A 56,876-nucleotide genomic window follows, 5' to 3' on the forward strand; every position below is an offset into this window, starting at 1 on the left:
GCTTCACACCGACGAACCGCTCGGGATCGAATGCGAACGGCTTCGGGTACAGATCGTCGCGGTGGTGCAGCAGCAGGATGTTCACCAGCGCCACGACTCCCGGGTCCACCGACACCGAACCGAACCGCCATGGCCGCAACAGCTCCCGAGCGACCACGGGCACGACGGGACGGCTACGCATCGACTCGTTGATGACGGCGTCGATGTACGTCGAATCCTCGCCACGGGCGGCCTGGACTGCCTGCGCGTACACGTCCGGGTGCCGAGTAAGCCGCTCGAAGGTCCACGCGACGGTGTTCGACGTCGTCTCGTGCCCCGCCAGCACGAGTGTCAGCAGCTCATCGCGGATCTCACTGTCACTCAGCGGGTTACCGTCATCACCGCGGGCCGCCATGAGCACCGTCATGATGTCGGTTCGGCCGCCTCCGTCGGCACCGCCCGCGCCCTCCGCGCGCCGCTCGGCGATCACGCGGTACACGGCGTCGTCGAGCGGTTCGAGCACCCAGCGCAAGAGCCCCTTGGGCTCACGGCTACGGGAGTTCAGTAGCTGCGCGATGGTGGCGAGCGGATGCGTCGACAGGTGCAACAGGCGCACCATCGACTCCCGCACGGCCCGCTCCGAGGGCGTCGCATACGCGACCTCTTCGATGCCGAAGACCGCGGACATGATGACGTCGAGCGTGATCTGCTGGCCGAGGTCGGCGAGCCGCACAGGCTCCCCCGGCACCCACTCGTCGATACGCCGAGCAGTCGACGCCACGATCCTGTCCTGGTACGCCGCCACTGCGCGCCCGTGGAACTGCGGCAGCAGCAGACCGCGCTGCTGCTTGTGTCGCGGACCAATCGACGTGAGCACCGAGTTCGGCCCGATGATCGGCCGCAGCGGAGAGAACCGTGTCGCCGACGGCGCGATGTCCGGCGACGCCGTCATGAGCGACTTGATATGCGCCGGATTCGACACCACGACAATGCGCCCCGGCCCGCCGGCCAGGTCCGAGCGCCACACCTCGCCCAGTTCATCCGCGTTCGCGAAGACCAGGTCGCCCTCGCGCAACACGTAGCGCAGCGACGTGGCGACCGGTCCACCGTCGCTGTGCGGTGCGTCGCGCAGACGCGCGGCCTCGTCGTCGGTGATCGGCCCAGCCTCGTCGTCGCCACCGTGCATGCCGCTGTCGGTGTCCTCGGGCGTGAGGTGCCAGTCGGCGTCGGGCAGACCGAGCCGCCGTCCGAGGCCGCCCTGGAGGACGAGCCGTGCACCACCGCCGAGCAGCGTCGTGGTCCCGTCGAGGAGCCCGGTGGCCCCGGACGTGAGCGAGTGCCGCACCCGCCGGGTCGTCACCGCGGTCATCGTGTCTCCTGCTTTCGTGGTTGCTGTCGTGTCCACTGTCGAGCCTCCTCAGTGTGCCCCGGCCAGGCCGTGCCCGTTCCGCGTTCCTGCGCGCCGGCGCCCGTGCGCCACCGCGATTCCCACCGCCTGCAACTGGCCCGCCACCCGCAGGTGGTATCGCGCCCGGCGGACCCGGCGTGCCGCAAGAGCCCGCTGGGCGTCACGTCGAGCCACCGCGTCGCGGATCTCGCGCCCGCGGAAGTCGACGGGGTCGGAGTCGTGCACCATCCACAGCAGCCCGATCAGTACGGCTCCCGTCACGATCCAGAACATGTCGTCCTCCTCTTTTCGCCTGCCCGGCTCCTCCGGGCGGCCTCACCCCCCGGGGTCTCCGGGTGACTAGAACGCTACGGAGCCGATCACCCCAGGTCAGCGGCCCGCGGGAGGAACTTTCTCCCCGCCCGGGGGCGGGGCGCAGGTTCCGCCTCCGGGAGGAGGACGCCCAGGCCACCCCGTGGCTAGACTCGGCGGATGCGCTGGTTGGAGGCGCGGTACCGCCGTGCATTCGCACTCATCGGGTACGAGTACCCGCCGAGCTACATGTTCATCACCGATCTGGGTAGTCTCTCGCTGCTCATCTCGGCCCTGGTGCCGCGCCTGCTGGACGGGCCCCGCGGCATCCAATGGCTGTGGCTCGCGCTCGCGGCCTCGGCGTCGCTGTGCACCGTCGTCGGTGTGCTGTTCGACAGGAAGAAGCTCTCTATCGCGCTGCATACCGCCGTCGTGATCGCCTCGGCAGCGCTGTTCTGGATGGTGCCCACGGCCGTCGACGCCGTACCCATGCTGCTCGTTCTGTGCGCCACGACCGCCGCGGCCGTCACGCCCTTGCGCATCGCGTTCGCTCATCTCGTCGCACTCGACCTGACGCTGCTCGCCGCAGGCATCGCGCACCGCGTGCCGCAGATGTGGCTGTGGATGATGATGCTGTGCTTCGGCTCGGCCGTCGGTTACCTCCTGCAGAACCAGCTGCAACTCCTGCGCGCCGAGCGCCGGCAGCGCATCGCACAGGAGGCCCTCGACCGCGCCGCGATCGCACGCGAGGTCCACGACGTCGTAGCGCACTCGCTGTCGATCGTGCTGCTGAACGTCACCGGCGCTCGGCGTGCCCTGCAGGAGGACGCGGATCCCACCTCGTTCGACGTCGAAGCCCGCGCCGAGGCACTCGACGCCCTCCGCGACGCAGAGCAACAGGGCCGCGCCGCGATGACCGACGTGCGCCGCACGATCGCCCTGCTGCGCGAGGACACGACCCCGAGCACGCCCCAGCCGGGCCTGGGAGACCTGCGCGAACTCGTCGCAGGGTTCCACCGCGCGGGCTCCAAGGTGTCGCTCCGGCTCCGCGATCCGTTTGAGACCCTCACCAGCGCAACCGAACTCGCAGCATTCCGGGTGGTACAGGAATCCCTGTCCAACGCAGCCAAGCACGCCCCTGGGACGCGCGTCGACGTAACCGTGGGACCCGAGCCCGGGTATGCGCTCGCGGTTCGGATCCGGAACGTACTCCCCGCGGATGTACGGGCACAGGCCGGCGGCTCAGGCGTGGGCGGGATGCGCGATCGCGTCGAGAGCGTCGGAGGCAGCCTGCGCGCCGGACCCGACGACGGGGCCTGGCGCGTCGAAGCCCTCTTCCCGGCCGAGCCCGCTGCAGTGCGGAACTGCCCGGTGCGACCCCGACTCGAGGAGATGACGTGATCCGGGTACTGCTCGTCGACGACCAGGAGCTCGTACGCTCCGGGCTGCGCCGGATCCTGCGCCGCAAGGACGGTTTCGACATAGTCGCCGAATGCGCTGACGGTGACGAGGTGCCGTCGGCCGTCGCCGCGTCGTCCCCCGACGTGGTTCTCATGGACCTCCGCATGAAGCGCATGAGCGGCATGGAGGCCACTCGCCGTCTGACGGCCGACGAGGGTGCGCCCCCCGTCCTCGTACTCACCACCTTCAGTGACGACGATCTGCTGTCCGAGGCGCTCCGCGCCGGAGCCGCGGGGTTCGTGCTCAAGGACTCGCCCGCGGAGGAGCTGATCCGGGCGGCGAGGCTGGTCGCCGACGGCGAGGCGGTACTCGATCCCGCGGTCACGGCTCGCGTGCTCGCGGCGTACCGGGCCGCCCCGGCACCGTCGACGGCGAGGCAGGTGGAAGGCCCGCTCACAGCACGCGAGCAGGACGTCCTTGCACTCATCGGGCGTGGGCTGTCCAACGACGAGGTCGCGGCGGAGCTCGTCATCTCGACCGTGACCGTCAAGAGCCACATCGGGTCGATATTCTCCAAGCTCGGCGTGCGCGACCGCGCCGCGGCCATCGTCTACGCCTTCGACAACGGTCTGGTGCGGCCACGCGATCCGTGAACGCACCGCATAGCCTGGGCGGGTCCGACGAACTTCAGGAGCCGCGCATGACCGAGACCGCACCCGACCTCCACCGCGTGATGGACCTGCGGCACCTCGTGGGAAACGGGCTGGTGATGATCGGCCCGGCGGCCGCGGTAGGAATCCTCGGTCCCCTCGATGCCCGCAGCGGCGGTGCGGTCGGCACCGTGTACGTCGTCGCCACCGCGGTGATGGCCCTGACCGCGATCTCCTACGCGCGAATGGCCGGCGCCGTTCCGCGCGCCGGCTCGGTCTATTCCTACGCGAGCGTCGGCATCGGACCGCGCGCCGGTTTCATCGGCGGCTGGATGGTCCTACTCGACTACTTCCTCGTGCCATCGGTGGCCTTCCTGTTCACGGGCATCGCGTTGCACTCGGCGATCCCGCAGGTGCCGGCGTGGGTGTTCAGCGCCGGCGCACTGGTGGTGGCGACCGTGCTGAATCTGGCCGGCGTGGCCTACCTCGCGCGGGCGGCGCTCGTGATCGTCGTGGCCGAAGTGGTCGCATTGGCTCTAGCGATCGGCGGAGCGCTGGCCGTCATCACCTCCGGCGGGGCACATCGCGGCCTGTGGACGCCGTTCACCGGCGCCTCCGGTTTCTCGCCGACCGCGGTGATCGGTGCGGTCTCGGTGGCCGCAGTCGCCTACCTGGGCTTCGACGCGATCGCGACGTTCGCGGAGGAGACCCGAGGCGAGACGGTTCTCGTCGGGCGGGCGATGGTCGCATGCCTCGCGCTCGCCGGACTGCTGTTCGTGGCGCAGTCGTACGTGGCCGAGGTCCTCGCACCGGTGAGCCCGGCACATCTCGCCGCCGATCCCTCACTTCAGGGCTCGCTGTACTACGACACCCTCCGCAGCGAGGTCGCACCATGGATCGCGACCCTCCTGAGCTACGCCAAGGCGGTCGGTGCCGCGTTCGCGGGCATGGTCGGCCTCGCCGCCGGCGGGCGCGTGACGATGACCATGGCTCGCGACGGGCGCTTGCCGCGTCGGCTCTCCCGCGTGTCCGAGCACAGCGGCGTCCCCGTGGTCGCGACCGTCGGCGTCACCGCCGTGACGGGCATCGTCGCGGTGTGGGCGGCGAACAAGGACGACGGTCTGGACCTGCTGTCGTCGACGGTGTCCGTCGGCGCGCTCAGCGCATTCGTACTGGTGCACGCCTCAGTGGTCGGCTACTTCCGAGGGACGGACGTACTCCGCTCCGTGGTCGTGCCGGTAGTGGGGATCGCGGCGCTCATCGCGGTGCTGGTGTTCGCAGATCACACCGCGCAGATCGTCGGTGCGGTGTGGCTCGCGATCGGCGTCGTCTACATGCTGGTCGCCGGCCGCGTATCCCGGACTACTGACGCTCGATGAATTCCGGCGTCTCCTTGTTGAGGGCCGCGTTGCGCGCGATCGCGTGATTCTTGCCGCGGAGCAGGCCCAACTGCAGCGCCTGCTCCACAGGGAACGAGAACCGGGAGCCGCTGTACCAGGTGTTCTCGAACAGCGCCTTGGACGCGGCGACCGCGTCGGGCGAGCGCTCCTTGAGCTTCTCGATGAGCTCGGCGGCCTGGGCCGCGGGGTCATCGGACACGGAGCTCACCAGGCCCCAGTCGAGCGCCTGCTGGGCCGAGAACGTCTCGCCGGTCATCGTCAGGCGCTTCGCTACGTCGATCGTGGTGAGCTGCGCGATGGACGCGGACAGGGACATGTCGGGTATCAGTCCCCACTTGGCCTCGAGGATCGAGAAGTCGGAGCCTGTGTGCGCGAACCGGAAGTCCGCGCCCAGCGCGATCTGGAGACCGCCGCCGAAACAGTGCCCCTGCACCACCGCGATCACAGGCGCGGGCACGCTCCGCCAGGCCCACCCCGCGGCCTGGAAGCTGTTGGCAGCCGACGTGCGGCGCGGCACGAAGTTCATGAGTAGCCGCCGCTGCTCCTTGCCCGCCGATGCGAAGTCGAGACCCGAGCAGAAGGACGGTCCGTCGCCTGTGAGGACGACGGCCCGCAGACTGTGGTCGCGCTTGGCACGATCCGCCGCCCTGGCCAGGTCGTCGATCATGTCCAGGGTGAGCCCGTTGTGCTTCTCCGGCCGGTTGATGCGCACGTACGCCACGTCGTCCCGTACGTCGTATTCGATGTTCGACACCGTCTCGCTCCTCGCTCCGCTTTGTCGGTTCCTCCAACGAGACTAAGGGGCGCCGCGACACCGCCTCATACAGGACGCGCCGCCACCGTTCGATCCGCAGGTACGGTCGGTAAGCTCACGGCATGTCCACCACGCCCGTGTTGCGCATCACGCAGGAACCCGAGTCCGATGCGGTCCTGTCCGAGCACCCGTTCGCCCTGCTCGCGGGGATGCTGCTGGATCAACAGTTCCCCATGGAGCGCGCGTTCGCGGGACCGTGGAAGGTGTTGGAACGCTTCGGGAGTATCGACCCGAAGGCGATCGCGGAGGCCGATCCTGCGACCTTCGAGGCGCTGTGCACCACACCACCCGCGATCCATCGGTACGGCCGCGCGATGGCGGCGAGGCTGCAGACACTCGCTCGCATCGTCGTCGACGAGTACGACGGCGACGCGAGCCGGATCTGGACGGAAGCGTCGTCAGGCGCGGACCTGGTGAAACGCATCGAGGCCCTGCCCGGGTTCGGCGCGCAGAAGGCGAAGATCTTCGCGGCGCTCGTCGGCAAGCAGCTCGGATGCAAGCCGCGCGGCTGGGCCACGGCAGTGGGCGACTACGGTAAGTCCGGGTTCCGGTCCGTGGCCGACGTCGTCGACGGCGAGTCGCTGGCAAAGGTCCGTGCCTACAAGAAGGAGATGAAGGCCAAGGCGAAGGCCGCGAGCGCCTGATCGCCGTCACCCGCCCGCCCGTACGAGAGAACGGTCCACGGAGGAAACCCGCTTCCATGACGCAACCCGACGATCCCCGGGCCGACGCGGCACCCGAGGCCGATGCCGCTGCGCCCGAGGATCCCGCGTCGCCGGCGGAGGCCGGGCCGGGAGACGAATCCGACTCGTCCGGTCTCGCCGAGGGCTATCACGTCGAGCAGGCGTACTCGCAGGCGATCCCCGAGCAGAAGCCCCGCGTGCAGGTTCCGCCCGAGGCGGTCGTGACGGGCGCGATCGCGACGCACCCACCGGCCCGCACCGGTGGCGGCGGCCGCACCCTGGTCGTGGCCCTCTTGGCGGTGGCCTCGCTCGCCGCGCTCCTACTCGCGATCCTCGTGGTCGCACTCGGTAACCCTTCGCACAACAGCGCCGGCGAGAGCAGCGGGCAGGCGCCGCAGTCCGACGCGGCCGGGCAGGTGTTCAAGGTGAACGACTGCCTGTACGGGGTTGCGAGCGACCCGCAGGTGGGCGACTGCGGCAACGGCGGTTCACCGTACCGTGTCGTGAAGATCATGCCCGTGGGACAGACGTGCGCCGACGACCAACCGTCCGTATCCCGCGGCCGCTCCTACTGTCTGGCCCCCAACCTGAACGTCAACTACTGCTACAGCTCACCCGCGAGGGGTGGATGGATCCAGCCGGCCGCACGGTGCAACGCACCGGGAACGGTGACCGTGGTGTCGGTGGTCCCGGGTAAGAAGGACGACAAGCTGTGCCGCGGCGCATGGACCAAGTCGTACTTCTACTCCAACCCGGCGCTCACGGTGTGCGTCAAGGAGTACTGAGGCGTGGTCACCAGCGCCGGGCTCGTGCTGTACCGCCACCGGTCCGGCGGCGTCCAGGTACTCATCGCACATATGGGCGGCCCCTTCTGGGCGAAGAAGGACGATCATGCCTGGTCGATCCCGAAGGGTGAGTACACCTCGGAGGAGCCACTGTCCGCGGCCGAGCGCGAGTTCGCGGAGGAGCTCGGGTCGCCCGCCCCGGCGGGCCCGGTGCTGCCACTGGGCAGCGTGCGGACCAGCGGCAAGACCGTGATCGCGTTCGCCCGTGAGGGCGATTTCGACGCGTCGTCCATCGTGTCCAACACGTTCACGATGCAATGGCCGCCACGCTCGGGCCGCACCGCCGAGTTCCCCGAGGTGGACCGCGCCGAGTGGTTCGACCTGACGACCGCGACACAGAAGTTGGTGAAGGGCCAGGCGCCGTTCCTGGTGCGCCTCGGCCAGGCGCTGGCGTGACTCGATGCGCCGTCACGAACCGAGCCGTGTGATCGCCTATCCCGCTATATAACGGGATAGGCGTCCTCAGAACGCGTTTCGTGACAGGAAGCGGTTCCACAGCGCGGCCGACAGGATGACCGCCGATGCTACTGCCGGCGCACACTGCGCCGCGGCGGTGCCCAGAGAATCGGCCAGCCAGCCGTTGATCGCCGATGCAGCGGACTGTCCGACGATGATTCCGGAACCGGCGATCGTCATCACCGTGGACGCACGCCCACGGGGACTGCGCGCCGAGGCGAGGCTGAACTCGGTGACCAGGGTCGGTCCCACACCGACCCCGGCCACGAGCATGCCGATGAGCATCACGGGCAGCGTCGATGCCGTGGCCACGATCGCCGATCCGATGAGCATGGTCACCGCCGACACCAGCCAGCGCGCCGCCAGCGGATATCTCGCAGGGACCAGGGCGGTCGCAAGCGCGCAGGCCGCGGAGCCGACCCCCATCACGCCGTAGAACAGGCCCGCACGCTCGGCATGGCCGAGGTCCTGCATGAAGGCGGTCAACCCGGTCAGCGCCGAGCCGAAGAACAGGCCCATACCGAGAACACCGGTGTATACCGCGAGGAGCCCCGGGCGCACCAGCTCGCCCTTGGACGCCTGCTCGGCGCGCTCCTCGTGTTCCGCAACTTCACGAGCGCTCGGATGCAACGCGAACGCGGTGACGAACAGCGCCGTCAGGACCGCCGCTCCGATCATCGGTGCCGCCGGGTTCAGCGTGGTTGCGAGCAGGCCCACGATCACGGGCCCGAAGACGAAGATCACCTCGTCGGCGGCAGACTCGTAGGCCATCAGGCCGGTAGTCACCCGCGCGTGTCGGGACTCCGGAAGGCCACGTGCAATCATTCCGACGAGGCGACTGCGCGATAGCGGCGACACCTGCGGCGCCGACGCGCCAACCGCGAATGCGCCGGCCAGCACAGCGCCTCCCGGTAGTGGGCTGAACACGAGCCACGCGAGCGCCGATAGTGCGAACCCGTTGACGATCCCGGCTACCAGCACGACGCGCCGCTGCCCGAACCGATCCGCCGCGGCGCCCAGCAGCGGACCGAAGGCCGCGACCCCGACACCCACGCACGCAGATGAGAGACCGGCGAATCCGAGCGATCCACGCCCGGCAACGACCAGCGTCAGTACACCGACCACCATCATCGCGTAGGGCAGACGCGCCATGAACGCCACCGGGAAGTAGGTGGGGCCCGCCAGACCGATCAGGGACGTCCCCTCGGCCTCGCGGTCCACGGTGCCGTGCATAATCCGTACCTCGTAACTCTCCCGCGGGCGACCGCGACGCTCTCGTGCCGCCTTAGTCACCCTCGGGGGGAGCCAGGTAGATACACCTTCCCTTTCGGCCGCGGCCGACGGCCGCGCACCCGGCGATGATACCCGCGCCGGATCCGACTCCGGAACCGCGTCGCAGGGATGGTGACCAGCCTCTCAGCGAATGCCGATGCAGGTGGAAGGGATTCGCGCCCCTGTGAGTGCAACCCTTCCTGCACGAACCGGGCGGCCTGCACAATCGTGGACGCATGCGGGTATGGCCGAGAGGTGAGGCAGCGGTCTGCAAAACCGTCCACGCGGGTTCGAATCCCGCTACTCGCTCAACGTCTCACAGCTCCGGTGGTCACCGCCGGGAGCGGACGAGCGCGGCGAGCACGTCGCGATCGGGCGCGTCGACCTTGATGCAGGCCCGGTAGATGTGGCCCTCGACGGTGCGGACCGACACCGTCAGGCGCTGGGCGATATCCCGGTTCGACAAGCCCTCGGCCACGAGGCTCGCGATCTCGCGTTCGCGGGCACTGAGCGGCAGCGGCCGAACGGCGTCCCGCAGCGCAGGCGTTGCGGCACCGCCACATTCGCGCGCGAGTCCTGCAGCGCGCGCCGCCTCGGCGGCCCCGGCTCCTCGGCGCCCTGCCACGTCGAACAGGCGCGCCGCCTGCGCCGCGGCGTCGGCCGCGGACAGCATCACGCCCGTCTCCTCGAAGCGGTGCGACACCCGGGCCAAACGATCGGCGTCGGCTGCTGCCACCGCCTCGGCGTGCTCGACGAACCTCTCGCACAGGTCGCCGTCGATCCGCCCCGCCAACTCCCCGAGCCGTCCACCGACGCCACGACTGCCGAACCTGGCGGCATGGTGCAGGGATTCGGCCTCGAGTGCCCACTGCCCCGTGCGGCGTGCCTGGGTCGCAGCGGTGCAGGCGAGGTCGGCCGCAGATCGGTCCGCCCCACGCGCGGCAAGTACCCAACTGCGCGCCAGCGTCCGCGCCGGATCATGCACGGCCACTTGGGGCCCGACGTGTTCATCGGCGTCGGCCAGCACCCGCTCCGCCTCCGATGCCCGTCCCAGGGCCGCGTACGCGCGCACGAGGATCAGGCGCGCCGGCAACCGCCAGGGCAGCGAGGACTCGGCATTCAGGGCGGCGAGAGCCTCCTCGATCGCCGCGACCGCGGCCGGGAACCGTCCGGAATGCGTGTCGACCAGGCCCGCGCTGATCCGCGCGATCGCCCAGCCCGTGAACTGGCCTGTGGACGAGAATCCGCCGTGCTCCCTCAGGTGTCGCTGCGCCTCATCGATCCGCCCGAGGTACACCAGCGACAGCACCTCGCCGTATCCGATCATGGCGTGGATCAGCCCGTCGGTGGACTTGCCACCGCGGCAGCGTGCGGCGATGGCAGGGAAGCGCGTGCCGCGACCACCGGGCCCGAGTGCGAGGCCCGCGGCGAATGCTGCGAGCTCGACGGCCTGCTCAGGTGCCTGTGGATCCGACACCACATCGTCAGCAGTCGACAGCCCCTCAGCCAACCGATTCTCGTGAATCGCGACCGTGGCACCGATGGCGGCCACGACGCGGGCCAGCGCCGGAAACATCACGCGTGCCTGGAGCAGGTCCAGCAACGCGTGCGCGCGAGCGGTGTCACCGAGGCCCCAGAAGAGGTTCGACAGGCGCGGGATACCCCAGCGCACCAGATCCAGCTCACCCATCTCATCGGCCGCGAAACCGGACAGGATCTCCTCGGCCTCGGTAGGGCGGCCCTGCCACATGACCGCCCGAGCCAGCAGCTCCGCTGACGGGACGTCCCGCTCCGCCTGGAAGGCCCTACGCGCCAGCGCCTCGCCGAGCGGGAGGTCGGCGAGAGACACCGCGTCCTTCGCGGCCGCGCGCAGCAACTTGGCATCGACCGGTTGGTCACTGTCGATGTGCAGGCGTGCCAACCGGATTCGATCGGCGGCCGAATCCACGCCCTGGTCTCGCAGCGCGCCCGCGATACGCCCACGGATCCGGCGCGACGTCGCGGCACCCGTCCGCCGCCGGACCGCGTCTCCGAACAACGGGTGCGCGATCCTCGCGTGCGGGGCACCATCGGTATCGACGATGCGGACCAACCCGGCCGACTCGGCGGCGTCGATGGCCTCGTCGCCCGCCAACTCGGCGAGCGTCGCGAGCCGCATAGGCTCGCAGAACGCCAGGTGCCGCAGGACCGACACCGCTGCGGGCGCGGCCGCATCCATACGCGACTCGAGCAGGTCCGCGAGTCCCTCGGGAACGGCGGCGGTGCCGCGTAGCTGCCAGACACCAGCGACCTCGTCGAGCCGGCCCGCAGCGACCGCACCCTCGACGGCGTGCCGCAAGTACAGTGGGTTGCCTGCCGAAACGTTCCACAGGACGTCGGCGCTGAGACCTTCGATCGGCCCGCCGAGCACGCTCTCGACCAGTTCCACGGTCTCGTCGCGCCCGAGCGCCCCGATCTCCACACGCGCCATTCGCCCGTCCTTCCACAGGGCGGTCACGGCGGCGGGCACGGCCTCGCCGGTGCGGATGGTGACGACGATCCGCGCGGCATCGTCGATCGCTATCTGCTGCAACAGCATCGCCGATAGCGGGTCCAACAGGTGCGCATCGTCGACGGCGACGACAGCGGCCGTGTGGAAAGCCGGCTCCTTGCCGCCGTGTCCGATCTCGGGGGCCGCCAGCAACGCACTGCGCGCGGCGGCGAGTAGCGCGATCGGATCGCGCCCGGGGATCGAGGGAAGCCACGGAGCGAAGACGCCCAGCGGCACGCCCTGCGAAGACTCGGTGCAGGCGGCCCAGCGGACCGCGGGCCCGAGACCGTCCGCTACGCGACGCGCGAGCGTCGTCTTGCCGACTCCCGCGGGCCCGGCCAGCACGACACCTCCGCCGGTGCGCACGGCGGCCACCGCCTCCCCTGTTTCGACGGGGCGGTCGATCACCCGCCAACGGCCGTGCATGCCCCTCATCCTATCGGCGCCGCCTCGCCCCCGCCGGGTAACTGCGGCGAGATCTATTGCGGCAGTTCGTTGATCGAAGGTTCGATTCGCGCTACGCCGTTGACGCTGTGCCTGTATCCACTCGACGAGTCGTAGACCCGGAGCTTGAGCCGGTTGATCGAGCCGAGCGGGCGGTGCGCGGCCAGCCCGGTGAACGGCGTGAACGACAGGTTCTCACCGAACTCCAGCCGCTCCGGCGTGTGCGGATCCTGCTGCGGGAAACTCAGTCTCGCGACGGTACGGAAGGGAGACAGGTCCTCGGGCCATTCGTGCCGCACGTCCTCGATAGGCATAGCAGCGAGATCCGTACACAGCTGGGCCTGCACCTCGTACTCCGCCGCGGATCGCGCGTAGAACGCCTGGACGTCGTCGGCGAACGCATCGTGCCCTCTGGCGATCGGTGGCTTCCCGACCAGCGCCCTCACCTCGGGTGACGACGGCACCACCCGCAGCCGAGCGACGTACCGCCCGTACCTCAGCGGTGCCGCGGTGAAGAAGCTCAGCCCCAGGATATGCGTGTTGGGGTGGGAGACGAGATCGAGCGCCGGGCCGAGCCGCACGTGACACTGCCGCAGCCCCGACAGCAGCAGCTCGATCGGGTACAGAACACCGTCCGGCAGGCGTGCGAGGAGCCACGCCGACAGCATCCCGCCGAACGAGTAGGACTTCGCGTCCGCGAACGGGAAGCCCGCATGCGATACGAACAGCATGTCGTGGGTATCGGCGCCATCGGCGCGGCAGCGCTCCCCCTCGACCCCGAGCACCTTGACGGCGAAACCCCGGATCCCCCGGATCCTGTCGTGCCGTATGGCACCCGAGGTCGTCGACAGTCGGGCGACGACCGGATAGATACCCGGACGGGCGAACAGGCCCTGTGCGAGTTCCTCCGGCAGGTCCGGCTCGATCACCAGATCACCCCGCAGGAGCGCGTGCGCTTTGGCGTGCGCATCACGCAGGCCGCGGTGGAACTTCTTCGTCGCGTACTCGCTGTCGGAGCGCAGCGACCGCACCATCTTCTCGATCGTGGCCGCCTCGTCGGGAGGAATCTGTTCGAGATCGGCGCGGTACTCGATGTACGTGCGCTGCTCATGCACCGTGGACTTCCACGGCGCGAACGGGTTCCGGACGCCATCGAGCGCCGGCGCGAGCTCCGGGTGATGACGCAACAGAACGGACCTGAACGATGCGTCGTCGATCCAGCGCATGCCGGTCTTCGTGTAGACCTCCGAACGGAAGTCGTCCGTGAAGAAGCGGTCGCTGCGCAGGCGACGCGACGCCATGAGCAAGAAGATGCGGAACGCGGTGTCACCGAATGCGAACCCCTTCGGCTTCGCCTCCGCGTACAGGCCCACCATGGTGTCCACCCGGTCGACGTCACCGTAGACCTCCTCGAGTTCCGCGGCCGACGCGACGTCACCGGTCAGTTCCAGGAATGTGCGCACCGGGCGCAGCCGCAGTCGCCGGCGGAACTCGTTGTAGCGGGGGACCCCCCGTTCCCGAGTACGCAGGATATCGGCGGTCGCGAGATCGACACGGCCGTCGATCCGATGGAAGTCGCGCAGTAGGTCCGGGAAGTTGTGCAGTTGCAGGGCACCCGGATGTGCGCGCCCGAACGAGTACAGAAGGTCCTGCGCCGCGTGCTCTTCGAGGTACGGACGCACCCTGTCCGTCAGGAGGTCGGCAACGGGGGTCTCGTGCGGTGCCGACCCGTCGAGGCCGCCGATCGCGATGGTGTCGGGTATCAGCGGGTGCATGCGGTACACCGCGACGAACTCCTCGGTGAGCGAGTAGTCGACGCCGTCGTGATCGGTCTTCGACCCCGGAATCCCCTGCAGGAAATCGCTTCTCGTGCGGTTGCCGAAACGCCGCTGTACTCGCTCCCCCAACAGACCGAACCAGCTGGCACGCATCCCGTAGCGCGTCGTCGGGTGGGCGATGACGGCGGGAGTCCACTCGACCGTGTGGATCTTCGCGATCACCGCGGCCACCACGAGCCGCGCCGCGTCGTAGAGACGCTGGTCGTCGAATTCGGGGTGCTCACGTGCGATCGCCGCGCATATCGCGTTGTGCTCCTCGAGGAACAGCGAGTGCAACAGTGCAAGACCGACCCAGAAGTTGGCGACTGTACCGCGCGGGTCCAGCAGCCGGTCCGTCGCGGCATGCGGCAGGCCGGTCGCGTCGAGGGCGATCCGGCCGCCCTCGCGCGTGCGGATCGCATCCGCGTATGCGGCTGTGGGGCCGTAGATCTGCCCAGCGTCCCACCAGTGGCTCGTCTTGTTCGCGACGGCGGGAGGACCGGGCTGGGAGCCGCGTCCACGCAGGACAGTGGGGACGGTCGGCAGGCGGCGTACGCGCATCGGGTGCTCACCCCAGGAATCGCCGGGCGCCAGCGGCACGTCCCATGCGGTCGTCGCGTCCTCGGCACCGTGGTCGACCCAGTCGTGCACCTCGAACTGGATCCACGCGGCGGCCAACATGTTGAGCGATGTCGCAGGCGCGAACCCCCGACGCGCGAGCAGTCGCTCGCTGACGGCGCGGGGACTCGGTGACCCGACGACGTCTTCATCAGGCTCGGGGCGGGCGGCGTCGAGCGGAACGTTGCGGCCGAACGCGGAGCCCTCGCAGCCCATCGCGGGCTTCTCGGCGTCCGTGTAGGCGCCGTCGACCGTACGCGCCCGCGCCAGCGTGCCGCGAGGCACATCGACGGGTTCCGCCCCCGCGTCCTGGAGGTTGAGCCGGCGCATCCGCGACCGCAGGCCCATCAGCACCGCGATCCCCAACGGTACGGGGAGGTTCATCCATCCGATGCGATGGTCGACCGCCTCTGCGAGTCTCCCCAGGATGTTCGTCAGCCCCACACCGCACCTCCCGTTCGCCCGATCCACCGCAACCTCCAGCATGGACCGTTCCGCGCCTGCGCACACGCGTAGTGCGCTACTCGGCCGCGCGGTAATCCCGTTGCGCTGCGAGCCACGGACCACATACCGTCCGGCCATGAGGGCCGGCGACGGAAGTGCAGGAGATGCGGACTACGCGCGGATCGGGCGAGGCTACAGCACATACCGACGCCCGGAACCGTTCCTGCGGGCCGCGATCGAACACGCCCTCGGCGACGCACGGACGGTGATCAATGTGGGCGCGGGCGCGGGATCGTACGAGCCGACCGCGATCGATGTGACAGCCGTGGAGCCCTCGGCCTCGATGCGCCGGCAACGGCCCACGCGGCTCCCCACGGCCGTCGACGCGGTCGCCGAGGAACTCCCGTTCGCGGACGCGTCGTTCGACGCCGCCATAGCGACCTTCACGGTGCATCAGTGGGCGGATCTGGATCGCGGGCTGTCCGAGATGCGGCGCGTCGCAACCGGTCCCGTGGTGATCATGACGTGCGACCCCGCTCGCGTACACGATTTCTGGCTAGACGACTATGCGCCCGAGGTGCTGGAGACCGAGGCGCGGCGATACCCCGGGCTCGACCGGATCTCGGATGCGCTGGGCGGGAGCGCCGCGGTCACTCCGCTGCCCATTCCTAGGGATTGCCGCGACGGTTTCTCGGAGGCGTACTACGGGCGGCCCGAGATGTTCCTGGAACCCGGTGCACGCCTGGCCAACTCGGCATGGAGCTTCGTCGACGAGGCGGTCACCGACCGCGCGATCACAGCCCTGCGCTCCGACCTCGCGAGCGGCGCCTGGGACGAACGCCACGGCCATCTGCGTGAACAGAGCACTTACGCGGGCTCGCTCGTGCTGATCACCGGCTCCCCCTGAGCCCCTCCTCGAAGAACGCGACGAGTCCGCCCGGCGCGGAGTCGCCGAGGCACAGGTCCACGATTCCATGCGCATCGTGCGCAGCCGCCTCCGAGCGCGAGAACATCTCCGACTCATACGCGTTCAGTGCAGACTCGATGTCACCCCCGCACGCGACGAGCTCTTGGCCGAGCCGGGCGCCGTCGTACATCGCGAGATTGGCCCCCTCGCCGGCCGGCGGCATGAGGTGGGCGGCATCGCCTACGAGCGTCACGCCGGGCACGCGCTCCCACCGATGGCCGGTCGGCAGCGTGTGCAGCTGCCGCACCACAGGAGACACATCGGCGTCGGTGATCAGCGATAACAACTGGGGGGCCCACCCGTCGAACTCTGCCGCGACCGCTGACAGCGCAGCGGGGGTACCGAAGTCGATACCGTCCGCCCACTCGGCCGGGCACTTCAATTGCGTATACGCGTGCAGCACTCCCCCCGCCTCGCGATGTGTGCTTATCCCCCGCCCCGGGGCCAGGGCGAACAGCGCACCGCCGCCGGAGATCTCGGCCGTCGCCGGGTGACGCTCGTCGACGTCGTACAGGTAGGTCTCCACGAATGTCACGCCGGAGTACTCGGGCACCGCCTCCGAGACGAGCGGCCGGACGCGGGACCAGGCGCCGTCGGCACCTACCAGGAGGTCGGTCGAGGTGGTGCTGCCGTCCGCGAAGCGCACTTCATGCCGCCCGCCGCCGAGGGGCGCGACCTCGGTGACCTTGCTGCCCCACCGGACCGTGCCCTCGGGCAGCGATTCCAGCAGAATGCGGCGGAGCTCGCCGCGAAGCACCTCAGGGCGGCCGCCCGTACCGTCGTCGGGCTGGTCGAACAACAGGGTGCCGTCCTGGTCGACCACGCGCGTGGCCTCACCACCCTCGTGGATGAGCGCGCGGAACTGGTCCGTGAGGCCGGCCGCCGCGAGGGCCACCTGCCCATCCGCCTCGTGAATGTCCAGGTGTCCGCCCTGGGTACGCGCCTGGGGCGAGGGCTCGGCCTCGTAGATCGTGGCCGCGATCCCGCCCACGTGCAACACCCTGGCGAGCACGAGGCCGCCGGGGCCCGCACCGATGATCGTGATGTTCTCCATGTCTGTCTCCTCCATCATTGGAACGATGTTCCAACACATCTTGGAACATCGTTCCATCCTGTGTCAAGATGGAGGCATGACACCGAGACGTCGCAGCAGCGACGCCCTGTCCAGGGACCGCATCGTCGACGTGGCGATCGAGATCCTCGACGCCGAGGGTGAGTCAGCACTCACCTTCCGTACGCTCGCCCGTCGACTGTCGACGGGGCCCGGGGCGATCTACCACCACGTCGCGGGGAAGTCGGAGTTGCTGGCGGCGGCGACGGACACCGTCGTGGGACACGCCTTGGAAGGCCTCGCGGACTCCGACCCACGCGAGGCGATCCGGCGACTCGCGCTCGCCCTGTTCGACGCGATCGACGAACACCCCTGGGTGGGGGCGCATCTCGGCCACGACCCCTGGCAGGACGCCATGCTGGAGATCTACGAGGGCGTAGGCGGAAGACTCGCGCCGCTCGGCGTTCCTGAAGCGGCGCAGTTCTTCTCGGCGTCGGCTCTGGTCAGCTACATCCTCGGCGTGGCCGGCCAGAACGCGGCCAACGCTCGTATGCGTCACACGGCCGGCCGCAACGAGGTCCTCGCGGGCGCCGCTGAGCTGTGGGCGTCGCGGGACCCAGCCGCCTACCCCTTCCTGCACCGGGCAGCCGAGCAGTTGCGAGACCACGACGACCGCGAGCAGTTCCTCGCTGGGATCGACCTGATACTCGACGGCCTGGGCTGACGGATCGGGCCGGCGTCGCGTGCCTCGGTCTTCTGCTCCCGAGACCGTAGGGTATCCGCCATCAGGCCTGGGGATCGATGAGCAGCTTCCCGCTCCGCTCGGACCTCGGCGCGGTCGACCCGACCTGCTCCGCGAGCGCTGTGGGCAGGTCCGTCAGCCGCACCCTGTCGGAGACCGCGGTGCGCAGGCGCCCGGCACGTAGGTGGCCGAACACCGGGTCCATGAGCGCCGCTAGGTCCCCGCGCGAGCCGCTGTGGACCGTATCGCGGAGACGGAACATCTCCACGCGCGTACCCCGTCGACCGGAGAAGCAGGCCGCGGGCAGAGGGGCACCCGACAGTAGGCCGTAATGCACCAGGACACCGCCCGGCGTGAGCGCCTCGACGAGGTCAGGGGCCAGCCGCCCGCCCACGCAGTCGAACACGACATCGGCCGCCGGGAGCGGATCGCCGTCGCGAATCACACTGCGCCACAGTGGAGGATCGGCGACGCGCGATGCGGACGAGACGCGGACGACACCCGTGGGCGCTATGCCTTGCCGGGACAGGAGCTCTGCCAGGTGGCCCGCGATCGTCGAGGTCGCGGCGGTGACCACAGCGGTGCGTGCCTCGGACGCGAATCGTTCCACCATGAGAAACGCGGTGAGCGGGTTGATATAGGCGAAGCACGCGGTCTCGTCATCGATATCGTCGGGGACGCCCACACACCACCCCGCATCGACGGTTCGGAGCTGCTGCCAGTTGCCGGCGGACCCCAGGGGTAGAACGCGCCGACCGACCTCGTCCGGGGGCACCCCCGCGCCCGCACACTCGACGACGCCCACGCCTTCGAAACCGGGCACCAGAGGAAACCTGGTGCGCGAGCCGTATGCACCCGACACCGTCACGGCGTCGGATGGGTTCACGGTGGTCGCGAGCATCCGCACCGTCACCTCACCGGGCCCGGGCGTCGGCTCCTCGATCTCGCGCACCCGCACCACGTCCGCCAGTCGCCCGGCCTGTTCCGCGATCGCCGCACGCATCGACTAGAACAGCCGCGCGGCGGACGCCTCGGCAGGCTCCTCGTGATCGAGCAGCCAGCGCTTGCGGTCGAGACCGCCGGCGTACCCGGTGAGGGAGCCGTCGGCGCCGACCACGCGATGGCACGGGATCACGATGCTCACCGGGTTGTGGCCGACCGCCTGGCCCACCGCCTGTGCGAGATGCCGGTCGCCCAGCCGCGTCGCCAGGGCTCCGTATGTCGTGGTCTCCCCGAACGGTATGGCGCGCAGCATCTCCCACACCCGCTCCGAGAAGACGTCACCGGATGTAGCCACCGGCACACCGAACATCCTGCGCTCCCCTCGCAGGTATTCGTCGAGCTCCCTCACCGCCTGCGCGAGCAACGGATCGGCCGCGGCATCGACCCGCTCGCCGTAGGCGTCGGCCCCCGGCAGGTACTTGTGGCCCTCGAAGTACAAGCCGGTCAGCCCGGTATCGCGGGCTGTCATCGTGATCTCGCCCAGTCGTGTGTCGATCACCGAATGTCGCGTGTCCATCGCGATCACCTCCGTCTTCCATCATGCAGACGCGCGCGAGCAACAGAACGTGAGACGCGCGGACGGCGCGCTTCGCGTCCGTCACCACGGCAGCGGATCGCCCGTGTAGTCGAAGAAGGCTCCCGTCGGCCCGTCCGGGCCGAGCGTCGCGAGTGTCACGAAGATCTGAGCGCCCACCTCGGGCGTGAGATGACCTGCGTAGTGGTTGAAGTCGGTGGCGACATGCCCCGGCGACGCCGCATTGACCTTGATCGGCGTGTCGCGCAGATGGTTCGCATAATGCGCCGTGATGGCGTTGAGGGCGGTCTTGGACGTCGAGTACGGCATGGACGGTTGGGCGACCCACGCCCCGTCGGCGGCGATCGAGCCGCGCATGCTGCTGACGTTCACAATGCGCCCCGCCTGACCGCCCCGCAGAAGCGGCAGCGCCGCGTTGGTGACGGTGACAGGACCGAAGACATTGGTCTCGTAGACCTGCCGGAACTCGGCGGCACCGACCTCACTCGGCTTCTGATATCCCACGTTGGTACCGGCGTTGTTGACGAGAGCATCCAGACGTCCGTGCCGTCTCGCGATCGTCTCGATCGCCGCCCTCACCGACTCCTCGTCTGTCACGTCCAGGCACACGGGCTCCACGTGCCCGTCTGCGGACAACTCCCCGGCCGCCTCCATACCGCGGTCGACGTCTCGAGCGCCGAGCATCACGACCATTCCCCGCCGGGCGAGGCCACGCGCGATCTCCTTGCCGATGCCCTTGTTGGCGCCGGTGACGAGCGCGACGCTCCCACCGACGTCGGCGAGTACATTCGCATCCTTCAATGTTGTCATATCAACACGTTAGTCTGCGTCGTGTTGCTGTGACAACAGAGATAGGCTGCCCGCGTGACCAGACTGGAACCGGCGGAACTCGAACTCTGGTACGCGTGGAAACGCGCGTCGGAGGCAGTACGAAGTGCGGTTGCGGACGACATCGTGAAGGCCACCGGGCTATCCGACCCGGACTTCGGCATTCTGACCCGCGTGGTCGAGCTCGGCGACGGCCGACTGCGTCAGAGCGAGCTGGCGGCCAGCATGGGCTGGCACCGCAGCCGACTGTCACATCAACTCACTCGGATGTGCGAGCGCGGGCTGGTGGAACGACGCGAAGCCAGCGGTGGTGTCGATGTCCTCGTCACCGCGCGCGGGCGGGAACTCGCGGATGCGGCACGCCCGGTGCACGCCGACGCTGTTCGTGCCCACCTGCTCTCGGCGATCGCGCCGGCACAACGGCCGTCGTTCCTGGCAGTTCTCGAAGCCCTCGGGCGCCGGTGACGCCCTCGGTGATCCGCGTGAATCGATGCATCTCCTCATCCGATCGACGTCGAGCGGGGAATCATCGGGCAGCCGAGGAGGTATCGGACGCGAAACCGGCTGCGGTAGAGAGCGGCTTGTCGGCGACCAGCGCTGTGGCGGAGTCGACTGCGCACCGTTGATCTCCCGGGACGAGCACCGCCTCCGCCCGCGGCGACCAAGGGGGTAGTAGGTCCACCACTGTCGGGGTGCTGCTCGGGTGGGTCGGCGCACGGTTCCGGCCGAAGGTGGATACATGACCATCCACGACCATCGCGCCGCCCCGGTGGCAAGCCGAGAACGCATCCTGACCCCAGACCTCGTCCGCGGCGCGATGCTGCTGTTCATCGCTCTCGCCAACGCGGGGAATGTCGCCTTCGCCGGCCAACCCGGCCTCGAGCCCGATCCACACAGCCTCCCCGGACGAATCCTGAACATCTGCATGGTGCTGTTCGTCGACAGCCGCGCCTACCCTGTTTTCGCGGTGATGTTCGGCTACGGCCTCGTGCAGCTGGCCGCGCACTGCACCGTGAGAGGAGTCGCGCCGCGCCGGATCCTGCTGCGCCGCAACGCCTGGCTCGTCGTGTTCGGCGCAGTGCACGCGGTACTGCTGTATTTCGGCGACTTCCTCGGCGCCTACGGCATCGTCGGGCTGGTGGCGACGGTACTGTTGCTGCCGCGGTCCGAGCGGTTCCATCGGCTGGTCCTGGTCGTCTGGGCGATCCAGACGGCGTACCTGGTACTCACGGCGTCCTCGGCCACCGGCCTGCACGGGGGCGATGCCACGTTGGTGAACTCGCCGAATCCCTCACTTGCAGCGACCACTTACGTCGGCTCGCTCGTACACCGGCTACAGGAGTGGCCGGTCCACACGCTGACGGTTCTGCCCTTCATCGTGGTGGTGTGGCTCGGAATGTGGGCGGCCAAGCGGCAGATTCTGGAACACCCGGAGCGGCACCGTCGGCTGCTCGTTTCGACAGCGACCGTGGCGCTTACTATCACGTTCCTCGGCGCGCTGCCCTACGCGCTGGTCGCCGGAGGCCTCGTGCACCTCGACCAGGGATCCGTCGAACTCGTCGCCAGGCTGCATGCGGTGAGCGGAGAGTACGGCGGGCCCGGCTACGTGGCGCTGTTCGCGCTCGTGGCCACCCGACTCACCCGGCGCGCACGGTCGGCTGGCCGGCCGCAGAACCCGGTCGTCAAGGCGGTCGCGGCGCTGGGCAGGAACTCGTTGTCGGGCTATCTGTTTCAGTCGGTGGCGTGGATGCTGCTGCTGTCACCGCTAGCGTGGCAGCTGACACGATACGGTGACCGCGCGCTGGTCGCAGCCGCCGTGGCGGTCGCGGTGTGGGCGACGACGGTGTTCGTCGCCTGGTGCCTCGACTCGGCTGGACGGCGCGGCCCGGCCGAGGTGGCACTTCGCCGACTGGTCTACGGGCGACGGTAGGGAGGACGACGGTGACGGAAGCGCTATTGCGGCGCGCCGCAGGGGCAGTCGCGCGACGAGCGACCACCGACCGACCGACGCATCTGCTCACCCTGGCGGTCCTCGCCGTCGGCGGCCTCGCCACTGTCGTCTCCCTCGCGACGGGCGAATTCTGGTTTCGATGGGTGTGGTTCGGGCTCGTCATCGCGCTCGCGGCCCAGTTCGCGCTGCGGCTGGCGTGGACTGCGCGCCCAGGGGCCGAACGACCGCTCGCGGTCCACGGGGCGATAGCGACGGTGATGGCATCGGCCGACTTCATGGCGTGGGTACTGTCCGGTGGCGGCTTCTTCTGGCCGATCTTCGTCGTCGCCACGCTGTGCGCCACGGTCGGGACGCACCTGTGGGCCGTCTCGTCGACGGCGGGCGCGGGCTCCGAGCTCGCCGCGCGGGTCGAGACGATGGCGCGAGGCCGCCGCCGCGCCGCCGCCGACGAGGCCGTGACGCTGCAACGCATCGAACGGGACCTGCACGACGGACCGCAGGCGCGGCTGATCGCCCTGAGCATGTCGGCCGCACTCGCCGAGGACGCGGTGCGTTCGGATCCCGACGAGGCGGAGCGACTCCTCCGCGACGTCCGGGGCGCAGCGGCGACTGTGATCGAAGAACTGCGCTCGGTCATGCGCGCGATCCGCCCACCGGTGCTCGCCGACCGTGGGCTCGTCGGGGCCGTCCGGGCGTTGGCACTGGACCTCCCGCTCGAGGTCGCGGTCGACGCCGACGACACCGCAGAGGTTCCAGCCGCGATCGAGCCTGTCGCCTACTTCTGCATCGCGGAGTGTCTCACCAACGTGGCCAAGCATTCCGGTGCGGCCGCCGCCCGCGTGACGATCCGCCTCGCGGACGCGGCGCTGACGGTCACCGTAGTCGACGACGGACGGGGCGGGGCTAGGGTCGGGGCCGGCAGCGGCCTCACAGGGTTGCGCGAGCGCCTGGAGCCGTTCGGCGGCACGCTGAGAGTGTCGAGTCCCGGCGGCGGACCGACGACGGTGACCATCACCGTCCCCACCGACGACGGAGCCTTCTAGATGCGGATCGTGCTCGGTGAGGACAGCCACCTGTTGCGCGCCGGTCTGGCTGCGATGTTCACCGCCCAGGGGTGGGACGTGGTCGCGCAGGCGGGATCCGGACCCGAACTGCTCACCGCCATGCTCGACCACAGGCCCGATCTATCGATCGTGGATGTCCGGATGCCACCGAGCTTCACCGACGAAGGACTACGCGCCGCACTGCGAGCGCGCGCCGAGGTGCCGGGTCTCCCCGTGATGGTGCTGTCGCAGTATGTCGAGCAGCTGTACGCCCGCGAATTGCTCGCCGACGCCTCCGGCGCCATCGGCTATCTGCTCAAGGACCGAGTCACCGACGTCACCCGGTTCATCGACGCCGCACGGCAGGTCGCGAGCGGCGGCACGGTACTGGACCCCACGGTGGTGTCGCGGATCGTGGGCGGGCAGGCGCCGGGCGGCCGGCTCGCCTCCCTGACCGCTCGGGAGCGCGAGGTCCTCGAGTACATGGCACAGGGCCACTCCAACGCAGCGATCGGGCGCGAGTTGTTCATCACCGAGAAGTCGGTCGCCAAGCACACCAACAGCATCTTCGCCAAGCTCGGCCTGCAGGATTCGTCCGACAGCAACCGCCGGGTGCGCGCCGTACTCGCATTCCTCCAACGCTGAGGAGGTCGCTACAAGTCGCCGCGGGACAGCCGCGCGGTGTGCCGCCGGAGGATGTCGGTGGTGGCTCGCTGGAAGTCGGAGATCGCCTGCTGCTGTTCCGGCGTGAACCTCTCGTCGAGCATGCCGGCCATGTCTGCACCGAGGGGCCCGAACACATCGGCGAGCTGTCGATCCAACGCCGGGTCGGGCTTGAGTGTCACCAGTATTCGTCGACGGTCCTGTGAGTCGGGTGCGCGCTCCGCGAAGCCCCGACGTACGAGCCGATCGACGAGCCCGGTGACCGCGCCCGACGTGAGACCGGTGTGTTCGACCAGTTGCGACGCGGAGACGGGGCCGAGTCTGCGCAAGACGTCCAACGTCTTGCGCTCGACTGCGGTGAGGCCCAGCGACCGGCCGACGGCCTCGTGGAACATCACCACCGCCGTGATGAATTCACGTCCCAGCAGTTCTCCGGGGGTGGGATCGGGCACGTCCCCGATGTTATCTCAGCCGTTCGTTATCTTAGTTGCTACAATATCTTTGTGACTAAGTTATTTGCTGGTCCCGTTCTCCGCCTCTACGTGCTGGCACCTCTGATCGGTGAGTTCTTCCTCGGCGACTTCCCTGTGGTGCTTCTCCCGTTGCTCGTCGTGCTGGCGCCCTGGTACGGCGCAGCCGCGCTGCTGATCCGTGAGGTCGCACGCCGGCGTGGACTCGGATGGCCGTCTATCGCCGCGCTCGCGCTGGCGTGGGCCGTCGTCGGTGAGGGACTGCTCGGGCAGTCGCTGTTCAATCCCGGCTACGCGGGCGCGCACCTACTCGACCGTGGCTACGTACCCGCTCTCGGGATAGGCGCTACATGGACCGTGTTCGTGCTCTCCATCCATGTGGCGTTCAGCATGTGCCTGCCGATCGGCATCGTCGAGCTGGGGATGCCCGACCACCACCGACCGCTTCTGAGGCGTCGCGGCATCGGCGTGTGTGTCTTGTTGCTACTGGTCGGCGCCGTGGTCACCTTCTCCACCGCTTACCAGACCTGGGGTCACTTCACCGCCTCGTGGCCTCACCTGCTCGGCGCGGCCGTCGTCGCGGTCGTGCTGATCGCCGTCGCGCTGTACGCACCAGCGCGTGCGGGCCACGGTGCTTCCAGCGCAGCACGCACGACATCGCCCGCAGACCTGTTCGCGATCCTGTTCGCATGCGGGGCAGCGCTGCTCGGCGGGGTCCGACTTCCGACTGCAGTCGGTCTTGTCACGATGGCCGGCGGCGTCCTCAGCGCGCTGGGCGTGTTCGCGGTGTGGGTGCGCCGTCGGCGGTGGACCGATCGACATTCGCTGGCGGCGATCGCCGCAGGTCTCCTCACGTACGGCTGGTCGGCACCGATCCGGTTGTGGGGGCACACCACCGCCGATCACGTTCTGGCGGTTGCCAGCGGCGCGCTGTACATCCTCGCCGAGCTGGCGGTCATCGCGTGGCTGCATCGGGTCATCGCACGACGCGGCGAGTGACGCAGCTGTGGGAACGTCGTCGAACCCCGGGCGGCATCTCGACCAACGCTGTATGCAAGCGTGTCCTCATCGGAAGGAGAAAGTGCATGTGCCCCGACCCATCTGCCGAGATCCGCTTCGACTCCCCCACCACCCGCGACCATTCCGCCCTGCGCGCCATGGCGCGCCGATCGTTCGCCGAGACCTTCGCGCACCTATACGCGGCCGATGACTTCGAGCGATTCCTCGACCAGAACTACGGCCCCGGCGGGACCATGGAGCGGGACCTGAACGACCCAGCCGTGCAATGGCTCTCAGCATTCCATGAATCGGTGCCCGTCGGCTACGCGAAGCTGACCCCCCTCCGTGCGCCGGCCTCCCACCCACTGCCAGGCGCCGTGGAGCTACAGCAGATCTACGTTCTCCAGCCGTGGCACGGGGAAGGCGTCGCGGACCACCTCATGCAATGGGCACTCGACCGCGCCGCCGAACAGCATGCTCCCGAGATCTACCTCACCGTGTTCGATCACAACGAACGCGCAAAGCACTTCTACCGCCGGCACGGCTTCGTCGAGGTCGGCCGATGCACGTTCCGTCTCGGCGACAGGGTCGATGACGACCGGATATGGCGACGGCGGGCGACAGGCGACTAGTAGCGGCATCCTGCTAGCGGACCGCGGCCGGTGCGATGTCCCTGGTTCACGGCATTCGATCCGGCCTCAGGGCAGGAATGGGTCATGACCGCGAAGACACCGCACTATTGCCGCGTGTTGTGGATCAGTCGTTGCAGCACCTTGACGGTGGTCGCATAGTCCACATCATCGATCCCGTCGTGGATCAGGGCTCTGATCGGTCCCGCGGCACCGGCCCATTCCTCGCGGGCAGCCTCGCCCGCCGATGTAATCCTCAGCCGACCACCATCCGTGGTCAATAGCCCGCGCTCTACGAGGACCGCAGCCTCGGCGGCAAGATCGTCTTCCTGCCGCAGGTACGAGGACATCGCGGTTACCAGTTCCGGCACTGTCTGTCCGCGCTCGTTCATGGCCAGGTCTTTAGGAGACAGATGCCGAAGCAGCCAGAACTGCGGTTGCGTGAAACCGCGGCGTCTCTGTTGCACGCGCGTGAACGCGATGACCGATTCGTAGGCGAGACGCGTCCAGTACGCCGCCGGCTCCGAGGCCAACTCCGGTTGGGCCTCAGTCGAATTCGTGCGAGAGAGGGAAGGTCCGCTCGACGTGTGGTCGGTGCTGTCCGGATTCATGCCAGTTACCATACGAGTGACTCTCCTACCACTTGGTAGGTGTGCCGATTGGTAGGCGCGGCCAGGAACGAAGAACGAAGAACACGACGATGGCACGGGCGAGCTGGGGCTCCGACCACGCTGGCGGTTGTGTCCAGTTCGGCGCAGACTGTCACGTTCGGCTTGGGGCCGAACTACTCGCGCACACCTGGGATCCTGTTCTGATCGCGGTGCTCCGCGGCGGTCCCCGTCGGCGGCGCGACCTGATGGCAACCATCGGAGGCATCAGCGACAAGGCGCTTCACCAGTCGCTCAATCGGCTGCTGAAGCGCGGGCTGGTGGCGCGCGTCGAAGAAGAAGAGATCCGCTACGAGCTCACCGAGCTGGGATGGTCCTTCGCCGACGGGCCGGTTCGCGTTCTGGCGTACTGGGCCTATGACCACGCCTCGGACCTCGCATGAAACGACATCGAGGCACGGCCTGTGCACCATCGGCGCGGCTGGCCATACCGCCGTCCAGATGCTCCGACCCCGCTGAGCCGCATCCCGCTGGCCGGAGTACCGATCGTGTCGATCGTCCACGTCATGGCGCCCCTTCGCCTCCGTCGACCCCGGCCCACCGCACCCAGCCTGATCTTGCAGCCACGCCGCTGCGGATGACAGCGTGTATCAGGCGCGCCCCGTTCGCCGATGTTCACCACATGGCAGTCGATGGGTGGGGAAAACGCCGTCGGTCCGCCGAACTGTTCGCGTTCCCCGGGCGACTGGTGGCAGCAGCCGAGTCGCGCTGGATGTTCGCCACGCCCGCCGCGCAGCACTACCGCTATTCGATCAAGGACGCCGCTGGAAGCACCGTCGGCGAAGACTTCGACGCCCGCTTCAACGCCTGCTCCCGCACCCGCTCGGGTGTTCTCGGATGCCAGATCGGGAACGCCTTCTACACCGTCGATCTCACGACCGGATCGCGAGTGCGACTGGCCTCAATACCTGCCGCGGATGAGGCGCACCGGCCCGTTCCGCTGTCCGACGGATGGGTGCTCGGCGGCCACGACGGCTGGCGCGTCGTCTCCGAATCGGGCGGGGAGATGGCGGGCACCCGAGGGCGAGAACGTCGATCCCACACCGTCCTACGCGAAAGACGGCATCGCACCGGTCGTCGTCACCTACTAACCGACGACCGACCACCGTCGGGTTCGCTCCGCCGATACCGGTGACAGCCTCGTCGAAATGTGCCTGCTCGATCACCCTGCTCGCCGGTGGGTTCGCAACCGAGACGGCCACAGAGACGATCCTGTACGCGACAGACGGCCGCAAGACCGCAACGCTCGACTCCGAAGCACGTCCGATCGGCGGAGGCACCGAAGTACTGATCGGAATACCTCAGGAGAAGGTCGACGCCGGGCCGTCCCGCTACCGCGTACGCACCCTCGACGGCCGGGTCCTGTGGGAGGGGAAGTCGACCAACGGACCGCCACGGGCGTGCGGCGACTGGCTGCTGGCACCGGACGGCGTGATCTCCATATATGACGGCGTTCGCGTCGTCTCACCTGGCGACGGTTCTGGCCTCTACGCCTGCCTCGGAGCGGGCAGGGATTGGATCGCCATGCCCGACAGGGTGATCGTGACCAACGGACGAAGTTGGCAGCCGACTTCCGGAACGCTCGACCTCGTCGATGGGCGGCTGGTCAATACCGTCGCGGACACCAGCGCGGGAGCGAAGGCCGTCGTCGTGTACTCGCCGACCGAGCCCGCAGCAGCCGCTGTGCCGGAGTTGGTCACTGCCCCGGATTTCATGGTGACGTTGCATTTCACGTCCCTCACGACTATCGGCGGGGCCGGCGCGACGGAGATCGCCCGCGTCTCGTACGACCCCACGACGCGCCGCTGGCTTGTGGGCGCCGACAGCATCATTCAGGCTGGTCGGTCTACGGTCCGTTCTCCGGCACGGGAGACATTCGCCGTTTCCGATCGAGGAGATGTGACCGCGACGTTGCCCACGGACACCCGCGCCGTCTCACCATGCGGGCCGTATTCGATCGGTCTCGACGACGACGTCGCCCGGGTCGTCGTGCGCCGCGAAGACGGTGGCGTGGTCCATATCGGAAGCCAGCCCGACCCGGGCCACGTCGTCGCCGCGGGATATCGATGCGTCGGCTACTCCGACGATCACCTGGCACTCGCCCCACCGAACGGGCAGGGGATCATCCTGCTGCCGTTGCACGCCCAAGCCCGCGCACTGAGCCTGCCGAAAGCTACCGGGTTCACCTCGGGAAGGCCGTTCGCAGTCACCCCCCGCACGCCGACGATCACGGTCTACCCCGTGGTCCGGCAATGATCGACCGGGGACTCGGAGCCGCTGCGTCCATCCGTGCGGCTACGAACGGGAGGGGCGGTCCGGGGTGACGCGCTCGTGGGTCGTGAGGAGGATGTGGTCGAACGCTTCCCGTGCCGAACGAGGCATGAGCATCCCCCGTGATGCCTCCACATCCGCCAGGAGCTGCTCGGCGATGTGTCTCACCTTCACATTGGCCTCCTGCGACCGCCACCGGAGGATGTCGAACGCGCGGTCGGCCGATACGCCGTAGACGAACGTGACGATCCCCTTGGCTCGATCGATCGCCTCCCGCGACGCGGTGTAGCGAGGCAGCACCACGCGCAGCGAGGAGCGGACCTCCGAGTCGATCGCTTCCGTGATATCGACGTATACGCCTTCGGATCCGATGACGCCCCCGTCGTCATACATCCGGTCCGCCACAACGACCATCTGATGCACGTCGCCTCGGGTGTCGACGATCCGGTGGCGGCTGGAGAAGGGAGAACCCGTGTCGATGGAGTTCCGGAGGTTCTCCGCAACGGCGGCGTAATCGTCCGGATGCTTATGCCTGAGCATGAGCTCGGTTGTGGGCGTGACGGTTCCCGGCTCGTAACCGTGCATCACGGCCACCTCGTCGGACCACTCCCACCGATCGTCGGCGAAGTAGAACCGGAACTGGCCGACTCGAGGTCGTCCGGCGCCCTTCCCCTGTGCTCGTCTGGTCGGTATAGGTGCATCGGCGTCATCGGGGATGGCCTCAAAAGGCATGAAGCGACTCCTGAAACTGTTTGGTTTGTCATAGGAGCCCCCGTAGCGTGGGCCGGCATGCCGCACCGGTGCGGCGTGCAAGCCAGACTACTCCGGATCGGATGTCGGCGGCACCGAGCGTGACGCGACACCGCTCACATCAGTGGCTTACATCCTGCCTTGGGCCGCGGTCCCGATAGGGGTTGTCGCCGAAGCCATTCGCGAGACGGCGGATTCGGCCACGAGTTGTCGCGGCAGCGGACGTACGGCAGGTGTTGCCCGCTCGCGCCGACCACCCATAACCGACCACCAGATATTGCGTTTATTTCGATTATTCGCCAGACTGGCTGCATGAGCACCGCCGCCGCCCCCCGTAGAAAAGGAACGTTCTTCCCCCCGACTGACGCCACCGACCTCGACGCCCTCATGGACCTGTCGAAGTTCCTCGAGCACCACGATGAGCCCGCCGCACTCCTCGGCCCCGATGGGGAGCAAATCCCTCTCCCGCTAGAGGTCTACAGCACGTTGACGCAGATCGTGGGAGCGATGCGCGCTCACCGCGCGGTCGTCGTCGCTCCGGTCGACCAGAAGCTCTCCACACAGGAGGCCGCCGACTACCTCGGCATCAGCCGCCCCACGCTCATCAAGCTGCTGAAAAACGGCAAAATCCCCTACGAGACCGTCGAAGGCAGCCGTCACCGGCGCGTGGAGCTCGGCGACCTACTCGACTATCGGTCGCAGCGTGCGGTGGACCGGCGCAAGGCGCTGCAAGCTCTCGTGGACGACGCCGAGGAAAGCGGCCTGTACGACGTGCCCGCCGAGGACTACCACGAGGCCATACGTACCGCGCGCCACGAGATCGCCGAGAAGCGCAAGGAGTAATGGCGGGGTTTCGCGTGGTGCTCGACGCGTGTGTGCTGGTACCGATCTACAAAGTCGATCTGCTACTGACATTCGCTGAGCAACGGGCGTATTTCCCACTGTGGAGCGACCGCATCATGGAAGAGACGGTACGCGGTATCCAGCGGGCGACGAAGGGCCGTGTGTCCGAGGAGCGGGCTCGCACGCGGGTCGACGCTATGAACGACGCCTTCGAGGACGCCTGCGTGGAGGGCTGGGAGCCGCTCGAAGCGGCGATCATGGGGATGCCTGACCCCGACGACCGCCACGTTGTCGCGGCCGCCGTGCGTGGCCACGCATCCGCAATCGTCACCGACAACACCAAGCATTTCCCAAAGGCCGTCCTGGAGCCACTGGGGTTGCATACGCGCAGCTCTGACAGGTTTCTCTTGGATCTACTTCACCGCAACCCGGCGCGGGCCGTGGCCTGCGTCGCCCGAACCGCCGACAAACGCGGCCACCCACCAGTGGCCACCGAGGCATTCCTCGAAGCTCTTGCAGCCTATGACACAAAGGGGTTCGTCCGAGAGATCACACCTTACTTCGAATCAGGGAGCTGAAACGCGAAGACCCCACGGCCTCATGGAGGTCTTCGCATCGCTGCTGCCGCAAACGGCGCGCAACGGTGAGGAGTAATCACCTGTTCCACAGCCTATTTCGCTGAGATCGCTGCGAGTGATCCCAAGGCCTCAACACCGAGCACCTTGATCAGCGCGGCGGCCTGCAAGCGGACTCGGCGCGGCCCGACGATGTTCTCTGTGTTGCGCTGGTCGCGTGGGATGACGACGTGCTCGTAGCATCCGTGATCATGGCACGCCCGTCTCACCGGAATAGTGGAGCAATGAGTTCTAGCGCATCCGCGTGCCGGTTTGCGCCGGATTCAGCTCGAAGGACTACGCAACCCCTCGATGTCACTGACGCTCGACCGGGACCGCCGGTTCACGTCGTCGCCACCCGGCACGGCCACTCACCGGAGAGGAGCCAGGACTTCTGCGCCGGTGCGAAGGCCGACGAATGCGCGCCGCCGGTGATTCACTGTTTGGATGAGCGAGCACCAAGATGGCGGTGACCTACCGCCCGAGATCGACCTCTCCCTGTTCGCGGGCTGGATCCGATTCGCCGAACTACCGGACGCCGGCGTACCCAGTGGGCCTGGCGTCTACGTAGTCGTGCGGCCCACCGACACGCCGCCTCAGTTCCTCGACGTGTCACCGGCAGGCCACTTCAAGGGCGTCGACCCCACCGAGCTTGTCGCCGATCTCGGAGACCGATGGGTACCGGAGAGCCGTGTGATCTACATCGGCAAGGCGAACCTCGGCGTGAGCGGTCGACGCGGGCTGCGGCGGCGGCTGAACGAGTACCGGCGCTACGGGACCGGTGAGCCTGTCGCGCACTCAGGTGGCCGCCGTGTCTGGCAGCTCGCTGATCACGCCGACCTTCTCGTTGCGTGGCGAGAAACAGCCGACGCGGACGCCGCGACTATCGAGAGCGACATGATTGCCGCATTCCGCGCGCACCACGGCCGCCTACCCTTCGCCAATGCACGACTGTAACGTCGGCCGGCGCGCCGAAACCACTGGCCTATTGTTGCTCCACTGAGCCTGAACGGCCGCCGGACCGGATGCAACAGAAGCCGCCCCGACGCAGGTCGAAGCGGCTTTCTTGCTGTGGAGCTAAGGGGACTCGAACCCCTGACCCCCACACTGCCAGTGTGGTGCGCTACCAGCTGCGCCATAGCCCCGTATTCGGTTTTTCCCTTGCGTTAACCGCGTCGAAAAACTTACAGCACGCGTCATTGAGAAGCCAAATCGCCTGGTGAGGACTGACCGATGGCACAGCCCTCACCAGGCATCGACGCTACTTCAGCAGACCCGACAGCCAGCCGGGGTTGCCCAGGGCGTCGACGGGCGCGCCGTCGTGCAGCACCGTCGGGGTGCCCTGGCCGCCGACCTGCTGCAGCAGTTGCATCTCGGCCGAGGCGGACGACTTGCCGCTGGCAGCGTCAGCACCGTCGGTGATCGCCTTCGTCACGTCGGCCGGCAGCGCGGCGCCGGCTCCCTGAGAGGCCTCGGCGGCGATCTTGGCGATGTCGGCGTTGGCCCAGTCGGACGAGCCGCCAGCGGCCTTCTCCTTGGGCTGCTTCGCGTACAACGCGGCGTAGGTCGCCATCCACGCCTTCTGCTTGAGGTCCGCCGCCATCGACGACTTCGCGATCGCGATCATCGCGCCTGCGGTGCGCGACGAGTAGTCGCCGGACGCACTGTTCTCGTCCAGGAAGTTCACGATGTGGTAGCGGACCTGCAGGGACCCGTCGTCGACCGCCTTGCTGATCTCGGCACCCGACTGCTGCTCGAGCTGAGCGCAGTAGGGGCACTGGAAGTCGGAGAAGATGTCGACGGTGGTCTTGGCATCGGGCTTGCCCGCGGTGAAGGTCGCCGACTTCGACAACTGCGCGACGGCGGCGGCCTTGTCCCCCGCCTTCTGGTTCTTCGAGCTGTTCGAGTTGTGCCAGAGGAAGAAGCCCAGCACCGCGATGATCACCACGATCGCCACGCCTCCGAGGACGTAGGCGAGGGTGTTGGACTGCTTCGTCGGGACGTATCCCCCGCCCTTACCCTTCTTCATCTTCGGGACATTGCTCACGTGGTTCTCACTCCTGCTCGTCGTTGTGCGGCCGGCCCCACCTTAGCGAGCCCGACCTACGAAACGCCTGAGAGCGGTGAAGTCACCCGCCTGACAAGACCGAGTCGACGAGTGCCTTCGCCTCGCTCTGCACCTGCGCGAGATGCTCGTCGCCGCGGAAGGACTCGGCGTAGATCTTGTAGACGTCCTCCGTGCCGGACGGCCGGGCAGCGAACCAGGCGTTCTCGGTGGTGACCTTGAGTCCACCGATCGGGGCACCATTCCCGGGGGCCGACGTCAGGGTCGCAGTGATCGGCTCCCCGGCCAGCTCGGTGGCCGTCACCTGCTCTGGCGAGAGTCTGGCCAGCACGGCCTTCTGCTCACGGTTCGCTGGTGCGTCTATGCGCTGGTAGGCGGGCACACCGTACCGCTCCCCCAGCTCGGCGAAGTGCTGCGACGGGGTCTTGCCGGTCTTGGCGATGATCTCCGACGCGAGCAGCGCCAGGATTATGCCGTCCTTGTCCGTCGACCAGACGGTGCCGTCGAAGCGCAGGAACGACGCTCCAGCGCTCTCCTCACCCCCGAAGCCGACGGAGCCGTCGAGCAGGCCCGGAACGAACCACTTGAAGCCGACCGGGACCTCGAGCAGCCGGCGCCCGAGCGCTGACACGACCCGATCGATCATCGACGACGACACCAGGGTCTTCCCCACCGCGGCATCCGCCGACCAGCCCGGCCGGTTGGCGAACAGGTAGCTGATGGCGACGGCCAGGTAATGGTTCGGGTTCATCAGGCCGGCGTCGGGGGTCACGATGCCGTGCCGGTCCGAGTCGGCGTCGTTGCCGGTCGCGATGTCGTACAGATCCTTGTTCGCGATCAGCGACGCCATCGCGTTCGGCGAGCTGCAGTCCATCCGGATCTTGCCGTCGGTATCGAGCGTCATGAACGCGAACTTCGGGTCGGTGGTCGGGTTGACGACTGTGAGGTCGAGGTTGTAGCCCTCGCCGATTGCTGCCCAATACCCGATGGACGCGCCCCCCAAGGGGTCGGCGCCGATCCGCACACCGGCATCGCGGATCGCGGCCAGGTCGACGACGCTCTGCAAGTCGTTCACGTACGATCCCTGGAAGTCGAAGCGGCCCAGGAAGTCCGACGCCAGCGCCCGCTCGAGCGGGATCCGCTTCACGTCCGCGAGGCCCCCTTCGAGGATCTCGTTGGCGCGGGCGGCGATCGCAGCCGTCGCGTCGGTATCGGCAGGCCCGCCGTTGGGCGGGTTGTACTTGAAGCCGCCGTCGGCAGGCGGGTTGTGCGACGGCGTGACGACGATGCCGTCCGCGAGCGGACCTGCCGCGTCGCGGTTGTGCCGCAGGATCGCGTGGCTCAGGGCGGGTGTAGGGGTGAACCGGTCGTCGACGTCGACCTCGACGCGCACCTCGTTCGCCGCGAGGACCTCCACCGCCGTCTGCCACGCGGGGCCCGACAGGAGATGCGTGTCCTTCGCCAGGTACAGCGGTCCGGTGACGCCCTGTGCCGCACGATATTCGACGATCGCCTGGGTGGTCGCCAGGATGTGGTCCTCGTTGAACGCCGCATTGAGCGAGCTCCCCCGGTGCCCGGAAGTGCCGAACACCACCCGCTGGTCCGGGTTCGACGGGTCGGGCGCGACGTCGTAGTACGCGGACTCGACAGCCGCGACGTCGATCAGGTCCTCGGGGAGCGCCGGCTGGCCGGCGCGGGGGTGAGCCATGGTGTGGATCCACCTTCCGTCTGCGGGGCACTCGCGCGCCCATAGAGTCGGGCCCAGGCGGATAGCCGGGCCCACCGCACCAAAGTATTCCCTCCCGCCCCGTTCGTCAGCGGGGGAATGACGCGAACCCGGCCGGCCCGTCAGAAGTACGTGGCGAGCAGGTCGACGATGACGGGATCCTCCTGCTCGGAATCGTCGACGACGGGTATCACCCGCCACTTGTCGATCGCGGTACACGGGTGTGAGAGTCCCAGCCGGACCACGTCGCCGACGGCGAGCGGATCCCCGGGGTCGAGCGCCAGGTATGCGTGTTGATCGTTGACGGCGGTCACTATGCCGCCGAGCGGGCGGCGCGGTGCACCCAAGTCCGAGGCTGCCGCCTGCGGAGTGGGCAACCCGTCGTCGAACGAGACGTCCCGCCGCCCGGCGTCGAGCAACGCCAAGCCCGCTTCGGGCCTGGAGATCACCCGCGCCCACACGTGCATGGCGGACCGCAGGCCAGGCCCGGCACCCCGACCCGACGGCGTGACCGTTCCGTAGAAGCCGTCGTCGTGGATGATGTACGCCCCGGATCGGACCACGACGACGGTCCGATCGTCCTGAACCGCGCCGAGGACTCGGGCGACCCGGTCGAAATACGCGCTGCCACCGGCACTCACGACGATCCTGCCGTCGGGCGGGTAGAGCTCCTCCAGCCGACGATGCAGGTCGACGATGCTGTGCAGATACCCGTCGACCCGCGCCAGGGACTCTGCCGAGTCGTCGTGCGCGAAGGCCCCCTCGTAGCCTGCGACGCCGCCCAGACGCAGGCGGTCCGATGCGGCGACCGCCCGAGCGACGGCAGCGGCGGCTTCGACATCACGCGCGCCGGTCCGCCCGCCCGCGCCGCCGAGTTCTACGAGGACTGTCGGCCCGCGGCCCGTCAAACCCGCGTCCAGTAGATCGACGGTGCGCACAGCGTCGGCCCACACCGTGACCTCGAGCCCGGGGTCGGCGTCGAGAGCCGCCCCCAGCCAAGCGATCCCGGCCGGATCCGCGATCGCGTTCGCAACGTGGACCGACGGCACTCCCGCCGCGACGGCGACACGCAGCTGTGGGTAGTTGGCGACGGTGATCGCCGTCGCACCCGCATCCAACTGCCGCTGCCACAGGGTCGGCGACATGGTGGTCTTCCCATGGGGAGCGAGCTCGACGCCGCGCGCGGCACACCACTCGGCGAATACGGCGGTGTTGGCGGCGAGTGCGGCCTCGTCGAGCACCATCAGCGGGGTGCCGAGCGAGGAGAGCCTCGGTGCCGACGCAAGGAAGTCCCCGGTCGTCATCCCGTCCGCCCACGGTGGAACCGCCTTGTCCGATGAGCGCAGCGGCGACGGTGGCCTTCCGGGGACGGGCGTGGCGGTCATCACTGCAATGTACCGACCTCACGACACCGGCCGGCGTGCTGCAAGGTCGAGTTGATACGCGCGTAACCGCCGCAGCTGCGCCGGGAAACACGCTCCGCGGACGCTGTCGGGTGACCAGGAGGTGAGGCGTGACGACGGTGTCGACCGTGTGCGGTTACTGCGGCGTGGGCTGCGGCATGAACCTGCAGGTCGAGGGCGGTACGGTCGTAAAGGCGACGGGCAGGGCCGACCACCCGGCCAACCGTGGACGCCTGTGCACCAAGGGGAACACGACGGGCGACATGCTGCGCGCCGGTGGCCGACAGACGACTGCGCTGGAGCGCCCTGAGCGCGGTGTGGATCCCGTGCCGACCGCCCTGGACTCCGCGGTATCGACGGTGGCCGACCGCCTGTCGGCGATCCGGGACGAGCACGGACCGGATGCGATCGCGCTCTACGTCTCGGGCCAGATGTCGATCGAGGCGCAGTACCTGGCGAACAAATTCGCCAAGGGCTACCTGCGCACGCAGTGGATCGAATCGAACTCGCGCTTGTGCATGGCGTCCGCCGGGACGGGATACAAGCAGTCCCTGGGCGCCGACGGCCCACCGGGGAGCTACGACGACCTCGACGCCGCCGACGTCTTCCTGGTGCTCGGCGCGAACATGGCCGACTGCCACCCGATCCTGTTCCTGCGCATGATGGACCGCGTCCGCGCCGGCGCGAAGTTGGTCGTGGTGGATCCGCGGCGTACGAACACCGCCACGAAGGCGGACGTGCACCTACCCGTCCGCCCCGGCACCGATCTCGCGCTGCTCAACGGCCTGCTACGCCTGATCCGAGACCTCGGCGGGATCGACCACGATTTCGTAGCCGCGCACACCGAGGGCTGGGAGGCACTCGACGCACTGCTCGACGACTACTCGCCGGAGCTCGTGGCTTCGGTGTGCGGGATCGAGGAAGCGGACCTGCGGCGTGTCGCGGAGATGGTCGCGGGCACGCGGAACCTGGTGAGCCTGTGGACGATGGGCCTCAATCAGTCGACCCACGGGACGTGGAACACGAACGCGCTGTGCAACCTTCACCTCGCGACCGGTGCCATCTGCCACACCGGTGCGGGGCCGTTCTCGCTGACGGGGCAGCCGAACGCCATGGGCGGGCGCGAAATGGGCTACATGGGCCCCGGCCTGCCGGGCCAGCGGGCCGCGCTCGACGCCGGCGACCGCGCGTTCGTCGAGGAGCGCTGGGCGCTGCCGGCCGGGACGATCCGGGCCGAAGGTGGGACGGGCACCGTCGACATGTACCGGAGGATGGCCACCGGCGAGATCAAGGCCGCATGGATCATCTGCACGAATCCCGTGGCCTCCGTGGCTAATAGGGCCTCGGTGATCGCCGGTCTCGAGGCCGCCGAGCTGGTGGTCGTCCAGGATGCGTTCGCCGACATCGAGACCGCTGCGTACGCCGACATCGTGCTGCCCGCGGCCCTGTGGGCCGAGTCCGATGGCGTCATGGTGAACAGCGAGCGGACCCTCACGCATTGCGCACCCGCGATGGCGCCGCCCGGAGATGCACTGGCGGACTGGGAGTTGATCTGCCGGGTCGCCACCGCGATGGGCTACCCAGGCTTCGACTTCGCCACGGCGGCCGAGGTATTCGATGAGCTGGCGGGCTTCCACAACCCACGCACCGGATGGGATCTGCGCGGCGTCGACCACGCGCGCCTGCGCCGCGGGCCCGTCCAATGGCCGGCGGCGCCGGGGGGCGCGGACCGCAATCCCATCCGCTACCTGAACGATGGTGTCTCCCAGTCGTTGTACACGGCCGCGGACGGCACGGTTCCCGAATTCGCCTTCCCGACGCCTTCCCGCAAGGCACGCTTCCTTCCACGCCCGCACCTGCCCGCCGCGGAACTGCCCGACGACGAGTATCCGCTCGTGTTCACCACCGGTCGCCTCGCGCACCAATGGCACACGATGACCAAGACCGGGAAGGTCGACAAGCTCAACAAGCTCAATCCGGAGCCGTTCCTGCAGTTGCATCCCGAGGACGCGGAGCGGCTGGCCATCGCCGACGGCGATTCGGTCGAGATCCGTTCGCGGCGTGGGCGTGCCGTACTCCCCGCTGCCGTCGATGATGCGGTGCGTCCCGGCGTGTGCTTCGCCCCTATGCACTGGAGCGACGCGTTCGGTGCGGACCTCGCGGTCAACGCGGTGACCAACGACGCGGTCGACGCCGACTCCCTGCAACCCGAGTTCAAGGTGTGCGCCGTCGCGCTCGAGCCCGTCCCCGCTACCCCATCGAGGGAGGACACCGTGACATCCGGCCAGACCTCGCCCGTCGACGCGCTTGCGACGGCACTGGGCACACTGCCCGACCCCATACTCGGCCCTGCGGAACAGCTGTTCCTCTCCGGGATGCTCACGGGACTTCGCGCGCATCCACCCGCCGGAGAGGTACCTGTGCTGCCCGCGGGAGCACCGCTGGGCACCGACACGCGCGCCTGGGTCGACGGCCTGATCGCCGGAATCTTCTCGCGGGGTGAGGCTCTCGCGCCGGCCACCGCTGAGCCCGACCTACCGAGCGGCCCCCGGGTCACCGTCGTGTGGGCGTCACAGACGGGTACGGCCGAGGAGTCCGCTCAGGCGTGCGCGGAGCGTCTCGCCGCCGGAGGCGTCACTGCGCACCTGCGCGGCGCAGACGAGGTGGCGGTCGCCGACCTGGTCGGTACCGTTCTATTCGTCGTCGCGACCACCGGCGACGGGGACGCACCCGACAACGGCATCGCGCTCTGGGACGCCCTCGCCGCCGCGGAGCCGGGCGACGTGGACTCCCTGGAGTTCTCGGTACTGGGTTTCGGCGACTCCTCCTATGCGGACTTCTGTGGCTTCGCGCGGAAGTTGGACGCACGTCTCGAGCACCTCGGTGCGCGCCGGATCACGGATCGCGCTTCGTGCGAACCGGACTACGAGGAGACCGCGGCAGCGTGGGTCGGCCGCGTCACCGCCGCGCTGTCGGACGGGTCGGAACCACCGGCCGGCGGGTCGGAATCGACGGACACCCTCGTTGCCGACGCCGGGTCCGATCCGGCGGAGCCGGCACGGTACTCGCGAAAGAACCCGCTGCGTACCACGATCGCGCGCAACCGCCGACTCTGCGGCGAAGCCTCGGACAAGGACGTGCGGGACATCGGGGTGCACCTGCCTCAAGGCACTCTCGAGTACGGCCCGGGGGACGCCCTCGGTGTATGGCCGCGCAACCGCCCCGACGTGGTCGATGAGTTCCTCACGCGCACGGGACTCGACGGTGCGGTCGCGGTCACCATCGGGAACGAGGAGACGACGCTGGCCGAGGCGGTCGCGGCGCGGCTGGACGTCACGCGCATCACGCCGGACCTGATCCGTTTCGTGCACGAACGCAACCCCGGCGAGGATCTCGCGGCCGCCATCGCCGACCCAGCGCACTTCGCGGAATGGACGTGGGGCCGCCAAGCGTTGGATCTGCTCGCGTCGCACCCCGTGGAGGCCGGGCTGGACGAGTGGATGGCCGTCCTACGGCCGCTCGCGCCGCGTCTGTACTCGATATCGTCCAGCCCACTGGAGGACCCCACACGAGTGCACGTGACGGCATCGGTGGTGCAGTACGAATCGTCCTCGGCCGCCACGGACGGTGCGGTGCGACACGGCGTCTGTTCGGGGCACCTGGCGGGGCTCGAGCCCGGCGCCGAGATCGATGTGTTCGTGCAGCGCACCAAGCACTTCCGCCCCCCGGAGCGGTCTGAAGTGCCCGCTGTCATGATCGGACCGGGCACGGGTATCGCCCCGTTCCGAGGATTCCTGCACGACCGTGCCGCGCGCGGACACTCCGGAGCCAACTGGCTGTTCTTCGGGGAACGGCATGAGTCCTCCGAGTTCTACTACCGCGAAGAGCTCGACGCGTTCCGGGACTCGGGACTCCTCACCCGGCTCGACACGGCGTTCTCACGGGACGGTGGCCCCAAGGTCTACGTCCAGGACCGCATGCGTGAGAACGCCGCCGAGCTGTGGAAGTGGATCTCCTCGGGAGCGCACCTGTACGTATGCGGCGACGCCTCCAGAATGGCACGGGATGTCGACGATGTGCTGCGCGGCATCGTCGCCGAGCACGGCGGTCGCAGCCCGAAGAGCGCCGCGTCGTACCTGCAGGCGCTCTCCGCCGAGAAGCGCTATGTCCGGGACGTGTACTGAGAGCGATGGAGCCGCCGTGGCCGCGCCGGCGGTTCGCCTGACATCCCGTCCCGCAGTGATGTGAGGAACGCGTGACCGGGCGGCAACGCGGCGCAGCGCCTGCGCAATATCGCCCCCATACCGTGGCTCAGGTCAACAGACGAGAGGAGTCCCCAAGGTGAGCACACGGACGGTCGCGGTCATCGGGCACGGCATGGTGGGTCACCGGTTCGTCGAGGCGCTGCGGGCCCGGGACACGGACGGTGCCTGGCGCGTGGTGGTGCTGGGCGAGGAGCCGGACGCGGCGTACGACCGTGTCGGGCTCTCCTCGTACGTCGGCGAGTGGGACCGGTCGCGGCTAGCGCTGTCGGGCAACGACTACGCGGGTGACGAGCTGGTCGAGGTCCGGCTCGGGTCCGCGGTGACGGGAATCGACCGGGACGCCCGTCAGGTGCACACCGACGCGGGCACCGTCGACTACGACGCCCTGGTGCTCGCGACCGGCTCGTACGCCTTCGTTCCACCGGTGCCCGGTAGGGATTCCGAGGGCTGCCACGTATACCGCACGCTCGACGATCTGGACGCTATCCGGGCAGACGCCGAGGCCGCGCTCGCCCGTGATCCGGAGGCCGTCGGCATCGTGGTCGGCGGCGGCCTGCTCGGACTGGAGGCCGCGAAAGCGCTGCAGACACTGGGGCTGCGCCCGCACGTCGTCGAGGTCAACCCGCGGCTCATGCCGCAGCAGGTGGACACCGGCGGCGGCGAGCATCTCGCCCGGATGATCACTGCGATGGGGATCGACGTCTCACTGTCTTCCGGCACCACCGAGATCGCCCGCGCCGGCGACAGCCTCGCCGTCACGCTCGCGGACGGCACCGTCGTCGATACCGCCCTACTGGTGTTCGCGGCCGGCGTCCGCCCTCGCGACGAGCTCGCTCGTGAGGCCGGCCTGGACCTAGCCGAACGCGGAGGCGTTCTCACCGACCTCTCCTGTGCCACCAGTGATCCCGACGTCTACGCAATAGGCGAGGTCGCGGCGATCGAGGGCCGGTGCTACGGCCTCGTCGGGCCCGGGTACAGCACAGCGGAGGTCGTGGCCGACCGTCTCCTCGGCGGTGACGCCGAGTTCCCGGGCGCCGACATGTCCACCAAGCTGAAGCTGCTCGGCGTCGACGTCGCGAGCTTCGGCGACGCCATGGGCACCACGCCGGGCGCCCTCGACGTCGTCGTCTCAGACCCGATCGGCGGCACCTACGCCAAACTCGTACTGTCCGACGACGCCCAGACGCTCCTCGGCGGCATCCTCGTCGGCGACGCGTCCCAGTACGGCGTGCTGCGGCCGCTGGTCGGTTCCTCGCTGCCGGGTGACCCGGTGTCGCTCATCGCACCCGCCGGCACCGGCGATGCCCCCGCGATCGGAGTGGGCGCGCTACCCGACGCGGCCCAGATCTGTTCGTGCAACGACGTCACCAAGGCCACGCTGTGCTCGGCGATCGCAGGCGGCGCCTGCACCGTCGCGGACCTCAAGGGCTGCACCGGTGCCGGAACGTCGTGTGGATCGTGCGTGCCGCTGCTCTCGCAGCTTCTCACCGCCGAGGGCGTCGAGGTCTCGAAGTCGCTCTGCGAACACTTCTCCCAGTCCCGCGCCGAGCTCTTCGAGCTGGTGCAGGCGAGCGGGATCCGCACGTTCTCGGGGCTCATCGAGCGGTACGGCACCGGCACCGGCTGCGACCTGTGCAAGCCGACCGTCGCCTCGATCCTCGCGTCGACGAGCTCCGACCACATCCTCGACGGCGAGCAGGCGTCGCTGCAGGACAGCAATGATCACTTCCTCGCGAACATCCAGCGCAACGGCACGTACTCGGTAGTGCCGCGCATGCCCGGCGGCGACGTCACCCCGGAGCAGCTGATCCTGATCGGCGAGATCGCCCGCGACTTCGGGCTGTACACCAAGATCACCGGCGGACAGCGGATCGACATGTTCGGCGCCACCGTCGACCAGTTACCGCAGATTTGGCGGCGGCTCGTGGACGGCGGTATGGAATCCGGTCAGGCATACGGGAAGTCGCTGCGCACCGTCAAGAGCTGCGTGGGCACCGACTGGTGCCGGTACGGGCAGCAGGACTCGGTACAGATGGCCATCGACCTCGAGCTCAGGTACCGCGGCCTACGGTCCCCGCACAAGCTCAAGATGGGCGTATCCGGCTGTGCACGCGAGTGCGCCGAGGCCCGAGGCAAGGACGTCGGGGTGATCGCCACCGAGTCCGGCTGGAATCTGTACGTGGCCGGCAACGGCGGGATGACACCCAAGCACGCGCAACTGCTCGCATCCGATCTGGACGGCGAGACACTGGTCAAGTACATCGACCGGTTCCTCATGTACTACATCCGCACCGCCGACAGGCTTCAGCGCACCGCGCCGTGGCTCGAGGCCCTCGACGGCGGGCTGGACCGCCTCCGGGCGGTCGTCGTCGACGACTCCCTCGGGCTGGCAGAGGAATTCGAGTCCACGATGGCGCGACACGTGGGCGGCTACTCGTGTGAGTGGAAGGGGGTGCTCGACGATCCCGACAAACTCGCACGCTTCGTCTCCTTCGTCAACGCGCCCGGTGCCCCCGACCCCACCGTCGAGTTCGGCGAAAAGAACGGGCGCAAGATCCCCGTGCTGATTGGCACACCGTCGTTTCCCTCCCCCGCACGCTGACATCCGATCGGAGCAACCATGACCACCTCGTTCGACCTGCGGCGCTGGCGTGGCGACTGGACAGCGGCCTGCCCCCTGTCCCGCCTCGAGCCGCTGCGCGGGGTCGCCGTGCTCCTGCCCGATGGACAACAGGTCGCCGTGTTCCGCTTGGCGGACAACCGAGTCCGGGCTGTCGGCAACATCGACCCGATCGGCCGAGCAGCTGTGATGTCGCGGGGCATCGTCGGTGACCGGAACGGCTTCCCCGTCGTTCAATCCCCCTTGAAGAAGCAGGCTTTCAGCCTCCTCGACGGCCGGTGCCTCGACGCCGACGGCGTGTACCTGCCCGTGTACGACACACGGATCACGCTGGACCAGACGGTCTTCGTGGCCAACTCCCCCGACATCCGGTTCGGCTACCGACGACCGTCGATGTCGGCCTGAGCACTCCTGCCGCACCACGGATTCGACGAACGTCGGGTTGATCGGTTCGCGCGAGAATCATCGCCGGTAGAACAGCGGGCCCAGGAGCGCGGCCGCGAGCATCGCCGGATCAACTGCGCCGGGCAGCTCGCCGCGCCCCTGCACCCGCGCCGCGATGAGGACGGGCGGCGTGGCCGCGCCGGATCTCGCCGTGCTCGGCCGCGAAGGCGCTGTCCCGCTACGCCGCGTCGATAATCGCCGGCAGGACGGATGCCCCGTTCGTCTCAGTCCCGACCGTGAGCTCAGTGGTCACTCTCAGGTCGAGGTCACGGCCGATATCTACACCTCGGTGTACGAGCACGCACAGGTGGCAGCAGTCGAGGGTGTAACTGCATTGCTCGAGGCGAGCGCACACAGTGCTCGGCAGACGCGACGACGAGCCTCCGACGCCTTCTTGCACGTCAGCGCCCTTCTGATGGAGCCGCCTGGGGAATCGAACCCCCAACCCTTTTCACTACGAGGTAGGCGACTGTTCGGAGATAGCGGTCGACGAGGACTCACCGTCGTCCGCAGACACCGGTCTCCCGGGCAACAAGAACGAGAGACCGACTCCCAGGACCGCGAATACCACACACCACCAGAAAGATTCGCGGAAGGCGGCGGCGACCATGGTCGACGATCGCGCGTGCGTCAGCGCACCTTCCAACACCACGGCGAGCACGGCTGTTCCGAACGCACCCCCGACCTGGGTCGCAATACGGCTGATCACACTGGCGTCGGGAATGTCGTTGCGTGCCAACCCGCGGAACGCCAGCGCCATCAGCGGCACCGTCACCGCGCCGAGGCCTAGTCCGCGCAACAACAGAGCGACCGTCAGCCACACTTCGCCGGTGTGCTGATCCGCCAACGCGAACGGCAGGGTGCCGATCGCGACCACGGCGAAGCCGGCCAAGGCGAGTGGCCGCGAGCCGATAGTGTCGGACAGACGCCCGGCGATACTGCGGCTCAGCAGGGTGCCGATCCCCTGCGGGATCAGCATGGCCCCGGCACCCAGGACCGTCATGCCTCGTAGCTGCTGAAAGTACAGGGGCAGCAAGAGCATCGCACCGTACAGCGCGATACCCGACAGGAACAGTAAGGCCGAGGACGACGCGAGAGGACGATGCCGGAGTAGCGCAACGTCGACCAGTGCACGCGCCCGGCGGCGGAGCGCCCAGCCGACGAAGCCTCCGAGGAGCAGCACACCGACGACGACGGGCCAGAGGACGTCCGTGCGCCCGAACGCTCCGGGCCTCCCCGCGTTGGAGAGCCCCCACAGGATCCCGACCAGGCCGGGCGACAGTAGGAACACACCGACCACGTCGAGCGGCACGCGCCTCACCGGGCCGTCGGCGGGCAACAGCGCCGCGGCAAGGCCGAGTCCCACCACACAGAACGGCACATTGACCCAGAACAGCCACGACCAGTGCAGGTGCGCCAGTATCGCGCCACCGATGACCGGGCCGAGGATGGGGCCGAGCACCGCCGGCAGGCTCACCGCGGACATGACGCGTCCCAGACCGGCGCCGCCCGCCGCCTGCATCACGATCGTCGCCATGAGCGGCAGCATGATGCCACCGCCGATCCCCTGGACGATCCGGAACACGATCAGAGCCGAGGCGCTCCAAGCGAGGCTGGACAGGATCGAGCCCATCAAGAAGATCCCCAACGCCAGCAGCCATAGCCGCTTAGCTCCCAGCACGCGCTGGGCCCAGCCCGCGATCGGCACCGTAACGCCCAGTGCGAGCAGGTATCCCGTGCTGACCCACTGGATCGTCGCCACCGAGGTATGCAGTTGATCGGCCAGTGTGTGCAGCGCGACGGCAACGATAGTCGTGTCGAAGACCACCGCGAGGGCGCCGACCAACACCACCCAGACCGTGCGCCACACGGCGGGGTCGGCGCTCTGATCAGGATTTGAAGACTGCTGCGACATGTCCACCTCATTAGATACACTATGACTCTTAATCGCAGTGTAGGTCCACGAGTTAGGAAACACAATGTCTCTTAGAGGCGAGCCGACGCGCCGGCGAGGCGCCGAGCTCGAGCTTGCATTGCTGGACGCCGCCTTCGAGGAGCTCCGCGAAAAGGGCTACGACGCGTTCACGATCGATGCGGTCGCGCAACGTGCACACACGAGCCGCGCCGTGCTGTACCGGCGGTGGTCCTCGAAACCCGACCTGGTGACCGCGGCGATCGCACACGGGCGCGACCGGAGCCCCGTCGCCGCGCCGGACACGGGGACCCTGCGCGGCGACCTGCTCGCCCTCTTCGAGGAGACCAACCGCACCCGCGCCCAACTCGGGATCATGATGGGTTCGCGGCTAGGCGCGTACTACGCCGAGACCGGCACCAGCTTCGCCGATCTGCGCGAGACCGTCCTCAAGGGAGGCGGGTTCGCCGTAGACGAGATCCTGACGCGCGCGGTCGAGCGCGGCGAGATCGACCCGACCAGGCTGACCCCGCGAGTGCGCTCGGTCCCGTTCGACCTGTACCGGCACGAACTGCTGATGACGCTGCGGCCGGTATCACCGGACGTCGCCGCGTCGATCGTGGACGAGGTGTTCCTACCCCTCGTCCTCGTCACCGCGCCCGCCCACAGTCGGCGGGGCAACGGGCATGACCAGGGTGGTGAGGGCGCCGTCGTCGGCGGATCGGACGGTGACGGGCGCGCGCCCGACACGTAGGTCGAGCATCGCGTCGGGCCCCACCGCGGTCGCAAGCGCGGGATACAGGACGGTCGCGTCGAAGGACGCCGACCAGGCCGGTCCCTCGACCCTGGCCACGACGGTGCGGCCGTCGAGCGTGACCACCCCTTCCTCGGCTTTCAGTCGGATATGCTGCGCCGCAGTCGATTCGATTGCGTCCAGTAGCTCGGACGCAGGCGCGACCGCGCGCGTACCGACCGCGGGGAGCCGATCCAGCATGTACCGGTAGTCGGGGTACTCACCGGCTAGAAGTGGCACCGTCGTATCACCGAACCGGACGATGCCACCCGCCGCCGTCACGGCGAGATCGTGCCCGCGCCGGACGGACCGAAGCGCCAGGCGCAGAGCGTCTCCGTCGAGCACGCCGGACCACTCACGCTCCACCGGCACCGCTAGCGTGCGCGTTGTGAGCCGGTAGCGGTCCGTCGCCGTCAGGGTGACGCCGTCCGGGGTGACCTCCAGCAGGATCCCGCGCAGGATCGGGATGTCCGGATCGTCACCCGCCGCTGTCGACACCGCATCGACGGCGGCGGCGAAGACCGGTCCGCGTACCGTTGCGAGCGGCAGGGACGGCCCCGCCCCGAGCTCCGCCCGCACCCGTGCCGCCAACTCCTCAGCCTCGCGCGAATCTCGCTGCCGCGCAGCGACATGCGCGTCCAGGATCGCGACGGCCTCGTCAGGTCCGGCCTCGAGGACGCGCCGCACCTCGCCAAGCGGCAGGCCGACCGCCCGCAAGCGCTTGATCCGCACGGCTGTGTCGATCTGGTCCAGGTCGTAGTAGCGGTACCCGCTGTCGGGATCCACCTCGGCGGGCGGGAGTAGCCCAGAATCCCCGTGGAAGCGCAGGGCGCTTGCGGTCAGGCCGGTGGCGCGGGCGAAGGAGCTGATTGTCAGTCGTTGATCGGTCACGGGATTCATCGTGGGGCTTCGAGCGACCTGAAGGTCAAGCAGCGGCGGGCGCAAGAAGCAGGGCGTGGCGCCGACGGCGGCACGCGAGTCTCACCACGGCGGGATGCAGCCCGAGCGGACCACTCACCACGTCGGCGCCCGACTCCTCGAGCCGCCCCTGGAACAGGCCTTCCGCCAACAGGTACGACGCGACTGCGACGCGGCGGGCTCCCGCACACCGCGCCCGGGCGACCGTGTCCGACACGGAGGGGTAGCCGGAACCGTCCCGGCACGGCGCGGCGAAGGCGATCGAGACCCGGTGCCCGACCAGTGCCGACAGCATCGCGGCGGCCGCACGCACTTCCCCCTGGGCGTGCGTGTCGCTGGTACCGGCCGCGGCGAGGATCACGTGATCTCCTGGACACCAGCCTGATTCGAGCAGTCGGTCCAGCATCGCGCGAGCCAGCTCCGGAGACGGGCCGAGTGCGTCCGTCACGGTCACCTCCCGATGGCCCGACGCAGCGACGTGGGCGGGCACGTCCACGCGCACGTGGTACCCCGACGAGAGGAAGGCCGGGACGAGTACCGTAGCCGACGAGGCGAGCGACCTCAAGACCTCGTCGGGCGACGGGCCGAGGACGTCCACGAACGCGACCCGCACGGCCTCGTCGAGCGAATCCGACATTGCTGCGGCGAGGTCGCCTATCATCTTGACGCCGTGTGGGTTCCGTGTCCCATGGGCGACGAGCAGCGTGGTCATGACGATCCTTCGGGCATGGTCTCCACAGCGAGGCGGTAACCGCGCTTGACTACTGTGGCGACGAGTTCCTTCGCTCCGAGCGCTGCGCGGAGCCGGGCGACGGCGGCCTCGACGACATGCGGGTCGTCGCCGCCGAGCGCCTCGAGCAGCACGTCGCGGGATACGACAGCGCCGGGCTCCCGCGCGAGGATCTTGAGCAATGTGAGGGAGTTCGGCGAGAGTTCACGGACCTCGCCATCGACGACCGCGCACGTCGCACGGATCCCGAGTTTGTGGCCGGCCACAGCGAGATCCGGCCTACGCCTGGGTAGTTCGTCTGCGACACTGCGGGCCAGCGCGCCGAGCCGCATCCGGTCCGGCTGCACCGACGCGATTCCAGCGGCGTCGAGCGGGCGAGCGGTCACGGGCCCCACACAGAACGCGGTCGCGCTGGTCGACAACACGCGCACGATGGACTCGGTGAGGCGTAACTCGGCTGCGCGCAACAGGAACGAGGCCGCCGCGGGGGCGGACGTGAAGGTCACTGCGTCGACACCGTCGAGTGCGACCCGCTCGACCAGGGCATCGAGAGCCGTCGGATCGAGAGGAGGCTCCCACCTGTAGACGGGCACGGGGACCACGTCGGCGCCCCGCTCGGCAAGCGTGGCGACGAAGCCCGGCACCGGGTCCCAGTCGTCGACGGCGCCGTGTAGCTGGACGGCGACACGCTTCCCGTCGAGATCGTCTGTCGTGAGGTGCTCGAGCACCTCCTCGGAGGACTCGGACTGCGGCGACCACTCCTCGCGCAGGCCCGCGGCGCGCAGCGCACCCGTAGCCTTGGGACCGCGCGAGATGACCCGGGCACTTCCGAGCGCAGCGAGCAGCGACTCGGCGACGCCCCAGCCCTCGGCAGCCTCGACCCAACCGCGGAAACCGATCCCGGTAGTGGCGATCAGCAGATCCGGCGGGGTGGCCAGGACCTCGTCGGTAGCGGTGCGCAGCCGCGCGTCGTCCGCCAGCGGAACCATGTGTATCGCGGCGGCCGTGACGATCCCGGCGCCGCGCCGCCGCAGGATCGTCGCGAACTCGTCGGCGCGCCGGGCCGCAGTGATCGCCACGGTGAACCCCGTGAGCGAGGACGCGTCGGGGCTGGTCATACCGTCGCTTTCCGTCGGGGAGGTCGGTCGCAGCAACAGCCCGGCCGGGCCGCCGCCGCACCGTCCCATGGTAGTCGACGCCTCACCCACGGGCCGCTGCCGGAACGGCGCTCTCGGCAGCAGCGGTCTGCGGGAGACGGACGTAGACCCGCCAGGTGACCAGTGCCGCGATCACATAGAAGGCACCGAACGCCCAGAACGCCACCGTGGCCGTGCCGTTCGCGAGGTACGACGCACGCAGCACTAGGTTGATCGCGACGCCTCCGAGGCCACCCACCGCGCCTGCGATGCCGATCACGGCCCCGGACATGGCGCGGGAGTAATCGGCGCGGGTCTTCTCATCGACGTCGAGGGACCGCGACGCGGCCTCGAAGATCGAGGGGATCATCTTGTACACCGAGCCGTTGCCGATGCCACTGAGCAGGAACAGGAGAACGAAACCCAACACGTAGAGCGCCATGGCGGCGGCCGTGGTGTTCCGGCCGGCGATGGTCGCTGTGACCGCGAGGATCCCTGCGCCGCCGATCATGCCCGCGAACGCCCACAGGGTCACGCGGCCGCCCCCGATCCGGTCCGCGAACTTCCCTCCGTAGACACGTGCGACAGAACCGAGCAACGGGCCGATGAACGCGATCTGCGCGGCGTGCAGCGAGGCCTGCGCCGCCGTCTGCCCCCCATCGGTGAACGAGATCTGGAGCACCTGGCCGAACGCGAACGAGAATCCGATGAACGAGCCGAACGTCCCGATGTACAGCAGGCTGACCAGCCACGTGTGCCGGTGACGCAGGGCGGCCTTCATCGACGCAGTGTCCACCGAGACGATGTCCAGGTTGTTCATGTAACGGCGGGCGCCGATAGCGGCCACAGTGAGTGCGACCACGTAGAACACGCATACCCAGTAGGGCTCGCGGTTACCGGCGACCGCGATCACGAGCAGACCGACGAGCTGCACGGCAGGTACACCGATGTTGCCACCGCCTGCGTTCAGCCCGAGCGCCCAGCCCTTGAGCCGCTGCGGGAAGAAGGCGTTGATGTTGGTCATCGAGGACGCGAAGTTGCCACCGCCCAGCCCCGTGAGCGCGGCACACAGCAGGTACACCCACAGTGGCTGGCCGGGATTCGCAAGGATCACGATGGTGGCGACTACCGGGACGATCAGCACGCACGCCGAGAACACGGTCCAGTTGCGTCCACCGAAACGGGCCGTAGCCATGGTGTACGGCAGCCGGAGCACCGAGCCCACCAGCGTCGCAGTCGCCGCTATGAGGAACTTGTCCCCCGCGTTCAGGTGATAGACCGACTCGGGCATGAACAGCACCATGACGGACCACAGGGACCACACCGAGAACCCCACATGCTCCGCGGCCACAGACCACGCGAGGTTCCGCTTCGCGATCCCCTCGCCGCCGGCGTCCCACGCCGCCCGGTCCTCCGGGTCCCATCCTGTGATCGTGTGTGATCGCGCCACCGCGGTCTCCTTCTGCTCGGCTGTACTGCGATGAAGGTAGGGACGGGATGTTGCCCGCCGGATGCAGCGGGTGTCGCGGCGGTGAAATCGCTCTCACGCCCCATACCGGGCGGCCGTGAGCGCGCGACCATCGAACCGTGGCAGACTGGCGCGCATGCGGCAGGGACGTCCTAGCGCCACCGCCCTGGGAGCGGCACGGTACCGTGCCGAGCACCAGGAGCTCGACGGTGCTTCACTCTTCCGAGATCCGTTGGCGCGGGCAATCGTCGGCGACGATGGAGGCTCCTCCGTCGGTTCGCATCACCTGCCCGTCGCGCGGCGGGAGGCGATGCGCGGATTCATCGCAGGCCGGGCGCGTTTCGCCGAGGACGCGCTCGCCGAGGCCGTACGGGCGGGGCTCGATCAGGTCGTCGTCCTCGGCGCCGGCTTGGACACGTTCGCATACCGCAATCCGTACCCGGGCGTGCGGGTCTTCGAAGTGGATCACTACGACACCCAGATGTGGAAGCGGGAACGCCTCGCACAGGCGGGGATCGCTGTGCCCGACGGAGCCGTGTTCGTCCCGGTCGACTTCGAGCGCGACGAGCTGACCGACGAGCTCGCGGCCGCTGGATTCGACCCGTCCCGTCCCGCCTTCGTGATGTGGATGGGCGTCACCGTCTACCTGACCCGCGACGCGATAACCGCGACGCTGCGGGCGCTCGGCGGTCTCGCCGCCGGAACGGAGTTGGTGTTCGACTACGGCGTCCCCGCGCCGGAACCTGCCGACGAGCGCGAACGCGCGCTGCGTGCCGAGCGGGCTCGAAGGCTCGCCGCCATCGGCGAGAGGTGGATCAGTTTCCTCACTCCGGAAGAGGTCGGACGCCTGCTCGGCACCGCGGGTTTCGACGTCGTCGAGGACGTACCCACGACCGAGATCGCTCGCCGGTACCTCGGTCTGGACGTGCGCCCCGGTCCCGTGCCGCGGCTGGTGCACGCCCGCGCGACGGGTTCGGGTCCCGTCGATCTCCCTGCGGCGGACGTGTCCCCCGCCACCCACGCCGTATCAACGGCGCCTCGTGAGTCCGACGCGGATCCAGTGGGGCGGCAACGCGTCATCCCGATACTGCGCGTCTTCGATCATGCTCTCGCCCGCGAATTCTATTGCGGTTTCCTCGGATTCGATTGGGGATTCGAGCACCGCTTCGATGCGGATCTGCCGGTGTACGCCGAGGTGACGCGCGACGGCGCCGTGCTACACCTGTCAGAACACCACGGCGACGCGACGCCCGGGAGTGGCGTGATGATCGTCGTCGACGACCTCGTGTCCTATCACCGCTCCCTGCTCGACCAGCGGCACCGCAACGCACGCCCGGGCATTCAGGAGAACCCTTGGGGTGCAACGATGACGGTGCTCGATCCGTTCGGCAACCGCCTGGTCTTCTGGCAGCGGACCTAGCCCACGGGGACGTGGACGCTGGTCTCGAGAAGTTCCTCCGGGGTGTCCATCGGGGTGCTGATATACACGTTGAAGTGGTGCGTCGCGATATCGTCGGCGGACCGCGTGGGGGTCAGGCCATACTCCGCGAGGTATGCCGAGATCGCCTCGTGTGCGCGGGGAATCGCATCCTGATAGGGACCGGTCACGGTTGCGACGACCGCGGTACGCGCCGGAAGATCGACGGTGCAGAGCGGCGCGTCCACCGCCGTGCCGGGCGGGACGACGAGGAACACGGACTCGTCGACATCGGACTCGCGGAACTCCCCGTCGTGCTCGATCGTGCCGCCCCCGCCGGACGGCGCGATCCCCTGCGCCTGTAACGCGGGTAGGAGACGCTCCCAAAGCGCGCCCTCCGCGGCGTAGTCGGGAATCGTGTCACGCAGATAGGCGACGGTCTGCGCCGGCAGATCGACGACGGCAACGGTGGTATCGGACATGGAGGTCTCCTTCGCTTCGAGCATGCGGTCCAGCGCGGCCAGCCGCCGGTGAGCGGCCTCCGCCTGCTCCTCGAGCACCGTCCGCTGCGCACGGAGGGCGTGGAGGTAGTCGGGCGTTCCGCGGAGTGCGAGCACTGCGCCGATGGCGGACACACCGAAACCCACATCGCGCAGCCGTCGGATGATTCCAGCGGCCGCGACCTGATCGGCGGAGTACCAGCGGTACCCGGTATCGCCGTCCACCCGCGCAGGACTCAGCACTGCGTGCGTGTCGTAGTAGCGCAGCATGCGCACGCTGATCCGGGTGAGGGAGGAGAACTCGCCGATCGTGAGGAGTCGCGGACTATCGGTCACGAAATCGAGTGTGCGTCCTGACACGGTGTCAGGGTCAAGCATCGTCGGGCGCCGAAGATGCGGTTGTCGAAGGGCACGTAACGGTCTCGGCGACCGGTGGCGATGTCACCCGAGAAGGTTCGTCAACTGGAGGAGGAAACGAACGTGCGCAACATCATGATTCGGAGCGTCGCCGGCGTCGCCGTAGTCGCCGGTACAGCTGGGGTGCTGTCCGCGTGCGGATCGAACGTCGCGACCGTAGCCACGACGCGGGACCAACCGGTGGTCGCGACGTCGACGAGCCGGTCCGCTTCGCAGGCCGGGCATACGAGTCGGCCCGGCACATCCATCACGCTGCCCCACCGACCCGCGAGTGCCGATTCGTCTAGCACGGCGGCGCGTGCCAGGACGGCGATGACCAGGGCCGTCCCGGCGCCGACATCGGGTACTCGACCAGGCGCGGGCCACGGATACTGTCTGGACCTCGATTCGAAGCTGGTCGCCGACGCGATCGCGGGGCTGGGCAAGGACTCCAACGGCGGTGACTGGAACCCGCAGGGGGCCAGCGAGCAGCCTCTGAAGAACGGTTGCGGCCTGGACTTCGTGAGGGTGCTGGGCTCGGGTGTGCACGATGCAACCGTCGAGTCTCGTGTCCTATTGTTCGCCGATGGCCGCTTCCTGGGCACCGTCGAGCCGAAGCCGTACTCGTACACCACCATCGACGGTCACACCAAGAACTCGGTGACTGTGAGCTACCGGTGGCTGCGGAAGGACGACGCATTCGCGGCGCCGACCGGCGGGCCCACCAAGGTCACCGTCACGTGGGACGGGCAGCGACTGCACCGGGCCGGCAGCTTCCCGCCCGCATCCGGCCGCTGAGCTCTATCCGCGCAGTTCTTGGGCGACAGCGGTAGCCGACTGCTGCGTGAATCCGCCCGCAAGCACTATCTCGCCGCCGCTCTGCGACGCGATCCTCGGGGCGCGGAGCACCACGCCATCGTGCACCAACGCGAGAAACTCCCCGATGTGGGTCGCTGTGTAGCGCGACACCATCTCCGCGGCCCCCGGCGCGAGCGTGACGTGCACCGTCCACCGCCCGCTCGTCCGATCGCGCTCGGGCCGAGCGGCGGTGGGCGTCGTCGCGATCATGGCGGGCGCGAGAGCGTAGAGGGTCTTGCCGTCTAGCGCGCACGCCTCGATCGGCTGTGTCTCCCCCGCACGCGACGGCGACGGGCAGGTCGCGACCTGCTTCGACGACGTGACGGACCGGAACTCGAGGGTGTGGCCCGCGGGCACAGCCGTAGCGACCCCCGTGCCGATGATGCCCGCTCCGGTAACCGCAACAGACGCCGCGATCACGGCCGATCTCCTATGCATCGCGCCTCCTCAGAAGTTGTCGATCGACGCTAACAGGTGAGGTCGTGTCCCGTGCGAACGCGCCGTGATCGACAACCCCGGCTCTGTTGCCAGGTGCGCTCAGCAGGGGTTGAGTGGTCGCATGACACCGACGATGGAAACCGGCAATCCGTTCGGGTCGGTTGCGCACGGCGACACCCCGGATATGCGCGCGCTACGCGTCATCACAGCCGGCGACGACGCCCGGATCTCCGTTGTCTTCGAGTCCGGCCTGGGGTGCGCGCACGGTGTATGGGCGCTCGTGCAGCCTGAAGTCGCGCGCTTCGCGCGCACCGTCGTATACGACCGTGCCGGCTACGGCACCAGCGATGTGGACCCGGCCCGCCGCACAGTCGCGCGACTGGCCGACGATCTCGAGGTCGTGCTGGATGCAGTGTCTCGCGGCCCTGCAGAGCGATTCGTCCTGGTCGGCCACAGCCTTGGTGGGCTCATCGTCCAGTACGCGGCCATCCGCGATCCGGAACGGGTCGCTGCGCTCGTACTCGTCGACGGTGTGAGCCTCGACATGCCTGCGCTGCACGGGCGCGGCTACCGTGTGACGACTCTGCTCACCGAGTCCGTGATGCGCGGCGCGGCGCGCATCGGCCTCCTGCAACGCATAGGCGCCTGGGTCATCGACCGCCTCGCTCCGCCCGAGTTCGCAGACGACATCAAACGGTGCGAGTTCACCCGCGCCGCGATGCGCGCCAGGGCGGAGGAGATGAGTGGCTGGCACGCAACGCTCGCCGAGGACGGCTCCGAGGCGGTTCCCCTCCCGGACATTCCCGTCGCAGTGATGAGCGGGACCCGGGCACCCCTGGGCGCGGCCAAGATGCATGAAGAGATCGTCGCAGCCCACGCCGCACTAGCAGCGGCCCAGCCTCAGGGACGGCACATCGAAGTCGACGCCGGGCACAACATACCGATCACCGATCCCGACGAGATCGTCTCAGCGGTATGGGCGACCGTGGAGGCGCTCAGGGCAGCGTGACCGCTTCGGCGCCGCGCGAGGCCGAGACCGTCCAGCCGCCGTCAGCGTCGCGGCTGTACACCACACGCACATGACGGCGATCCGTCGAGCCCTGCCAGAACTCGACGCGTTCGGCCTCGAGGCGCCAGAGTGTCCAGTCCCCGGGCGCGACGTCAGCACGGGCCTGCGGGCTCCGGGCCGCGAGATCGACATCGCTCTCTTCTCGTGGAGCCTCCACGACGACGCCCCGCACCCGCACCGAGCGGGCCAACGATTGCCACCAGAAGGTCAGCGCCGCAGCCGGTCTCGCGCGGATCTGGGATCCTATTCTGCTCGACGCCTTCCCGGCGACAGCCCAGCCGCGCCCGTCGATCTCCCGCAGGATGAGCACTCGTCCGTCCGGTATACCGCGGTCGTCGATGGTGGAGACGACGGCCGCGTGCGGCTCGGGCGCATCGGCTTCGATCGCCCCGTCGAGCCAACGCCGGAACTGCTGCACGGGATCGTCCGACCAGCCGAACATCTGTGCGTCACGTACCCCTGTCAACGTCGGAAGCGCACGCAGGTGGGCGGAGGATCCGGTGACGGGACCGTTCGACAACGGTTCCGGATCCGCCTCGCGGACAAGGTCGTACACGTATGCCCGCTCGCCCTTGCGGCTCACCCATGCACCTGCGGGCGGAAGCTCTCCGTGACCCGAGTGGTCCATCGGTCGCGCAGTCACCACGCCCGCCTCGTCGCACACGACCCATCCGTAGTGGGGTATTCGACGGCACCAGAGGGGTAGGTCGACTCGCCTGAAGGACGGCGCGCCACCACTCGTACCTTGCGGTTCGAAGTCGTATGTCAGACCGTCCGTGCGTCGAACGAAGTGGATTCCATCCATGCCTCATCGTGTACACCGCACCACCGGGAGTGCAACCGAATTCGCATGCCTGCTTGCGTTGGAGCGCGCTCGAAGACCTAGCGTCGCCGTCATGACGAGAGAACGAACCAGCTGGTTCATCACCGGCGCATCGCAGGGCTTCGGCCACGCACTGACCGCCGAGGCCCTCTCGCGCGGCAGCACAGTGACCGCGACCGCGCGCGACGCTTCTTCGCTTGCGGATCTCGCCTCGCCCGGGTTGACCGTGATCGAGGCAGACCTTCTCTGCGCGGACGACGTTGTGCGCGTGGCGGAATCTATCGCGAGGACATCCGTGGACGTGCTCGTGAACAATGCCGGCCGTGCCATCGTGGGCGCTGCGGAGGAGGTCGCGATGCCACAGCTGCGCGAACAGCTCGAGCTGAACTTCTTCGCTGCCGCCGCACTCACCCGCGCCGCGTTGCCTGGTATGCGGGAACGCAAGGCAGGCGACATCATTCAGATGAGCAGCCAGGGCGGCCGCCTCTCCTTCCCGGGGGTGGGCGCGTACTCCGCCAGCAAGTTCGCGTTGGAGGGATGGTCGGAGGCACTCGCCGCCGAGGTCGCCGCGTTCGGGATCCGGGTCATGCTGGTGGAGCCGTCGCGGTTCCGGACTGGCTTCAACAGCACCCACTCGCTGGGGTTGGTCGAGGCCATCGACGCCTACGCTGGCGTCGTCGGCCCGGTGCGTGCCGATCTCACCGGCATCGAGGGCCACCAGGAGGGCGACCCTGAGCGCGCGGCGGCGATCATTGCCGACCTCGTCGAATCCGATGCGCTGCCATTGCGGCTGCCCCTCGGCGCCGAGGCGGTCGAA

Annotated in this window: 51 protein-coding genes, 2 tRNA genes and 1 pseudogene (2 of these 54 cut by a window edge); 29 read left to right on the forward strand and 25 right to left on the reverse strand. The window is 68.7% G+C overall.

The features are described 5' to 3' along the window. Both P0W64_RS07550 and P0W64_RS07555 read right to left on the reverse strand, forming a co-directional pair. On the reverse strand, window positions 1-1,348 hold the 5' portion of the coding sequence (locus P0W64_RS07550; protein ID WP_275479467.1) for a cytochrome P450. 212 nt of this gene lie to the left of the window's left edge; 1,348 of the gene's 1,560 nt are visible here — the first part of the coding sequence; its start codon is at window positions 1,346-1,348; its stop codon lies beyond the left edge, outside the window. A gap of 48 nt (window positions 1,349-1,396) precedes the next feature. Then, a complete protein-coding gene (locus P0W64_RS07555; protein ID WP_275479468.1) occupies window positions 1,397-1,660 on the reverse strand; it encodes a hypothetical protein in 264 nt (87 codons plus the stop codon). A gap of 198 nt (window positions 1,661-1,858) precedes the next feature. Between P0W64_RS07555 and P0W64_RS07560 the strand changes: the two genes are divergently transcribed. From P0W64_RS07560 to P0W64_RS07570, 3 genes are read left to right on the forward strand one after another with little or no spacing between them, the layout of a single operon-like run. Next, window positions 1,859-3,079 carry a histidine kinase gene (locus tag P0W64_RS07560; protein WP_275479469.1) on the forward strand — a complete coding sequence of 407 codons (1,221 nt, stop codon included), beginning with the start codon at window positions 1,859-1,861 and terminating at the stop codon, window positions 3,077-3,079. Further along, entirely contained in the window at window positions 3,076-3,732 is a 657-nt protein-coding gene (locus tag P0W64_RS07565; protein WP_275479470.1) for a response regulator transcription factor, read from the forward strand. The genes P0W64_RS07560 and P0W64_RS07565 overlap by 4 nt, the downstream gene beginning before the upstream one ends. Window positions 3,733-3,779: 47 nt before the next feature. Further along, window positions 3,780-5,108, forward strand: a complete 1,329-nt coding sequence (locus P0W64_RS07570; RefSeq protein WP_275479471.1) for an APC family permease — start codon at window positions 3,780-3,782, stop codon at window positions 5,106-5,108. Here the strand turns inward: P0W64_RS07570 and P0W64_RS07575 are convergent. Continuing rightward, window positions 5,092-5,883 carry a crotonase/enoyl-CoA hydratase family protein gene (locus P0W64_RS07575; protein ID WP_275479472.1) on the reverse strand — a complete coding sequence of 264 codons (792 nt, stop codon included), beginning with the start codon at window positions 5,881-5,883 and terminating at the stop codon, window positions 5,092-5,094. The genes P0W64_RS07570 and P0W64_RS07575 overlap by 17 nt on opposite strands. A 122-nt stretch (window positions 5,884-6,005) precedes the next feature. Here P0W64_RS07575 and P0W64_RS07580 point away from each other — a divergent pair, with 122 nt between their 5' ends. The 3 genes from P0W64_RS07580 to P0W64_RS07590 are packed head-to-tail and all read left to right on the forward strand — an operon-like array spanning window position 6,006 to window position 7,867. Then, complete coding sequence (locus P0W64_RS07580; RefSeq protein ID WP_275479473.1) at window positions 6,006-6,587, forward strand: HhH-GPD-type base excision DNA repair protein; 582 nt, start codon at window positions 6,006-6,008, stop codon at window positions 6,585-6,587. Window positions 6,588-6,643: 56 nt separating this feature from the next. After that, window positions 6,644-7,411 carry a hypothetical protein gene (locus P0W64_RS07585; protein WP_275479474.1) on the forward strand — a complete coding sequence of 256 codons (768 nt, stop codon included), beginning with the start codon at window positions 6,644-6,646 and terminating at the stop codon, window positions 7,409-7,411. A 3-nt stretch (window positions 7,412-7,414) separates the two neighbouring features. Further along, window positions 7,415-7,867, forward strand: a complete 453-nt coding sequence (locus P0W64_RS07590) for an NUDIX domain-containing protein (RefSeq protein ID WP_275479475.1) — start codon at window positions 7,415-7,417, stop codon at window positions 7,865-7,867. Window positions 7,868-7,933: 66 nt separating this feature from the next. On the opposite strand, the gene P0W64_RS07595 is transcribed toward P0W64_RS07590, so the two are convergent. Beyond that, window positions 7,934-9,160, reverse strand: coding sequence for an MFS transporter (locus tag P0W64_RS07595; protein ID WP_275479476.1), 1,227 nt, complete (start codon window positions 9,158-9,160; stop codon window positions 7,934-7,936). Between the two features lie 277 nt (window positions 9,161-9,437). Here P0W64_RS07595 and P0W64_RS07600 point away from each other — a divergent pair. Beyond that, window positions 9,438-9,508: transfer RNA gene (locus P0W64_RS07600), tRNA-Cys, on the forward strand. A 22-nt stretch (window positions 9,509-9,530) separates the two neighbouring features. Here the strand turns inward: P0W64_RS07600 and P0W64_RS07605 are convergent. Both P0W64_RS07605 and P0W64_RS07615 read right to left on the reverse strand, forming a co-directional pair. Continuing rightward, window positions 9,531-12,155, reverse strand: coding sequence for a LuxR family transcriptional regulator (locus P0W64_RS07605; RefSeq protein WP_275479477.1), 2,625 nt, complete (start codon window positions 12,153-12,155; stop codon window positions 9,531-9,533). A 1,139-nt stretch (window positions 12,156-13,294) separates the two neighbouring features. Then, window positions 13,295-14,992: pseudogene (locus P0W64_RS07615) on the reverse strand (peroxidase family protein); the annotation flags it as partial. Between the two features lie 196 nt (window positions 14,993-15,188). Here P0W64_RS07615 and P0W64_RS07620 point away from each other — a divergent pair. Next, window positions 15,189-15,959 carry a class I SAM-dependent methyltransferase gene (locus P0W64_RS07620; RefSeq protein WP_275479478.1) on the forward strand — a complete coding sequence of 257 codons (771 nt, stop codon included), beginning with the start codon at window positions 15,189-15,191 and terminating at the stop codon, window positions 15,957-15,959. On the opposite strand, the gene P0W64_RS07625 is transcribed toward P0W64_RS07620, so the two are convergent. Then, on the reverse strand, window positions 15,943-17,088 hold the full coding sequence (locus P0W64_RS07625; protein WP_275479479.1) for an NAD(P)/FAD-dependent oxidoreductase: 1,146 nt from the start codon (window positions 17,086-17,088) through the stop codon (window positions 15,943-15,945). The genes P0W64_RS07620 and P0W64_RS07625 overlap by 17 nt on opposite strands. 61 nt (window positions 17,089-17,149) lie before the next feature. Between P0W64_RS07625 and P0W64_RS07630 the strand changes: the two genes are divergently transcribed. Further along, window positions 17,150-17,794: a TetR/AcrR family transcriptional regulator C-terminal domain-containing protein gene (locus tag P0W64_RS07630; RefSeq protein WP_275479480.1), complete on the forward strand. Its 645-nt coding sequence runs from the start codon at window positions 17,150-17,152 to the stop codon at window positions 17,792-17,794. A 61-nt stretch (window positions 17,795-17,855) separates the two neighbouring features. On the opposite strand, the gene P0W64_RS07635 is transcribed toward P0W64_RS07630, so the two are convergent. The 3 genes from P0W64_RS07635 to P0W64_RS07645 form a co-directional block, all read right to left on the reverse strand. Next, window positions 17,856-18,815 (reverse strand): zinc-dependent alcohol dehydrogenase family protein, encoded by a 960-nt coding sequence (locus P0W64_RS07635; protein ID WP_275479481.1) that lies wholly within the window; start codon window positions 18,813-18,815, stop codon window positions 17,856-17,858. A 3-nt stretch (window positions 18,816-18,818) separates the two neighbouring features. Further along, window positions 18,819-19,331 (reverse strand): methylated-DNA--[protein]-cysteine S-methyltransferase, encoded by a 513-nt coding sequence (locus P0W64_RS07640; protein WP_275479482.1) that lies wholly within the window; start codon window positions 19,329-19,331, stop codon window positions 18,819-18,821. A gap of 81 nt (window positions 19,332-19,412) precedes the next feature. Next, on the reverse strand, window positions 19,413-20,159 hold the full coding sequence (locus P0W64_RS07645) for an SDR family oxidoreductase (RefSeq protein WP_275479483.1): 747 nt from the start codon (window positions 20,157-20,159) through the stop codon (window positions 19,413-19,415). A gap of 54 nt (window positions 20,160-20,213) precedes the next feature. Here P0W64_RS07645 and P0W64_RS07650 point away from each other — a divergent pair, with 54 nt between their 5' ends. From P0W64_RS07650 to P0W64_RS07665, 4 genes are all read left to right on the forward strand, one after another. After that, window positions 20,214-20,642: a MarR family winged helix-turn-helix transcriptional regulator gene (locus P0W64_RS07650; RefSeq protein ID WP_275479484.1), complete on the forward strand. Its 429-nt coding sequence runs from the start codon at window positions 20,214-20,216 to the stop codon at window positions 20,640-20,642. Window positions 20,643-20,916: 274 nt separating this feature from the next. After that, a complete protein-coding gene (locus P0W64_RS07655; protein ID WP_275479485.1) occupies window positions 20,917-22,107 on the forward strand; it encodes a DUF418 domain-containing protein in 1,191 nt (396 codons plus the stop codon). An 11-nt stretch (window positions 22,108-22,118) separates the two neighbouring features. After that, on the forward strand, window positions 22,119-23,171 hold the full coding sequence (locus P0W64_RS07660; protein ID WP_275479486.1) for a histidine kinase: 1,053 nt from the start codon (window positions 22,119-22,121) through the stop codon (window positions 23,169-23,171). Next, window positions 23,172-23,816: a response regulator transcription factor gene (locus P0W64_RS07665; RefSeq protein WP_275479487.1), complete on the forward strand. Its 645-nt coding sequence runs from the start codon at window positions 23,172-23,174 to the stop codon at window positions 23,814-23,816. Between the two features lie 8 nt (window positions 23,817-23,824). On the opposite strand, the gene P0W64_RS07670 is transcribed toward P0W64_RS07665, so the two are convergent. Beyond that, the gene (locus P0W64_RS07670; protein ID WP_275479488.1) at window positions 23,825-24,286 is read right to left on the reverse strand and encodes a MarR family transcriptional regulator; all 462 of its coding nucleotides are present in this window, start codon (window positions 24,284-24,286) and stop codon (window positions 23,825-23,827) included. A gap of 51 nt (window positions 24,287-24,337) precedes the next feature. Here P0W64_RS07670 and P0W64_RS07675 point away from each other — a divergent pair, with 51 nt between their 5' ends. Then, entirely contained in the window at window positions 24,338-25,303 is a 966-nt protein-coding gene (locus P0W64_RS07675) for a hypothetical protein (protein ID WP_275479489.1), read from the forward strand. A gap of 86 nt (window positions 25,304-25,389) precedes the next feature. Then, a complete protein-coding gene (locus P0W64_RS07680; RefSeq protein ID WP_275479490.1) occupies window positions 25,390-25,935 on the forward strand; it encodes a GNAT family N-acetyltransferase in 546 nt (181 codons plus the stop codon). Between the two features lie 104 nt (window positions 25,936-26,039). On the opposite strand, the gene P0W64_RS07685 is transcribed toward P0W64_RS07680, so the two are convergent. Continuing rightward, window positions 26,040-26,543 (reverse strand): MarR family transcriptional regulator, encoded by a 504-nt coding sequence (locus P0W64_RS07685; RefSeq protein WP_275479491.1) that lies wholly within the window; start codon window positions 26,541-26,543, stop codon window positions 26,040-26,042. An 89-nt stretch (window positions 26,544-26,632) separates the two neighbouring features. On the opposite strand from P0W64_RS07685, the gene P0W64_RS07690 reads away from it, so the two are divergent. The 3 genes from P0W64_RS07690 to P0W64_RS07700 all read left to right on the forward strand — a co-directional run bounded on the left by P0W64_RS07690 (window position 26,633) and on the right by P0W64_RS07700 (window position 28,856). Continuing rightward, window positions 26,633-26,983: a helix-turn-helix domain-containing protein gene (locus P0W64_RS07690; RefSeq protein WP_275479492.1), complete on the forward strand. Its 351-nt coding sequence runs from the start codon at window positions 26,633-26,635 to the stop codon at window positions 26,981-26,983. A gap of 239 nt (window positions 26,984-27,222) precedes the next feature. Beyond that, on the forward strand, window positions 27,223-27,735 hold the full coding sequence (locus tag P0W64_RS07695; protein WP_275479493.1) for a hypothetical protein: 513 nt from the start codon (window positions 27,223-27,225) through the stop codon (window positions 27,733-27,735). After that, window positions 27,732-28,856, forward strand: a complete 1,125-nt coding sequence (locus tag P0W64_RS07700; protein ID WP_275479494.1) for a hypothetical protein — start codon at window positions 27,732-27,734, stop codon at window positions 28,854-28,856. Before P0W64_RS07695 ends, P0W64_RS07700 begins: the two co-directional genes overlap by 4 nt. Before the next feature lie 39 nt (window positions 28,857-28,895). On the opposite strand, the gene P0W64_RS07705 is transcribed toward P0W64_RS07700, so the two are convergent. Then, window positions 28,896-29,603, reverse strand: a complete 708-nt coding sequence (locus P0W64_RS07705; protein WP_275479495.1) for a PAS and ANTAR domain-containing protein — start codon at window positions 29,601-29,603, stop codon at window positions 28,896-28,898. A 330-nt stretch (window positions 29,604-29,933) separates the two neighbouring features. Here P0W64_RS07705 and P0W64_RS07710 point away from each other — a divergent pair, with 330 nt between their 5' ends. The 3 genes from P0W64_RS07710 (at window position 29,934) to P0W64_RS07720 (ending at window position 32,035) form a co-directional block, all read left to right on the forward strand. After that, on the forward strand, window positions 29,934-30,464 hold the full coding sequence (locus tag P0W64_RS07710) for a helix-turn-helix domain-containing protein (protein ID WP_275479496.1): 531 nt from the start codon (window positions 29,934-29,936) through the stop codon (window positions 30,462-30,464). Between the two features lie 14 nt (window positions 30,465-30,478). Continuing rightward, a complete protein-coding gene (locus P0W64_RS07715) occupies window positions 30,479-31,042 on the forward strand; it encodes a PIN domain-containing protein (RefSeq protein WP_275479497.1) in 564 nt (187 codons plus the stop codon). Window positions 31,043-31,525: 483 nt separating this feature from the next. Beyond that, entirely contained in the window at window positions 31,526-32,035 is a 510-nt protein-coding gene (locus P0W64_RS07720; protein ID WP_275479498.1) for a hypothetical protein, read from the forward strand. Between the two features lie 115 nt (window positions 32,036-32,150). On the opposite strand, the gene P0W64_RS07725 is transcribed toward P0W64_RS07720, so the two are convergent. The 4 genes from P0W64_RS07725 to P0W64_RS07740 all read right to left on the reverse strand — a co-directional run bounded on the left by P0W64_RS07725 (window position 32,151) and on the right by P0W64_RS07740 (window position 36,254). Then, window positions 32,151-32,223, reverse strand: a tRNA-Ala gene (locus P0W64_RS07725). A gap of 116 nt (window positions 32,224-32,339) precedes the next feature. Further along, on the reverse strand, window positions 32,340-33,125 hold the full coding sequence (locus tag P0W64_RS07730) for a thioredoxin domain-containing protein (RefSeq protein WP_275479499.1): 786 nt from the start codon (window positions 33,123-33,125) through the stop codon (window positions 32,340-32,342). Between the two features lie 82 nt (window positions 33,126-33,207). After that, window positions 33,208-34,851, reverse strand: a complete 1,644-nt coding sequence (gene pgm, locus P0W64_RS07735; protein ID WP_275479500.1) for a phosphoglucomutase (alpha-D-glucose-1,6-bisphosphate-dependent) — start codon at window positions 34,849-34,851, stop codon at window positions 33,208-33,210. A 140-nt stretch (window positions 34,852-34,991) separates the two neighbouring features. Continuing rightward, on the reverse strand, window positions 34,992-36,254 hold the full coding sequence (locus P0W64_RS07740) for an amino acid deaminase (RefSeq protein ID WP_275479501.1): 1,263 nt from the start codon (window positions 36,252-36,254) through the stop codon (window positions 34,992-34,994). Between the two features lie 128 nt (window positions 36,255-36,382). Between P0W64_RS07740 and P0W64_RS07745 the strand changes: the two genes are divergently transcribed. The 3 genes from P0W64_RS07745 (at window position 36,383) to nirD (ending at window position 43,562) form a co-directional block, all read left to right on the forward strand. Next, the gene (locus P0W64_RS07745) at window positions 36,383-40,456 is read left to right on the forward strand and encodes a bifunctional nitrate reductase/sulfite reductase flavoprotein subunit alpha (protein ID WP_275479502.1); all 4,074 of its coding nucleotides are present in this window, start codon (window positions 36,383-36,385) and stop codon (window positions 40,454-40,456) included. Window positions 40,457-40,613: 157 nt separating this feature from the next. Next, complete coding sequence (gene nirB, locus P0W64_RS07750) at window positions 40,614-43,139, forward strand: nitrite reductase large subunit NirB (RefSeq protein ID WP_275479503.1); 2,526 nt, start codon at window positions 40,614-40,616, stop codon at window positions 43,137-43,139. Window positions 43,140-43,157: 18 nt separating this feature from the next. Continuing rightward, window positions 43,158-43,562 carry a nitrite reductase small subunit NirD gene (gene nirD, locus P0W64_RS07755; protein WP_275479504.1) on the forward strand — a complete coding sequence of 135 codons (405 nt, stop codon included), beginning with the start codon at window positions 43,158-43,160 and terminating at the stop codon, window positions 43,560-43,562. 493 nt (window positions 43,563-44,055) lie between these two features. Here the strand turns inward: nirD and P0W64_RS07760 are convergent, their stop codons facing one another. Further along, on the reverse strand, window positions 44,056-45,516 hold the full coding sequence (locus P0W64_RS07760; protein ID WP_275479505.1) for an MDR family MFS transporter: 1,461 nt from the start codon (window positions 45,514-45,516) through the stop codon (window positions 44,056-44,058). Window positions 45,517-45,580: 64 nt separating this feature from the next. On the opposite strand from P0W64_RS07760, the gene P0W64_RS07765 reads away from it, so the two are divergent. Continuing rightward, window positions 45,581-46,267 carry a TetR/AcrR family transcriptional regulator gene (locus P0W64_RS07765; protein ID WP_275479506.1) on the forward strand — a complete coding sequence of 229 codons (687 nt, stop codon included), beginning with the start codon at window positions 45,581-45,583 and terminating at the stop codon, window positions 46,265-46,267. On the opposite strand, the gene P0W64_RS07770 is transcribed toward P0W64_RS07765, so the two are convergent. The 4 genes from P0W64_RS07770 to P0W64_RS07785 form a co-directional block, all read right to left on the reverse strand. Then, window positions 46,148-47,197 (reverse strand): MerR family transcriptional regulator, encoded by a 1,050-nt coding sequence (locus tag P0W64_RS07770; protein WP_275479507.1) that lies wholly within the window; start codon window positions 47,195-47,197, stop codon window positions 46,148-46,150. The two genes, P0W64_RS07765 and P0W64_RS07770, sit on opposite strands and share 120 nt — an antisense overlap. 34 nt (window positions 47,198-47,231) lie before the next feature. Next, window positions 47,232-47,936: a sirohydrochlorin chelatase gene (locus P0W64_RS07775; RefSeq protein WP_275479508.1), complete on the reverse strand. Its 705-nt coding sequence runs from the start codon at window positions 47,934-47,936 to the stop codon at window positions 47,232-47,234. After that, a complete protein-coding gene (locus P0W64_RS07780) occupies window positions 47,933-49,072 on the reverse strand; it encodes a uroporphyrinogen-III synthase (RefSeq protein ID WP_275479509.1) in 1,140 nt (379 codons plus the stop codon). The genes P0W64_RS07775 and P0W64_RS07780 overlap by 4 nt, the downstream gene beginning before the upstream one ends. 82 nt (window positions 49,073-49,154) lie before the next feature. Next, the gene (locus P0W64_RS07785) at window positions 49,155-50,540 is read right to left on the reverse strand and encodes a nitrate/nitrite transporter (protein WP_275479510.1); all 1,386 of its coding nucleotides are present in this window, start codon (window positions 50,538-50,540) and stop codon (window positions 49,155-49,157) included. Between the two features lie 154 nt (window positions 50,541-50,694). On the opposite strand from P0W64_RS07785, the gene P0W64_RS07790 reads away from it, so the two are divergent. Next, window positions 50,695-51,978, forward strand: coding sequence for an SAM-dependent methyltransferase (locus tag P0W64_RS07790; protein ID WP_275479511.1), 1,284 nt, complete (start codon window positions 50,695-50,697; stop codon window positions 51,976-51,978). Here the strand turns inward: P0W64_RS07790 and P0W64_RS07795 are convergent. After that, a complete protein-coding gene (locus tag P0W64_RS07795) occupies window positions 51,975-52,811 on the reverse strand; it encodes a MerR family transcriptional regulator (RefSeq protein WP_275479512.1) in 837 nt (278 codons plus the stop codon). The two genes, P0W64_RS07790 and P0W64_RS07795, sit on opposite strands and share 4 nt — an antisense overlap. Window positions 52,812-53,204: 393 nt before the next feature. On the opposite strand from P0W64_RS07795, the gene P0W64_RS07800 reads away from it, so the two are divergent. Next, the gene (locus P0W64_RS07800) at window positions 53,205-53,669 is read left to right on the forward strand and encodes an LppP/LprE family lipoprotein (protein ID WP_275479513.1); all 465 of its coding nucleotides are present in this window, start codon (window positions 53,205-53,207) and stop codon (window positions 53,667-53,669) included. Window positions 53,670-53,672: 3 nt separating this feature from the next. On the opposite strand, the gene P0W64_RS07805 is transcribed toward P0W64_RS07800, so the two are convergent. Then, on the reverse strand, window positions 53,673-54,167 hold the full coding sequence (locus P0W64_RS07805) for a hypothetical protein (RefSeq protein WP_275479514.1): 495 nt from the start codon (window positions 54,165-54,167) through the stop codon (window positions 53,673-53,675). Window positions 54,168-54,288: 121 nt separating this feature from the next. On the opposite strand from P0W64_RS07805, the gene P0W64_RS07810 reads away from it, so the two are divergent. Continuing rightward, window positions 54,289-55,176, forward strand: a complete 888-nt coding sequence (locus P0W64_RS07810) for an alpha/beta fold hydrolase (RefSeq protein WP_275479515.1) — start codon at window positions 54,289-54,291, stop codon at window positions 55,174-55,176. Here the strand turns inward: P0W64_RS07810 and P0W64_RS07815 are convergent. Beyond that, a complete protein-coding gene (locus P0W64_RS07815; RefSeq protein WP_275479516.1) occupies window positions 55,163-55,882 on the reverse strand; it encodes a pyridoxine 5'-phosphate oxidase C-terminal domain-containing protein in 720 nt (239 codons plus the stop codon). The two genes, P0W64_RS07810 and P0W64_RS07815, sit on opposite strands and share 14 nt — an antisense overlap. Before the next feature lie 250 nt (window positions 55,883-56,132). On the opposite strand from P0W64_RS07815, the gene P0W64_RS07820 reads away from it, so the two are divergent. Next, on the forward strand, window positions 56,133-56,876 hold the 5' portion of the coding sequence (locus P0W64_RS07820) for an SDR family NAD(P)-dependent oxidoreductase (protein WP_275479517.1). It continues 108 nt past the right edge of the window; 744 of the gene's 852 nt are visible here — the first part of the coding sequence; it begins with the start codon at window positions 56,133-56,135; its stop codon lies beyond the right edge, outside the window.

Source organism: Tsukamurella sp. 8F (assembly GCF_029167375.1).
Classification (GTDB): domain Bacteria; phylum Actinomycetota; class Actinomycetes; order Mycobacteriales; family Mycobacteriaceae; genus Tsukamurella.

Coding starts and splice junctions, on each gene's coding strand:
- P0W64_RS07760 (WP_275479505.1), bottom strand. CDS start 45,516: ATGTCGCAGCAGTCTTCAAATCCTGATCAGAGCGCCGACCCCGCCGTG.
- P0W64_RS07585 (WP_275479474.1), top strand. CDS start 6,644: ATGACGCAACCCGACGATCCCCGGGCCGACGCGGCACCCGAGGCCGAT.
- P0W64_RS07685 (WP_275479491.1), bottom strand. CDS start 26,543: ATGAATCCGGACAGCACCGACCACACGTCGAGCGGACCTTCCCTCTCT.
- P0W64_RS07690 (WP_275479492.1), top strand. CDS start 26,633: ATGGCACGGGCGAGCTGGGGCTCCGACCACGCTGGCGGTTGTGTCCAG.
- P0W64_RS07605 (WP_275479477.1), bottom strand. CDS start 12,155: ATGCACGGCCGTTGGCGGGTGATCGACCGCCCCGTCGAAACAGGGGAG.
- nirD (WP_275479504.1), top strand. CDS start 43,158: ATGACCACCTCGTTCGACCTGCGGCGCTGGCGTGGCGACTGGACAGCG.
- P0W64_RS07680 (WP_275479490.1), top strand. CDS start 25,390: ATGTGCCCCGACCCATCTGCCGAGATCCGCTTCGACTCCCCCACCACC.
- P0W64_RS07740 (WP_275479501.1), bottom strand. CDS start 36,254: ATGACCGCCACGCCCGTCCCCGGAAGGCCACCGTCGCCGCTGCGCTCA.
- P0W64_RS07640 (WP_275479482.1), bottom strand. CDS start 19,331: ATGGACACGCGACATTCGGTGATCGACACACGACTGGGCGAGATCACG.
- P0W64_RS07775 (WP_275479508.1), bottom strand. CDS start 47,936: ATGACCACGCTGCTCGTCGCCCATGGGACACGGAACCCACACGGCGTC.
- pgm (WP_275479500.1), bottom strand. CDS start 34,851: ATGGCTCACCCCCGCGCCGGCCAGCCGGCGCTCCCCGAGGACCTGATC.
- P0W64_RS07595 (WP_275479476.1), bottom strand. CDS start 9,160: ATGCACGGCACCGTGGACCGCGAGGCCGAGGGGACGTCCCTGATCGGT.
- P0W64_RS07780 (WP_275479509.1), bottom strand. CDS start 49,072: ATGACCAGCCCCGACGCGTCCTCGCTCACGGGGTTCACCGTGGCGATC.
- P0W64_RS07625 (WP_275479479.1), bottom strand. CDS start 17,088: ATGGAGGAGACAGACATGGAGAACATCACGATCATCGGTGCGGGCCCC.
- P0W64_RS07810 (WP_275479515.1), top strand. CDS start 54,289: ATGACACCGACGATGGAAACCGGCAATCCGTTCGGGTCGGTTGCGCAC.
- P0W64_RS07695 (WP_275479493.1), top strand. CDS start 27,223: ATGGCAGTCGATGGGTGGGGAAAACGCCGTCGGTCCGCCGAACTGTTC.
- P0W64_RS07560 (WP_275479469.1), top strand. CDS start 1,859: ATGCGCTGGTTGGAGGCGCGGTACCGCCGTGCATTCGCACTCATCGGG.
- P0W64_RS07635 (WP_275479481.1), bottom strand. CDS start 18,815: ATGCGTGCGGCGATCGCGGAACAGGCCGGGCGACTGGCGGACGTGGTG.
- P0W64_RS07630 (WP_275479480.1), top strand. CDS start 17,150: ATGACACCGAGACGTCGCAGCAGCGACGCCCTGTCCAGGGACCGCATC.
- P0W64_RS07620 (WP_275479478.1), top strand. CDS start 15,189: ATGAGGGCCGGCGACGGAAGTGCAGGAGATGCGGACTACGCGCGGATC.
- P0W64_RS07655 (WP_275479485.1), top strand. CDS start 20,917: ATGACCATCCACGACCATCGCGCCGCCCCGGTGGCAAGCCGAGAACGC.
- P0W64_RS07645 (WP_275479483.1), bottom strand. CDS start 20,159: ATGACAACATTGAAGGATGCGAATGTACTCGCCGACGTCGGTGGGAGC.
- P0W64_RS07705 (WP_275479495.1), bottom strand. CDS start 29,603: ATGCCTTTTGAGGCCATCCCCGATGACGCCGATGCACCTATACCGACC.
- P0W64_RS07720 (WP_275479498.1), top strand. CDS start 31,526: ATGAGCGAGCACCAAGATGGCGGTGACCTACCGCCCGAGATCGACCTC.
- P0W64_RS07765 (WP_275479506.1), top strand. CDS start 45,581: ATGTCTCTTAGAGGCGAGCCGACGCGCCGGCGAGGCGCCGAGCTCGAG.
- P0W64_RS07665 (WP_275479487.1), top strand. CDS start 23,172: ATGCGGATCGTGCTCGGTGAGGACAGCCACCTGTTGCGCGCCGGTCTG.
- P0W64_RS07800 (WP_275479513.1), top strand. CDS start 53,205: ATGACCAGGGCCGTCCCGGCGCCGACATCGGGTACTCGACCAGGCGCG.
- P0W64_RS07580 (WP_275479473.1), top strand. CDS start 6,006: ATGTCCACCACGCCCGTGTTGCGCATCACGCAGGAACCCGAGTCCGAT.
- P0W64_RS07790 (WP_275479511.1), top strand. CDS start 50,695: ATGCGGCAGGGACGTCCTAGCGCCACCGCCCTGGGAGCGGCACGGTAC.
- P0W64_RS07710 (WP_275479496.1), top strand. CDS start 29,934: ATGAGCACCGCCGCCGCCCCCCGTAGAAAAGGAACGTTCTTCCCCCCG.
- P0W64_RS07805 (WP_275479514.1), bottom strand. CDS start 54,167: ATGCATAGGAGATCGGCCGTGATCGCGGCGTCTGTTGCGGTTACCGGA.
- P0W64_RS07570 (WP_275479471.1), top strand. CDS start 3,780: ATGACCGAGACCGCACCCGACCTCCACCGCGTGATGGACCTGCGGCAC.
- P0W64_RS07555 (WP_275479468.1), bottom strand. CDS start 1,660: ATGTTCTGGATCGTGACGGGAGCCGTACTGATCGGGCTGCTGTGGATG.